The sequence below is a fragment of the Oceanicoccus sp. KOV_DT_Chl genome, assembly GCF_900120175.1.
Lineage (GTDB): Bacteria > Pseudomonadota > Gammaproteobacteria > Pseudomonadales > Dasaniaceae > Oceanicoccus.
In genome coordinates, this window is the sequence record NZ_FQLF01000002.1 from 634,387 (window position 1) to 692,057 (window position 57,671).

Consider the following 57,671-nt stretch of genomic DNA (forward strand, 5'->3'; position numbering starts at 1 on the left):
CAGCGGCAAAACCTTGAAAGTAAAAACCGCAGATGACAGTGATGATTTCTTTGATGGCATTGATTTAGGAGGTGTGATTCCAGGTTTCAGCTTGCCGGATACCGACCAAATCCTGAAAAAAGAAGAAGCGTACCTCAAAGCGGAAGTCAATGAAATTGAAAGCCGACTAAAAACTATCGAACAACGCTGGCAAGATAATATTAAAAACCTGCCAGATGACGACAAATTGGACGAATACAAACAACGCTGGAAAACAGCTAAAAAAGGCAATTTTTTAGAAAAACTGAATACCCTTAACTCTATCAAAGATGATCTTGATAAAGACCTGAAGTTAATCAGCTCATTAGAAAAACAATTAGCGAAAGACCAGCAACAAATTAAAACCGAAATCGATAATGCCAAATCTTTACCCGCACGAGAAGCAGACAGACTCATGACCTCAGTTGGCTTAGGTGGTGGTGAGGGTGGTTTTATGAGCGCTATTACCGGTGCGCAAGTTAAGCAATGGCTGCAACAAGGTCTGGCCTTATTCAAACAACTCTCGACCAAAATGCAGGCCAGTAGCGACCAGCCAGCAAAACCCAAACGCGGCGAAGGACTGTGGGTTAAATTTCCGGAACAAAACCCTTTGCCGCAAGTATTGGTACGCAAATTTACCGTCAGCGGCGAACTCGGCAACAGCGGCAATACCATTCGCTTTGATGGCAAAGGTAGTGACTTTGCCTTTCCAGCCACAGCATGGAAACAAGCGGCAAAACTCGCGCTCAGCGGCAATAACGCAGCGGGAGCAAGTGTTATTGCCAACGCGGTCTTTGATCATCGGCAAAGTGCCTTTAACGATCAGTTGCAGCTTGACGTTAATAACTTCGCGCTGAATGATTTGATACTCTCTGACAAGTCGGACCTTAAACTTACCCTGGCAAAAGCGCGCACCACTGTAAAAGGTAATGTTAGCCTGACCCCCGCGACTATCGATTTGAGCTTCAACGGGCAGTTTAATCAGGTCAGTTTGTTAGCCGATAGCGACAACCCCAGCACCAGCCAGCGTGTCATAGCCGAAACCTTGGCTAGTGTTGAGCAATTCAATCTGGCGCTAAGTGCCAGTGGCGACATTACCGCCCCCACCGTCAAATTAAAGTCCAATTTGGATTCAGTACTCGGCAAAAGCCTTAAAAAACAAGTCGGCGCACAAACCGACAAGCTCAAACTGCAATTGCAGCAAAAAATCCAACAACAACTTAGCGGCGAGCTGGGCGGCTTAAGCGACAAAGCCGACTACTTACAAAACATCGAACAGCTAATCGAGCAACGCCAGCAAGCCTTTAAGGAAGCAGGTAAAACCCTCAAATAAACTCCCGCAGCGTAATGGCTTATTAAAATGGCCTTTACGCTACAGCAGCAATTGCACTATAACGGTGCAGGCACAATCCCTGCACATAGCCCAATGACGAATAATCTTACACCTGTCTTATTTTGCAAGAGCTCGAACTAAGAGTCATTAGTCTTACTCTTTGATTTAATTCATTATTTTCAAGCGCGCACAAAAATTGCAGAGGTATTCCTATAACGACAAATCTCTGTCGCCTGACTAAAAATAATAATCGGGGAATATTATGAACCACGTCATTGTCTGCCTAATTACCGCCACACTTCTTACGCTCTCAACCCTATCCCACGCCCAAATCAATATGGGAATGGTTGGGGATAGCCTGACTGATGATTATCTGGGCGGTCCTGCACTCACTAATAATAATCTCGCGGCAGGTAGCTGGGGGCAGATTCTGGCCCACAGCAGAGGCAGCGACTTTAATTTCGGGGGCTACAAAAGCGTAGCTGACGGCACTTGGGATAATTCCATTCGCTACTCTGGTTACGAATACAACTACGCCACTTCTGGCGGTGTAGCGAGCGATAATACCATGAACACTATCGCCGGACTTGGCGTTCAAATCCCCGTCACCGCATTTGGAGCATCTTACCTTAGCGCCCAAACAGCTGGTCTGGCTCAAGAAATTAGTGCAGGTAACGTGAGCACAGCCTATGTGGGCATAGGCTCCAATGACTTCTTTTTCCGTACCAATATGTTTGATACCAGTGGCAACACCTACCCCAACCCTGACGGCGTCATTGACCAGGCATTTATTGATGATGTAGCCAGCTCCATTTTGGCTGGCGTTGATACCTTGCTGGCAGCGGGCGATGTCGACTTGTTATTAGGCTTGCTGCCTGCAGGTACAGCCGGTGGCAGTAATGCAGATATTCTCGCGGGGATTACAGCAGTTAACCAACAACTTATTGACGGAGCACTAGCCCGTGGCGTGGCGATTGTCGACCTCTGGAGCTGGACACTGGATGCTAATCGAGTTGATCAGGCCACCGGCACAGTCACTGTTGGCGGCTTAGAAATTGCACTTAACACTGCTGCGACTAATGCAGATATCAGCCTAATTGGTGACGGTGCTTTTTGTAATACGGCTGGCGAATGCGCCCTTGATTCACACGCCTTAAATTATGCCGCCGAAGACGGCTTACATCCAAACACCATCATTCAAGGTTTATTAGCCAATGAAATGATAGCCGCACTCAATGACAACTATGGCCATAATATTACTCAGCTCAGCGACCAGGAAATCTTAAGCTTGGCGGGAGTCAGTGCCGTGCCTGTTCCCGCAGCAATGTGGCTGTTTACGTCAGCGTTACTAGGCTTGGTTGGTCTTAAACGCCGTAACTAATATCTATCAATGCATTAAAAAAGGCCCATCCGGGCCTTTTTTAATGCCCACACAACTCTCCCAGTACAACGCCGACATTCCGCCTTAGTATCCCATCACGTCCAAAACCACAAATAACCCCCTCATAAATTGCGCTAAATCAAACAAGCTACAAACGGTCATTGCCTCAAAAGACATAAAGTTATATCAATACACCAAGCAAGCAATGATTGATAAGGGCCCAGCCCAACGACCGAGGATTAGCCATGAGCAAACAAGCCGACAGAATCGTCACCCCCATCATCGACATCTGGAAAAACGCCCCAGCAACCGATACCAGCGAGAGCTTTAATCGCCTATGGAGCATTATGGATGAGATGCATGCCAAGATCATGGCCCGCTTTCAGTTGCAGCGCGATCCCTGCTGTGATGACCTTCTTAATTACACCGCGCCTACCGGCATCACTGGTAATACTGAAGTCTATTCAGGCCCTGAAATAGACTGGTATGTACACTCATGGTGTGGCGATACCAGCAAAGGCTTTAGCAATATGCATATCACCATCACGCTGGGACCACAGGTGCTGGTGCCCAACTTTGGTTGCGCGCTGGGCACTATCCCCAAACTATTTATGTATAACGATTTAATTCCCCGAGTCGATACCTGGACCAATATCGATTACGTCGACCAGTTTTATACCGAAGTAAATGAGGAGTTTTTATCCTTCGCTGAAGACCCTCGCTTTATGCCTTTCGTCAGCCGCGACCTTTACACCCGCTTTGCAATGACCCCGACCGCAGTGGGCTACAGTGCAGAACCGGAAGACGAGATCTACGACAAAATTCGCGAAGTTTATATGAACCGGCTGGACCGCTGGTTGCAATGGGTTGATGAAGCACCTAAAACACCGGTGGAAATCCGCGAACAAATCGCGCAACGCGACCACATTGTACGCCGTAATATTTGCGAACGTGACCCTGCAAACAATATGGCAGATGAGTTTTACGGACCAGAGCTAGGAGACCGGCTGGTTAAAACCATCTCAGCACAATGCCGCACTCTGCCCCGCCCAAGTTTGGTCAACACCGTCTCACCGGCCTGGAATCCCAACACCGAAGGTGAAAACAAGCCACGTAATTATTGAGTAGTCAGCGGCAGCTATTGAGGCTGCCGCGCACTCAACCGATAGCAACGACCAATAACCACAATCAACAGAACAACACAGGGTGCAGCCATGACTTTAACCGGTGAAATTTTTGTAGAAAACATGTCCGCTGCTGAGCGAGACCGTGCCGCCATGGTGGAGCGGGTATTACCTGCTTTGCGTGATCATGCCGATGACGTTGATAAAGCCGGAGAGTTTTACATGCCCCATGTAAAAACTCTCAGCAATGCGGGATTACTCGGCTTAATGGTACCGGAGCAATATGGCGGTCTGGGAGGCGGCTTACGTGACCTATGCGCAGCGACATTCGCCATGGGCAGCGCTTGCCCGTCTACTGCACTGTGCTATTACTTCCAGTGTTCCGCCACTTCACGCGGCACGCTGCTATTAAAGGCTTTAGAACAAAACTTATTTAATGCCGAAGAAGCAGCCAAAGTCACCCAATGGGCAGAGCTACTGCTCAACTTGATAGGCCGTGAAGGCAAGTGGATGGGGAACTTCACCAGTGAAAATGTCAAAACCGAAAAAGCCAAAATCACGGTAGAAACTGTTGCTTCAAAAGTCGATGGCGGCTATCAACTTAACGGCGTGAAATCGTTTGCCTGTGCCTATGGTGTGGCTGATTATTATTTGGTGACGGCAAACCTGGAAGGCCATGATGATATCGATGGCATGTGTACGTTTATTGTCGATAGTAGCAGTGCCGGTTTGGACCGTCGGATCAAATGGGATGCTCTGGGTATGCGCGGCAGTGCCACTGACGGCTTGGTGATGAAAGATGTCTTTGTCAGTGATGAGTACTCACTACCGATTGTCGGTGCGTTTAAAAAATCCATGGATATGAGCCGCGGCTCTTTTGTCGGTAATCAAATGGCGGGCGGCGCGGTCTATCTCGGCATCGCCTATTCGGTATATGAATATATTCTCGACCAACTAAAAACCAAAACCTTTAAAGATACCGGCAAGCCCTATGGCACTGGCCCAATGTACCAGCAGCTACTGGGTGAAATGATGACCGACCTGCATACTGCCATGCTCTGGTTGCGCCGACAGTTGGAATTGGAAACCGCCGAGCCACCGTTATTGCCGAAAGATGAGGTCGTCAAACTCTGGCGCTTATGCAAAGGGCAAGTAGCCGAATCAGGGTTCAAACTCGCCACCAATGCATTGAAAGCGGCCGGCACCGGCGGCGCCTTAAGCAGCAGCTTAACCAACCGCGCTATTCGTGAGATGGCGATGGGGATTGTACAAGCGTATCCCGCTGAACGCGGAAAATTGGATGCCGCCAATACGGAAATTATCGGTAGCGGTGAAACGTTATTTGCCGGGCATAAAAAGAGTGCTTAATAATAGTCACTAACAAGTTGGCATTGAGGTTAACTTAAGGAGCTCAATGCCAACATGAAAGTATTTAAAACCACCTCAATCAATCCAGCCCCCTACAACAGACCCACTTGAGCGTCTAAGGCAGCTGTATTCGTGGTGAAATCACTACTAATCAAAACAAGCACCCTTGAAAAAGCTCCCCACCGCTATTAATACTGCCTTATTTTCACTATCATTATTTGCAGATTGATATTTTCCAAGATAGAATCCAAGTCAGACTGAATAAAAAAACAATAAGGAAGTTGAACAATGAAAAGAATCTCTTTCGTTACAATTATTGCATTATTCCTAAGCAGCCAATCTCTAGCGACCACCTATTACGTTACCTCTCAATTAACCGATGCCGCTGTGTTTGCGGATTACACTCGACAAGACTATGCCACTGACTGGAATGTTTCGGGTACCGTTTCAATCACCACAAACGAAGATGGCAGTTATATTATTGATGAGGACCAAACGGGTCACAGTATCAATCTCACTGGAAGTCAGTACGTGCAACTGCACGCAACGGGTGAAATGCGGCTGGACTTCAACCTGTCTGGGCAAGCTAAAGAAACAGGCGTCATCTTTGATCGAGGAACAGTTCCAGTTTATGTTAATGATGTGATCTATGATGCATGGGATGCTACAGCTAATCCCGTTGATTTTTCCAATGAAAGCGCTTACTCAACCAAAGCAGGCTTACAATTTTCAGATGGAAATATCGATGAGACAGGTATCATTACGATTGATCTGCCAGGCGTGCCTGCCCCCTATTATGTGAATATCAACCAAGCTATTGGTGGTGGAGATGGTTATTGGGGCTGGAACTTGCATTGGTTTATGGAGGGTACTTTGACACTGACTGAAGAGCCGCGCTATTCATTTCAGCGATCAGTATTTACTTCTCAAGTGCCAATTCCGGCGAGCATCTGGTTGTTCAACATTTCGCTCATTGGCCTGGCAGCAGTAAAACGAAAAAACTAATATCGTGACTGCATAAACTCAATTGCCGGGCGCATAAACTCCCGCCAAACGAAATCAACCCGTTGATCAAACTGGGGATCACATTCGCTGACTGCTTGCACCATACTATCAATCCACAACTGATAATATTCCGGTTTAATGTCCAGCGTATCGCGATTATGGTATTGAGCAATTCTCTCTAAATACGCGGCCGCTTCAGCTTGAACATCTGCTGCCACCATCGCCATATAAAAAGAGGTTTTCAATGCACGGATCTGATGATGCATATCACTGCTAGCAAACTTTGCGGCGATATCAGGTGATGACTCAGAAAAAATTTGATAAAACCGACCGAGAAACTTCGATGCGTTACCACATCGCTCCAGACTATCGTTAAATTCTGCCACTATCTCTTCAGTCAATGGTTTCATCACATCCCCTGTATTAACCAATAATTAAAACTCTTCTAGCAAGCGCCCTTTACCCACGATCCTGTCATTAATGCCACAAGCTCTTAATGCATGCCAGGCCGTCACTAAATTAATCGACAAGCAAGGCTTGCCAAGTGTGTGTTCCAGCGTTGGAAATATATCCGCCGTAGAAAGATTGGTTCCCGCTTGCACAATAACATCTACATCATCAGCGTCTACCGTTTTTACCGCATCTAACACCGCTGAAATAGGTGATCGCGCAATTTCCCAAGCGTTGGCACGACACAAGCCTTGAACTTTATTGACTTCAAAACCCATATCATTAAAAAACAATTCGACATTTTGATCCCCAATCGGCGGATAAGGATCAATCACGCCAATTTTTTTCGCACCAAAAGCTCGCAATGCTTCAACAATAGCACCGGCACCAGAGGTGAGGCCAATATCGCGGTCATAGGTCATCCCACCTTCAGGATCTATAGTTTTCCATTTTTCAATGTCATCCCGTATACGTTTTTCAAATTCGATATTACCGCTCTCGCCACCCCAAAACGTTTCAGCCGACATACCCAACATCAAATGATGAATATCCGCCGCCATACCGTTGCGCACAGCCAAAGGGAGTTCGGGGCGGATACCTTCCAAAAAACGCTCAAAGGCATTATCCACACCATCACCAGCCTGCTCACCATCGGCCTCCCAGTTTGGAGAAGACACCCAGAACCGGCTAGGGTGCCAAGTCACCCCGGGGAGATTAAGATTCTGCAAGTCGTATTCAACACCGGTATTAGTAGCGGGAATTAACACCCCTATTCGCGCGCGCTGAGCTAATTGAATATTATCCATTGTTGTTTATTCCTCTTAACGTGTCACTTAAGCCGCGTGCGACTGTTCAATACGATGATCCAGCATTGAAGCACGCAATAAATAAGCTCTGGCCTGCGCGGGATCAGTAGCCATTGCTTTCATCGCCTCGTTGCGCTTGGCCCGATCTTCGGCTTCAGTTAACACCAGGTCTGAATAATTTTTTGCTGCTTTTTGTTGCACCATATTTTTATGGTAATCCCGGCGAGCTATAGAATATTCATCCAGCGCAGCGTCAGCACCGCCCTGCAATACACTGATTAATTTCTCCGCTAACATCACTGCGTCCTGCACGCCGCTATTCAAGCCCTGCCCACCGGTAGGGTTATTCAAGTGCGCAGCATCGCCCGCCAAACAGACCCTACCCACACGGAATGTTTCAGCCGCTCGCTGTAAAACACTGTAGTAATTAACGACTTTAATATTGTATTGATAATCCTTGCCTACCACTTTTTCCAAGCGGCGACGACAGGATTCCTCTGATTTGAGGTCCGAGGTATCCACATCAGGCGGAATACGGAAAATAGTTCGAGTCATGGTGGGCAGTTCCATGCAGATGATCCATTCTTCCGGGTCATAAAAATATGCGACAGGGCCAATATCAGGATAGATCGCCGGCAAATCGATATCCGTCCCAATCAACAAAAACCGATCTTCATAGACACTGACTTCAGGAAACTTGATATCTAACTGAATTCTGGCTGGACTGCGCGGACCATCACAGGCACATAAATACTGCCCCTCTACCACCAATTCTTTACCACTCGGCGTATCGACATATAAGGTCACTGATTCACCGTGATCCTCAAACCTTAATGAAGCATGCGCCATATGTACCCGCACATTGCCGGTTTCCAACGCGGCGGGTAATAACTCACGGGTGATAATATTTTGTGGGCACTGCAAGCGGAAAGGAAATTTTGTATCCGCTTCGATCAGTGAGTAATCAAAACTCGCTACACATTCCTCAGTACCGCGTTCATAAAATTTTAGCGTGCTGGATTTTTTACCTTTGGCAATAATGCGATCCGCAACACCCAGCTGATCCCAAAACTCCAACGTCGAAGCATGAATGGTGCTGGCTCGAATTTCATCAGCCAGCTCTGCTTCAGCTTCGAACACCTCTACTTGATAGCCCGCCTTTCCCAAGGCCAAGGCCAATGTCAAACCAGTCGGCCCAGCCCCGGAAATTAATATTGGTAATTCACTAGTCATTATTTACCCCTTTGTTTAAACATTGCGCTGAAGTATTGAGACGCTCATTCAGATTAAAACTCTTCGAACAGACGGCCCATATTATCGAATTGATCATCCACTCCACAGGCGCGTAAAGCATGCCAGCAACACGCGGTATTAATGGAGATACAGGGTTTACCCAACCATTTTTCCAAAGTGGGAAATGTGAGCGCGGTTGATAAATTGGTACCAACTTGAATAACCGCGTCCACATCATCAGCATCAATTTGACGCACCACATCCATGACGCTGTCATTACCAAATTCTGGCGTCAGCGCAATGGCGTCAGTCGCATTGGCCGCCTTCAAGCCTGCAACATGCTTAACATCAAATCCCGACTCTTCAAAAAACTTGCGTACGTTTTTATCGCCGATAGGCTGATAAGGGCCCAGCACCGCAATTTTTTTAATGTTATGACCAACCGATTGATAAGCTGCAATCGCTGCATTAACGGCATTTGCTCCGGTAGTTAAGCCCAGATCACCGCACAACGATTGAATGTGCTCAACAAAACCGTCATTACCTTCAACACCTCCCCAAAAGGTTTCTGCTGACATCCCCATCATGATGTGATCCGGCTTACAGGTCAGCACATCTCGCACTGCATTGGGCACCGTACCGCGCAGCAACTCTAAAAATTTCACAAAATTTTCATCGTCACTCAAATCAGGGTGTTCAATAAAGAAGCGGGCAAAATGCCAACTGACGCCGCGGGTAAAATACGCTGGCAATCATATTCAACCGAAATATTAGTCGATGGGATAATGACCCCAATTTTGGCGCGATGGCCAACATAATTATCAAGAAATCCCCCAGTGCGCTGATCACGGTCACGGGTTTTGGAAAGGTCGATGGACATAAAGCTGCCTCTTTATTTTTAATAATCGTACGACATACTCTATACGGCCTTCAAAAGGCATCTTTGATTTAGAACAACTTATTCAGTCAAGTTTTGCTAAGAATTGTGTTAACTGCATTAATGATAAAAGACTGGTTTGCTTTAATAGTTTTGGAACTTACCCCAGCACATTTTATGGTTAAAAACTTGATCTATATAAAACATTTATGCTTTTTAGACTGAATCCTCTCCCGACCTGCCTCAAGTCAATTTCTTTCAATCCATTCAAACTTAAACTAGTCCCACTTATTACTCTTTACTTGAATAACACTTATCTGAGGTAACCATGGAAAAAAATAGATTAGTTAAGGCAATATCGGCAGCTATAGTAGCGATAACGCTACCCTGCGCTAGCAACGCCCATGAGCAAGGAGACTGGGTTGTACGAGTGGGGCTAGCAGCAGTAACACCCGATGAAAGCAGTAGTACTATTAGCACTACTGCTACTGGTCCACTGCCTGGCACCGAAGCCAGTGTCGATAACGACACTCAACTAGGCCTTAATATTGTTTATATGTGGAGTGATAATATTGGTATTGAACTACTGGCAGCCAGTCCGTTTGAACATGATATCCAAGCCAAAGGGCTGGACCAATATCTGGCAGTTGGCAGCAGCATTGATCTGGGCAGCACCAAGCACCTACCTCCGACCTTAAGTGCCCAATATTATTTCGGCAATAAAAATTCGCAGATCAGGCCTTATGTTGGTATCGGCATTAACTACACCACTTTTTTTGGCGAGGATTTAAGTAGCGATGCCGAAGCAGCACTGGCTGCTGACAATTTAAAACTGGATGACTCAGTGGGGCTTGCCACGCAGGCAGGTGTTGACTGGATCCTTGACGATCAATGGCTCCTCAACGCTTCGGTTTGGCATATGGATATTGATACCGAAGCCAGTTTTGATTCAGCACTTGGGGAAGTGAATGTAGACGTTGATATCGACCCCTGGGCTTATATGATCTCCATCGGCTATACCTTCTAACAAAACCAGAATACAAAAAAACGCCGCAAATGCGGCGTTTTTTTTGTAGTTGATCTACTTCAACTATTAGTCAGTAAAATCCGGAGCTGCGCCCATATCCCATAAAATCACCGAGCCACCCATAATCATCATGAGTATCACCATACAAAACGCAATCACCGCACTGGAAAACAAAAAACCGCGTTCTTCTGGTATCCCCATCACAATAGGTATCCCCAGATACAATAAATAGACTGCGTAAGACACTGCCGCCACACCAATCAATAAGTCCAGCCCGTAAACCGGGATAAAACCAATCACCCCGGCTAAAAACAAGGGAGTTGCCGAAATACCAGCTACCGCAATCCCTTTTGCCGTACTGGAATCAGTGCCATAAGTTTTCGACATCCAGTGAATCATATAACCAATCGCACAAATGGAGACCACCATAGTTAAATAAAACAAGATGATAATCACTATCGCACTCTCACGCGTCAATTTTATCACTTCGCCGTCACCCACTTTCCAACCAATCGCAGTAGTCCCATAAAACCAGGCAATCGCCGGAATACAGGCTAGCAGTGCGGTATAGAAGACCGACCCGATTAATGGAAAACTTTGTCTATCTGCAATAGACTGCCACTGGCCTTTCGGGTGAAAAATCACGCCAAACATATTTGCAATCATGATCTGCTCCTCTCGCTGACTTTTATTATAGTGCGTCTAATCACTAATGATGTTGATGTGGAGCAATATCTGCTCCTGCTTTAATGGTGCGATGGCCTGAATGCTGCAGCGGTGCTACCAACGTTAATACGCCAAATATCATAATCAATACGCCAGCAGCCCAGCGAATTTTTTGCTGTCTAAACTGTTGCAACACTTTTTCACTAATAAACCCTACCGACAACATGGCGGGCAACGTCCCGACGCCAAAGGCCAGCATAATCAGCGCAGACTGTCGCCAGTCTGCTGTGGCTAAGGCCCAACTTAGTGTCGAATAGACTAAGCCACATGGCAGCAAGCCCCATAAAATTCCCAGCTGCAAGGCCTGCCGATGATTACTAATGGGTAAGACCTTAGCCGCTAAAGGCTGTATCATTCGCCAGAGTTTTGCTCCGGCCCGCTCTAACTGAGTTAAACCCATCCACCATTGGCTCACATACAAGCCCATAGCGACCATCAATACACCCGCCAGCACTCTTAACAACACCGTAAACTGGGGCTGTGCCACCAGCAGTTGCTCACCTAGCAAACCCGTGACCGCCCCGATCAAGGTGTAAGTTACTAAACGGCCACAGTTATAGCTTAACAAACGGCTAAAACGATTGTCGGATTGCACTCCAAGCACTGCAGCAATACCTCCACACATACCCAAACAATGAGTACTGCCTAAAAAGCCGATTAATAATGCGCTGACCAAGCTGAGCTCAGTCATCAGTATCGTCCGATTCTGTGCCAAGCCCCTGCTTTACTGGCGGCTTCACTGGCGGCACTTCCTCTTCAAATAAAATACTGTGGGCAGCCGCATCCAAATCATCATACTGCTTATTGTCCACCGCCCAAAAAAACGCTTTAACCGCCAGCGCGACAAAACATAATGCGATAGGAATCAAGATATATAAGCTATCCATTATTCTCTACCTGACGATATTTCTGTAACCGTAGCGCATTAGCAATCACCATCAGTGAGCTTAGCGACATACCCAACGCTGCCAAATACGGCGCAATCAATCCCATCACCGCTAACGGAATAGTCAAAACGTTGTAGCCCAAAGCCCATAAAATATTTTGTTTTATGGTGCTCGACGTACGCATTGATAATGCGATCAGCAGTAACACCTGACTTAATTGGCCAGACAATAAAATACTGTCGGCTTGCGTTTTCGCCAGGTTGGAAGCATTGGTCATTGCCACTGAAATGTCGGCGGCAGCCAGCACCGGCACATCGTTTATACCATCACCCAACATCAAGACGCTGGCGCCGCGCTGCTGTAAATTAGTAATGTAATGTAATTTTTGTTCTGGGCTGGCTGCTGCTAAAAAATGATCCATCCCCAATTGATTACTTAATTGTTCTACCGCTGTAGAACTATCGCCACTTAACAAGTGGACGGTTAAACCTTGTTGTTTCAACTGCTGAATAAACTTGGCGGCATCATCACGCAATGTATCCTGTACTTTAAACCAGCATAATGGTCCTCTGCTACCACTCAACAATAGCCATTGCCCATCCTTGCCAGGCTTTGCGACGGAACTGCTTGCATGGAACCCATTGGCAAACGCATCACTGCCGAGGCAATAACGTTCACCCTCAATGCTACCAGTGATGCCCAAGCCATGGTGTAATTCAACGTCCTCGGCAAAAAGTCGGGCCTGATTTGAACATCGACGAGCAAACGCTGTCGCAATCGGATGTTCTGAATAATGCTCCAACGCAGCGGCAATTGCTAAAGCCTGGTCACTGCTTATATCTGTTACAGGATATATTTCGGCGATAGATAATTCGCCCTTGGTTAAGGTCCCGGTTTTATCACAAACCACATCACTAATCGTTGGCATTAACTCCCAAACATCGGCATTGGTCACCAGCAAACCCTGCGCGCGCAAGCTATTGGTTGCCGCTGTAATTGCCGCAGGAGTAGCTAACGATAATGCACAGGGGCAACTCACTACCAGCACAGATAACATTATCCAAAACGCATTATGTTGTTGCTCTATCGCAATAAAATACCAATAAGCAAACGTCAATGTGGCAATGGTAAGTATCGCCAACACAAAGCGGCTAGCTAAACGGTCGACCCACTGTGCTTGCTTGGGTTTTTGCAAGCGGGCCTTATGCAGTAACTGATTAATCATTTGCAGCTTGAGCTCAGCTCCGGTAGCCGTTACCGCCATAATAAAACTACCATTACTATTAACACTGGCAGCAATCACTTCATCATCTGGCGCCTTACGCTGCAAAGTAAACTCACCGGTCATTGCCGACTCATCCACTTTGCTGGTCCCGGAAACCACTACGCCATCAGCGGGAATCACCTGCCCCGGCTTAATCAACAAACGATCCGCCACCTTAACTTTAAACAAGGGGATTGATTGCCACTCGCTCTCACCACGCTGACACTCCACAAACGCTGGCAACACACTATTGAGATCGGCACTCAAGCGACTGGAAAAATGACGCGCCCGCATTTCGAGATAACGACCACCCAATAGTAAAAAGGTGAACATCGCCACGGAATCAAAATACACTTCGCCAATGCCAAGCACCGTGGCTTTGACACTGGCTAAATAGGCCAAACCGATCGCTATCGCTACTGGCAAATCCATACCCGGCGCCCGCATTTTTACTCCACGCCACGCTCCAATAAAAAATGGCTGCGCAGAATAAAATACGATCGGGGTAGCGACTAATAAACTCACCCAGCGCATCAAACTTCGATACTCGGGCTCCATACTTTGAATAGCACCGGCATATAAGGCAATGGCAAACATCCCCACTTGCATCATGCCAATACCAGCGACGCCTAAGCGACGCAGAGCTTGATGATTTTCACGCTGCTGCATTAACTGTAAATTATCGGGATTATACGGCTCGGGCTGATAACCCAGCTTAGCTATCGCCTGACAAACCGCACTTAACGATAATGTTTGTGGGTGCCATTTTAACAGCGCTTTTTGTTCACTCAGGCTGACACTGACCTGGACTACACCAGCCAGCTTTGATAGATATTGTTCCAGCAACCACACACAGGCAGCACAATGAATTCCACCGACTAATAATTCAATACTCGCCAGTTCATCATCACCAGTAACATAGCGCTGCTGAAAATCGGCATCATCAAACGCCACAAAACACTCATCGAGTAGTTGCTGACCGGGAGCTTCCAGCGCGGGCGTCCTGTATTGATAAAAAGATGTTAAACCATTTGCGGCAATCAATTGCGCAACTTCGCGACATGCTGGGCAACAAAAGTGACGCGACTCACCAGCCAAATCCGCGCAGTAATCTGCGCCGGCCACAACACCAAGCCCGCAGTGGTAACAATCTAATGGCTTAGCCTGTACCATTTGCAGCACTTAGTCCTCCCCTTTCGCTGCCAGTAAAAACTGTTGCGGCGAATCATCTGCCATGTCTGACTTTATCAGTACGGCCTGTTTTAAGCGCCATGGCTGTGGCTGGGCTGCGCTCAATTGAAGATACCAGCGACCACTCACTCGCTGAGTTAATTCTGCGACATAAGAGGCTGTGCCTTCTTCGTTACGCGCTGTCTTTTGCAACGTAATTGCAAAGTCCAATGCTTGATCTGCCGGGTGCGCCCACAGCAAGGTTAATTGATCGGGGTAGCTGGAAAATTGACCTTGTAATTGCAGATGCAATTCGCCCAGCACATCATCCAGACTGAGTTCGGCAGCAACCGCCAGTGACGTAGCGGCCTGATCCTGAGCTAATAAGCGATTAATGCCTAAACCTTGCCGATAATAATCATCTGTCACTAGATGATCAGCACCATCTATAGCGATAAACACCGTAACTATACCAGCCACTACCACAGTGGCTGGCAACGCAAAGATAAACCACGGCCAAAACTGACGGTACCATGGTGTAAGTTCTTGCGCTGATGATTCAGACGTCATAATACACTCAACTATAAATGAAGCGTTAAATTCTAGGACCGATGAAACGGCTTTCTGCATCTGCAGCAAGCTCACTGTCATCAAGGCTTTGTACGGTAAATAAAATGGTGGTATTGGTATCAATTAAATCCGCAGGATCGATAGTAACCCTGATAGGCAGTTCGCGTATTTCACCTGACGTTAATTGCACCCGGCTTTCGCCAACAATTTTCCCACCCTCCAGGCCCTGCAAACCGATTTGGTACTCATGCGGTTGTTGATCCATATTAAGAATTTTCAGGGTGTAACTATTTTCTATCATACCCATGGATGTTTCATAATACAGCCGGCCTCGATCACGCACCGCATCCAACTCCAGTGGAGTCCTGACAACAATGACACCAATAAACAATGCCACCATAAGCATCACAGCCAGTCCATAGCCAATGATACGCGGCCGTAAAAAACGCGAAGGATTTCCTTCAAGCGCATGCTCCGTGGTGTATCGAATAAGCCCTTTTTCATAGCCCATTTGATCCATCACGGAGTCACAAGCATCTATACACAACGCACAATTTATACATTCATACTGTAAGCCATCCCGAATATCGATACCGGTTGGACAAACCTGCACACAGATCTGGCAGTCAACACAATCGCCTAAGCCCAGTTCCTGTTTATTATCTTTTTTTTTCTGGCACCGCGACTTTCACCGCGGCGATAATCGTAGGACACAATCAAGGTATCCTGATCGAACATCACCGACTGGAATCTGGCGTAGGGACACATATACATACACACCTGCTCCCGAAGCCAACCGGCATTGATATAAGTCCCGCAAGTAAAAAACAATATCCATGCGGCCTCCCACACACTCAGGCCCCACCACTCAAGCTCCCAGTCCAATAAGGAATGACTGAAATCAAATACAAATAAATTTAATGTCAACTCGCGAACAGGTGAGAAATATCCAACAAACGTTAAACCTGTCAGAAAAGCAAAACCCAACCACATCGTATGCTTGCTGAATTTGCGAAGCAGTTTGTTCACCGACCACGGTGCTTGATCCAGTTTTATCCGCTGATTACGGCTGCCCTCACACCATTGCTCTGCCCACATATAAATTGCTGTCCAAACCGTCTGCGGGCAGGTATATCCACACCACACTCGGCCCAACCAGGCAGTAACCGCGAACAGAGAAAATGCTGCGATGATCAGCAGCCACGCCAACAGCGAAAAATCCTGCGGCCAGAAAGTAAGAAAGAAAATATTAAATTGACGATTCGGCAAATCGAACAATACTGCTTGCGAACCATTCCAATTAATCCAGGGCAGCAAAAAATAGCCTAGCAATAATGGCCAGCCGGTATACACACGGATACGTTGATAAAAACCAGTTATTTTACGGGTGTAAATTTTCTCACGCTTTTGATACAAATCCACCTCGGTAACACCGGGGGGTGGAATACTTCAACCGCGTCGATCGCGACTACGGGAATCGCAGTATTTTTTTCTGCGTTGAGTTCATCAACAGTATCTTTCATGTCTTAGCCAGTGATTGAACTCACCTGCTCCTTATTGAGCAGGCGATTCTTGAGCCAGTGACAGCTGGTAAATATAGGCCGTCAAAATATGGATTTTATCGGCGCTGATTAAATTCTGGTGACTCGGCATATGGCCATTGCGACCATTGCGAATAGAACGCTGGATTAAACCGGGCGAACCACCGTATAACCAAATATTATTACTCAAGTCGGGGGCACCAAACGCTATATTGCCTTTGGCATCAGCACCGTGACACGCTACGCAAAACATCTGGAATTTTTCACCACCCCGAGCAGCCGCATCGGCATCAACTTCACGACCACTTAAGGACATTACATAATTACTGACGTCAACCACACCCGCTTCGCCCAGTGCTGCAAGCCAAGGCGGCATAGCGCCATTACGGCCATTGATAATGGTCGCTTTAATTTGTTCTGGGGTACCGCCATACAGCCACTCCTCATCGGTTAGATTAGGAAAACCATAACTGCCGCGCGCATCACTGCCATGACATTGTGAACAGTTATTCGCAAATAATCGCTGCCCCATCTTCATCGCTTTTTTATCTTTGGTAATGTCTTCGACAGACATATCACGATAGGCAGCAAAGATGGGGCCGTAGCGTTGCTCAGCTCGCTGCTGCTCCTTTTCTAATTGATTCACCTGCGTCCAACCCAACAAGCCCTTAAAATCCCCCATCCCGGGGTAAGCAAGCAAATATAACAAGGAAAATACAATCGAAAATACAAACAAATAAAACCACCAGGCTGGCAAAGGATTGTCGTATTCCTCAATGCCGTCATAGACGTGCCCAGTGGTCTCATCCGGCCCGGTATTTTTGGTTTTGCGATTGGCAAATAAAATCCAGGTAATACCCACGATGGTTATCGTGGTTAAGATAATGATCCACAAACTCCAGAAGCTGCTCATTTATTGCCTCTCACTTTTAAACACGCCATGCTAATGCAGGCAGCTATTTTTTCTGTTCAGAACTTACCGAATCAGGCTCTTCATCGGCAAAGGGTAAATTGGCGGCGTTATCAAAATCCGGTTTACGCTTGGCGCTATATGCCCATAGACAAACACCGACAAAAGCCACCAGAGCGAAAACGGTAGCCAACCCCCTAAGCGTATTAATATCCATCATCTATACCGATATTGATTAACGTTTATGTTGCAACAAGATGCCTAAATTTTGCAGATATGCCACTAGCGCCTCAATTTCAGTCTTGCCTTTGACCGCACTACTGGCACCCGCAATATCGTCATCGGTATAAGGCACACCAACTTTCCGTAGCGCTTGCATTTTCTTCGGGGTAACCGACTCATCAACAATATTTTCAAACAACCAGGGATAAGCCGGCATATTGGATTCAGGAACAACACTACGCGGATCCATCAAATGTGCGCGATGCCAATCGTCACTGTAACGAGTCCCAACGCGAGCTAAATCGGGCCCGGTTCGCTTGGAACCCCACAAAAAAGGATGATCATAAACCGACTCGCCGGCTACGGAATAATGCCCATAGCGCTCAGTCTCTGCCCGTAACGGCCGGATCATTTGCGAGTGGCAGTTGTTACAGCCTTCCCGAATATAGATATCACGGCCTTCGAGTTGAACGGCGGTTAACGGTTTCAAACCATCAATGGGCTCGGTGGTTTCTTTAAGAAAAAACAAGGGCACAATTTCTACCAGACCACCAAAGCTAATTGCCACGACAATCAGCACTATCATCATCCCAATATTTTTTTCGACAAAATCATGATTCATATAAAATCCTCAACCTGAGCAATGTGGTGTCAGGCCGTTTGAGCTTCAGCAGTTAATTCATTAGACGCGTCATTGTCTTCACCCACTTCAGTTTGACCCGCACGCGCCGTCATCCACATGTTATAAAACATCACTAACATACCGGAAAAAAACATGGCACCACCAATCAAACGTACTAAATAACCGGGATAACTAGCCTCTACAGATTGCACAAAACTGTAAGTCAAGGTGCCGTCAATGTTGTATGCACGCCACATCAACCCCTGTAAAATTCCGTTCACCCACATTGAACTGATATACAACACCGTACCAATAGTCGACAACCAAAAATGCAGGTTTATCAAACTCACGCTGTACATTTTCTTTTTACCAAACATAATCGGTAACAAGTGATACATCGCACCAATAGACACCATTGCTACCCAACCCAAGGCACCGGAATGCACATGACCAATCGTCCAATCGGTGTAATGCGACAAGGCATTTACGGTTTTAATCGCCATCATCGGGCCTTCGAACGTCGACATCCCGTAGAACGACAAAGACACCACTAAAAATCGCAATATCGGATCAGTGCGCAACTTATGCCAGGCACCACTGAGCGTCATCATGCCGTTAATCATGCCCCCCAACTTGGCGCCAATAAGATTAACGACATCACCATACCCAAACTTTGCGCCCAATCAGGCAACGCTGTGTAATGTAAATGGTGTGGGCCTGCCCAAATATAAATTGCAATCAGCGCCCAAAAGTGAACGATGGACAAACGATAAGAATAGACTGGTCGCTCAGCCTGCTTCGGCACAAAGTAATACATAATGCCCAGAAAACCGGCGGTTAAGAAAAAGCCTACAGCATTGTGCCCATACCACCACTGAATCATGGCGTCGGTAGCACCAGCATAGGCTGAATAGGATTTAGTAAAGCTCACAGGTATTGCAGCACTATTCACCACATGCAACACAGCCACTGTGACAATAAACGCGGAAAAGAACCAGTTCGCAACATAAATATGGCTGGTCTTTCGCTGGGCAATAGTGCCATGAAAGAGTATTGCATAGGCCACCCACACCACCGTAATAAGAATATCAATAGGCCACTCAAGCTCAGCGTATTCTTTGGAACTGGTATAACCCAAAGGCAGTGAAATAGCCGCAGCAAGAATAACCAGCTGCCAACCCCAAAAAACAAATGATGCCAAAGTATCCGACATCAGTCGCACCTGGCAGGTGCGCTGTACTACATAAAGTGATGAGGCAAACAAGGCACTACCACCAAAAGCAAAAATAACCGCATTGGTGTGTAATGGCCGTAACCGGCTGAACGTTAACCAGGGCGTATCAAAATTAAGCACCGGCCAAACCAGCTGCGCGGCAATCAATACACCGACGCCCATGCCGACAATCCCCCACACCACGGTCATCACCGCAAATTGACGGACTACTCGATAATTATAAACAGGATGTTCAAGGGGTTGGCTCATAGTAAAACCCGTAATAAATAAAAAACTCTGTACAAGAGGATAGTATTAATGATGGCCAGAACAACAGCCATGACTTGAATCAATTCTAGTGCCAAGGCAGCGGAATTGAAAATTACTTTGCCCGATATTCGTCATAGATTGAATTGATAGTGTGAGTGCCAGACGCACACTCTTTACCAAGAAAAGACAATGGTACCAATTAGGTTTAATCAACTTATTGCTACCTTATACAAATAGCAACATACAAAATTTATGTGCTCACGCTAATACTAGTCACTGATTCAAAAGTCTGTTTTCACATTGGCAATGTCTTTCAAACCATCCAAATCCAACAAGGTAATCTCCTTGCTTTCTACGTCCACCAGGCCCTGCTTATTAAATCTGCTCATGACCCGGCTCACCGTTTCTACCGTCAATCCTAAATAATTACCGATATCGGTGCGAGACATCGGCAAGCGAAAACTGGTTTTGGATAATTTTCGGCGGGCATTACGCGCGGAAATACTGATCAATAACGAAGCAATGCGCTCCTCTGCGCTATTTTTACTTAGCAGCGTAATTAAATGCTGATCCGTGGTGATCTCCTGACTCATCAGCTGGAAAAAATGACGCTGCATGGTCGGCAGCTGCGTACTTAATTCCTCCAACCGGTTAAAGGGTATTTCACAGACTGCAGAAGTTTCCAATGCTTTTGCTGAACTGGCATATTTATCTTTGCTAATGCCATCCATACCAATAATTTCACCCGGAAAATAAAACCCTGTGACCTGCTCCTGACCGTCGCCGGTTAAACGGTAGGCCTTAATGGCCCCGGACCGCACAGCGTAAACAGAAGTAAACGGGTCGCTTTCACGATAAAGGTGCTCGCCTTTTTGCAGTGGCCGCCCCCGCTGTACAATCTCATCGAGCTTAACAACATCATCATCCTCAAGCGCCAACGGTAGGCAAATAGCCCCTAAACGGCAGTTACCACAGGAAATGGTCTTATTATGCGGACAGCTGTGTTGTGCATCTTCAAGCTGCGTGCTGGTACTGCTAATAACCATTGGCCAAAACTCCTATTACTAAAAAATTGTGGCCTGGCTTTCTCACCTTCACCACACTCTTGCGCTTTGAATTGATAGCGCCATGCCACCCAAGCCGTCACCCTACCTCGTGAATACAGCTACTGAATAATCACAAGGTCTGTGAAAACGATGCTGTTGCCCCTTGCGGCAAATAACGATCGAAGCACATACAGATGTTTCGCAACATCGGCCTACCCCGCTCATGAATGATAACCTTATCACCCTCACAAGACAGCAAGCCATCATTTTCTATCAACTGCAAGGCCAATAATTCCTGACTAAAATACTCGGAGAAATGAATAGCAAACTGTTTTTCAATTGAAGCAATACTCAATTGTAAATTACAGATAAGCTGAACAATGATCTGCCGCCGGATTTGATCATCCACGGTTAACTCAACACCTTTGCTTATCGGTAACTCGCCTCGATCCAAGCGCTGGTAATATGCGTCTAAATCTCGTTCATTTTGGGCATAACTCGCGTGTAAAGAGCTAATCGATGACACCCCCAAACCTACCAGATCCTGCGCCAGGGATGTTGAATACCCCTGAAAATTACGCTGTAACTTTCCCGCCTGCTGTGCCCGCGCCAACTCATCCTGCGGTTTAACAAAATGATCCATGCCGATATGCCGATAGCCTGCCGCCGTCAATTGTTCGGCAATCAATGCCAGCATGGCAATTTTTTGCTGTGCCGAGGGCAAATCCAGCCGGTCGATAGCGCGCTGCGAACTGAATCGCTGTGGTAAATGGGCGTAATTATAAAAAGCGATCCGATCAGGTGACAAATCAATAACTGTCGCCAGGGTCTCCGCCAATGAAGCGGGGGTCTGCAAGGGTAAGCCATAGATCAGGTCATAACTAACCGACTTGAACTGGTATAATCGTGCCGTTTCGGTCAGCGTCTTGATCATAGCGACTGACTGGCGGCGATTAATCGCGCGTTGCACCTGCTCATCAAAATCCTGCACCCCTAAACTGAGCCGATTAAACCCCAGCCCTTTGAGCAATGCCAGACTATCCTGGGTTACCGTGCGCGGATCGATTTCAATACTATATTCCCGCTGCTCCGAATCGCTAAGGTTGTAATGACTCGCCAACAGATGCATCAATTCTGTCAGTTCAGCACCATCAAAAAAAGTCGGTGTACCTCCCCCTAAATGCAATTGGGTAACCGGGCGATACTTACCGACCAATTCAGACTGCAAGCTGATTTCTTTATGCAAATAATCAAGATAGGTACGCGCTACTGAACGATCAGCCGTAACAATTTTATTGCAGGCACAGTAATAACAAATATTCTGACAAAAAGGCACATGCACATACAGTGATACTGGCGCGATACCCTGCTTCAAATTGACCTGTGCCTGCTGTCTATAAGTTGCTTCGGTATATGTTTCAGAAAACTGTAAAGCCGTTGGATAAGAGGTATATCTCGGCCCCGACACATCGTACTTACTAATCAGGTCAGCATCCCGGCAACTATGATTACTATTTTGCGCGGCTGGCTCAGTCGCAATTATTGCAGCTGAGCCCGACCTGGAATCAATGGCCATCGGCTCGGACACTGGCGTTGTACTCATTATCACATTCCTAAGACATCAGCTGATAAAGCATCGATCAGAGCAATATCAGTTTAAAATTGGGGTGCAACTGAAATCAATGAGCCGTGACTGCACTGCTACTGGCTATGGATTGATACCTTGAACGATAAATATCAAGTCCGGACTCTCCGGATACCGGCTGTAAACTTTTTAGCTGCACGTTAATTTGAGCCCAATCCTGCTGATCAACATACTGCTCAATCAACGGAAATAAACGCCGCTGCTCTTGCTCCATATGCTGTAGCTGGCGATTAATATAATCACCTGTAGCTTTAATAAAACGGGTTCGGACATGAGCAACATTGGCAGTATCGGCAGACACCAGCTGATTGATATAAGCCAGTAAATTCTCAGTAAGCAACTCCAGCACTTCATGCTCAGCAATAATATCGGCAACTGCCTCAGCCGCTTTGGCTTCTCGCGCCACTAATACCTGATAAATAATATCCTCGGCAGGGTGGTGCCAAATTTCTGGATAAACCTGAATATAATCCAGAATATCCAGAATTTTCTCTACTCCAGCGCTCGCTGGTGACAGACCAGCATAAGCTTTCACTTCACGCTCCAAATGATAAAGAACCCGTACCAGTTGCCGGTGATCCGACTGTAATTGCTGCAAGATAAGATTCATTGCCCGTCGCCATGGTGCTTACGTTGGCCTGTATTGTAATTAGCCCCGATGAAGCATCGCTTGATACAGATCAACTATTACCGAGTTATCAGTAAACCGCTTTAACTCGACGCTTACGCCCACCCAAAAACCCGATAGCCCACCGCCAAATACTGATCTATATCAAAAAAATCTAAATTAGACATATCTAATTTAATAAATACTAATATAATAAGTAACCAGAACTGGATTACCTACTTTAGATATCAATAACTAATCAGCTACCAAGGAGCGCTCACATGTACTTAAATTGGAAAATTGGCGGGTTACTACTGGGACTCATCTTTTTATTAACCGTCGCAATCGTCAAACCCATAGGCGTATCGACTCAATTTGTCATTCTGGACGGCATTGTTGCATCGTGGTTTTACCCGCAACTGGTGCAGGAAGATAGCAACAGCAAGACAGGTTACAGCAGCTCCAACCCCTACCTTGATAAGTCAGGTGGCAAGTATGCCCAAGCCGCGGCCAAACCGCAGAACTATGGCATGTTATTTGTCATAGCAATGGCGCTTGGCGGCACGCTCAGTCACCTGACCCTGAAAAAATCTAACCCGCCTCGACAACAAATACCGCATTTTCATCAGGCGCGCTTTGGCAGCAACAGTAAAGTTTCACGCTACTCGCTGGCTTTTATTGGCGGGGTACTCGCACTGTGGGGCGCTCGGCTGGCCGGAGGCTGCACCAGCGGTCACATGATGAGTGGGATGATGCAAACCTCTATCAGCGCCTATTTGTTTACCTTAGCCGCGTTTGCAGTCGCAATCCCAGTGTCTATTGCACTTTATCGCCGACGCTAACTTAACAACCATCTAAAGAGGAATTTACTATGGAACTCATACTCGCCATTATCTTCGGCAGCTTATTTGGCTTTGTCTTACACCGGATCGGCGCAGCTGACCCGGATAAAATTAACGGCATGCTACAGCTTACTGACCTTAGTTTGATGAAAACGATTTTACTGGCCATCAGTATATCCTCAATTCTACTTTTCGCAGGCTTGGCGTTAGAGCTAATACCCAGCGCGCATTTAAGCGTAAAAAAAATGTATTCTGGCGTTTTGATTGGCGGCGCCTTATTAGGCGCGGGCTGGGCAATTGCGGGGTATTGCCCAGGTACAGGCTTAGTAGCCCTCGGGAGCGGCAGAATAGACGCTATATTTTTTGTACTGGGAGGACTGGTTGGTGCTGGAATTTTTATACTTAATTTTGAATCCCTTGCCACCACAGCAGCTTTTAACCCCCTGCTGGGCGGCGAAATAACCATAGCCGCCAATGACAAAACAGCATCATTACTCCCGGTAATCAGCGGATTTATTACTGCGGCATTGATTGGCAGCTTGCTAATTGCAGCCGCGTTTTTTATACCGTCGAAACCTCGCGAGTAATGGCTTTAGTGGCAAAGTAATGAAGCTCGCAAGGATAGCTGGATGCGTGATGAAATATTAGATATTGATTTATTAGTAAAACTAATATAATACCACCTCCACAACCAACAGAGTTAGCAGTGTGAGAAAAACGCCAAAAAATACTAGCGATATGCAAAAGCATGCGGCAGATGCCGCCGCTTTATTAAAACAATTAGCGAATGTAAATCGCCTAATGATTTTATGCACCCTGATAGAAGGCGAGATGTCTGTTGGCGAATTGAACAAACTCATACCGCTGAGCCAGTCTGCGTTTTCACAACATTTGGCAGCTTTACGCGAGGCTAAATTAGTAACAACGCGAAGGGAATCACAAACTATTTATTATCAGCTCAATGGCGACGAAGCCATCCGGGTTATTGAAGTTTTGCAGGCTATTTACTGCAGTTAATAGTGAGAAAGCACATGTCACAAGCCGTCATCAATGCCACCACCTTTTTAGAAGATATTTACCCTCTAGCAAATACTTTGATTATCGACGTACGGACACCGGCAGAATTTAAATCACTGCACCTGCCGAACTCTAAAAATTTTCCACTCGACCAGTTACATGCTGATGCCTACGCTGAGCTACTATCAACAGCCGCTGGCACCACCCTATACCTCTTATGCGGCACCGGAAAAAGAGCGCAACTGGCCAAAGAAAAACTAAGCGACCATATGGATAACCCGATAATCATTATCACCGGCGGCATCAACGAAATAGCGCGCAGCAACGTAGTGCTTAACAGCAGTGACGGCACGACCATATCGCTGGAACGTCAAGTTCGGATTGCAGCAGGTGCATTAGTAGTGCTCGGCGTTGTCTTGAGCATCACGCTTAACCCCTCGCTATTAGCACTATCCGCCGCTGTCGGCCTGGGGTTAATTTTCGCCGGTATCACCGATAGTTGCGGCATGGGGCTAGTGTTATCAAAAATGCCTTGGAATCAATAAACAGCAAAGGAGCTTTCGGCAATGCTAGTCATAGATTATTTCAGCGATGTACTCTGCATCTGGGCCTGGATCGCGCAACGGCGGATAGACGAACTCAATAAACAATTTAAAGACCAGATTAATATTCGCCATCACTATATGGATATTTTTGGCGACGTTAATCAAAAAATCACCACCCAATGGCAACAAAGAAATACTTATACGGGATTTGCCGAGCATGTACTCACCTCGGCACAGGGGTTTGAAACGGCACCTGTTAACCCCGAGATTTGGAATACAGTTCGCCCGACCACATCAGCCAGTGCCCACCTCTTTATTCAAGCAGTAAGCATCGCTCACAGTGAACTCGAAGCTATTGCCTATGCTCGATCCCTTAGAGAAGCTTTTTTTATCAATGCCATCGATATCAGCCAACAAGATGAATTAGTTAAACTACTTGAGCAGCAAAATCTCGATAGCAACGCGATATTGTCGATAATCAGAAACGGTCAGGCTATAGCGGCCTTAATGAGCGACTACCAAAGAGCCAAGCAATTAAACTTAAGAGGCAGCCCCTCCTACGTCATGAACAATGAGCGGCAAATTTTATTCGGCAATGTTGGCTATCGAGTACTGAGCGCCAATATTGAAGAAATACTAAAACACGTGAGCCACGAAGCTAGCTGGTGTTAACGATACAGACCGCATTCAGGATATCGATAATGGGAAAAAATGATAAAGAACAAGACCAACCACTCACGCTACTTGAGGTGGCCAGCAGTGTGTTAGCCGCCGCCTTTGGCGTGCAATCAAAAGAGAAAAAGCAGCGAGATTTTACTCATGGCAAACCACTGCAATTCGTCATTGTTGGAGTGGTTTTTACACTGCTTTTTTTGGTAACCGTTATTTCAATTGTCAATATAGTGCTGAAATAAAATGCGTAAGCTCTAATCCACCTTCAACGTCTTCAGCTCGGCATCCAGATTTGCCACGATAATACGCAGCGAATCACTGACTTTATCCAAATCAGTTGCCTGATCACTAAGCGACACTGCTGAATCACCAATATAAGTTACATTCTTACTAATATCATGACTCACCGCACTTTGCTGCTCTGCTGCAGTTGCTACTTGAATAGCGCTGGCGGTAATATCATTAACTCGCCCGGTAATTTGTAATAGATTTTCAAGGCTGGCCTTGGTGTCATTCACTGTCGAAGCAGCTCGCTGCTGACTCAACTGGATTTGCTCTACCGCGCTGCGAACATCGTTTTGCAAGGCACCAATTAAGCCATTAATTTCTTCAGTAGACTCCTGCGTTCTTGCCGCCAAATGTCGAACTTCATCGGCAACAACGGCAAAACCTCGCCCTTGTTCACCAGCTCTGGCCGCTTCAATGGCCGCATTCAAAGCCAATAAATTAGTCTGTTCTGCAATACCTCTAATTGACACCAAAATGCTGTATATATTTTCACTTTGCCCGGAAACTCTCTGGATTTGCTCAGTAGATTCATTCATCTGCTGCGCTAGAGATTCCACGTCTCTTACGGCATGCTGAAATACCTCCTGGGTATTACTAACAAACTCTGAAACTTCATTAGCCGCAACAGACACATCACTCGCTAATCTCGCCACTTCTGAGCTGGTCGCTGATAATTCCTCAACGGCCACCGCCACACTGTCAGTTTCTCTTTTCTGGTCATCTGTGGCTTTACGAGTGGCTGAAGCAGACTCCATCAAATGAATAAACTCTTCACTCAAGGAAGTGGACTGTGACTTGATAGAGCGAATCATTACTTTTAACTTTTCAGTGAAAAGATTGAAACTGTTACCCATTTCAATCAATTCCCTATGATTATCAATCTCTAAAGTCTTGGTCAAATCACCATCGGCCGAAGCCAACGCATTGAGCTGCTGCGTCATACGTGCCATGGGGTCAACCAGTGATTTGGCTAACAATAAAAATATAATCACTGACACCGCCAATATGAGCACACCTGCAATTTGCATTTTTTGCAGGGCATTACTCATGTGATCATCCATTTTGTTGGTCATTGCATTTAGCCCCGCCAACGCGACCGCCTTATCTTGTCGAATTAATAAATCCCACTGCGTGGATGACGCTTCAATATTCACACGACTAAATGCTATTAAATATTGAGCGTCATCACTATTTGAAACCTCCCGATCACGCCAGACTTTATCCATTTCCTGATCAACTTCGGCTAACGCCAAATGTAATTTATCGGGGTAACTGGTTGAGGCAATAATGCGACCTTCAGCACTTAGCAAAGTCATTTCAACACCTTTTGCTGAAGTGCCAGCCACAATATCCAATAGCGTTTTTTGCAGTACCGGCAGGTTGATATCCAGCCCTACTTGCCCAAGGAAGGTATTACCGGATAAAACAGGAACCGAAATAGTGGTCATCAGAACTTCATTGCCAGGCGATATTTCGTACAAATAAGGATTGAGCGTACAGGTTTTTTTGGCATCGTAAGAACAAAGATACCATTCGGACTCTCTTTGTCCGTATTCGTCCAATTCAGATAAATATTTTTCCTCAGCATCTTCTACTGGATAGTATTCCAATTTACCGGCGTCTCTGACCCAGTAAACCTCTAATGTACCGGTTGGGGTACTATGATCCCCCTGATCTATATTGTTTTTATCATTGCCATCATAACCATTCACTTCAAATTGACTATACATCGCACTGATTTGCGGATTAGCTGCCAAAAAATCGCGAGTCAATTCCTTTACTCGTTCCCTTGATAGCGGGTTACCACCATTGGCACTAGCACTCACGGTCAGTACCTCTGCCAACGTAGTCGCAACGGCTGCTGATGAATTCAGATAGGCCTCAACCATTTGCGAACTTTTATTAGCTGTTTGCTGCAATCCAACCAGAATTGCCTGATTAATTTCCGCTGAAGCCAGACCTTGCACGTCGACACTTGATGATTTCATGCTGCTAACCCCAAGGTACATAAGCGAGCTGATTGCCAGGATCATAATCAGCATGGTCCCAACCACCAGTTTCACTCTTATACTTAATGTATTAATCACGTACTGTCCCTCAACATAGAAGAATAACTAAATGAGCCTGCTTCATGTATCGGCAGGGATTAAACCAAATTGAATTAATAAGCTGAATATAGCCTAACAGCGTTATTCGTTCACGGGCACAGCTAAAATCAGCACAGCAAGTGTATTCACGTCGAAGACAACCTTGGATAATAGTAAATAAAGAGCAAAGATTGCTACCTCACTTGTCATTTGCTTAATACTCAGGTTAGCCTTAGCCCAAATAATGACGTATTCCAGCAAGAGACCTTATAACATGAATACCGCCAGTCAACTCACCGCCCATGTAATCCAGCGTATCCAGCAGTTTGAAACCCTTACCCCAATCCACACTGACAATAACAGCAACGTCTATGCAATACTGATGCACCCCCAATCGGGTATTGAGGTTGGCAGCATTCGCGTCTACCAAGGCTCTAACATTATCGATAAGGTGGTGGAAGTGAATCTGCGTGCCGATGAAATGGCAATGGATGCTTATATGGTGATGGCCTTTACTCGCCCAGGGAGCCTTTACCCACATCTGGCTTTTGATACTGAATTACAAACTGAAGACTCAGCTTTTCATATTGATTTACTGCACAAGCGTGAATTCTCTACCGACATTGCTTATATCCAATCAGTTATGCAACCACTCAGCAACGCTTTTAATGCCGCCAATAACAACCCTGACTTTCGTTTTAGTGAAGCGACTTTATTAATGAAAGCCCTGCTCAACCCCTGGATGGCATCCTATCATTGTGCGCCAGAGTATTTACCTGATGCACAAGTGACCATCGATGCGTATCTGGATCACTGGCTGTCGCTGGCAAAGCGACCGGCAGATGAATTTCAGGTGAATACTGATGACTGTGATACTGTCGCAGCTTTTGACCGCGCCCATAGAGCTGCCATCTTTGACCCACAAGTGGATATACTTTGGGAAATGATCAGCAATCTTATCGGTACAGAAAGTCGCGATTTAATTTTACGATTGGTCAGGGGAACTAACGAAAAAGCCCCGCTCGCAACTCACGCTCGGGGCAATACAACTTAAAAACACTATTAGCTGATACTGTTTAGCCGGCCTTTTTAACCGATTCCAAACCCGGCGCAGCAATAGTAGGGACAGGATCAAACACCCAACCTTTTTCAGTACGGCGACGCGGTGATGGAATAGCATAAACGACTTCTAACTCATCACGCTTAATCGCTGCCGTGTCAATTCGCCACCCCATAGCATCCCATTGCTTTATAAACTGACGATAGCCATAGATCGCCTTATCAGAAGGCAATAGCACTTCGCTGGTCATATCATTCGGCGTTTTAACCGGCTTTATCCCTTCCAACACGGTTACATCTTCTTCAGCAATAGAAGCATTCATCTCCTTGATTTCATCATCGTCAGCGACGTCTTCTGGCAAGAAATTACAGATTGAAATATTAAAAGCCGTGGTGTGAGATTCATCCACCGGTGTTTCAAACAAATATTGATGCATCCAGTTTTCTGGCGTGATATGAATATATGTCCACACTGAATTGGGCCCTGAATGACCGGCACTGACATTCATATCGCCTTCGCCATCGCGAGCACTTTCACCTTTATACATCACATCGTGAGTACTGGCTGGCGCATAAAAACGATGCCAAAAACCATTGCCCCAGTCATGCTCTACTGGTTCTAACTTATTAACTTTATAGGTCTCTTGCCGATTACCCATAAAACCGTGGGCACGGTGTACATATTCATTATGCGACGGGTCAATACCATTCTCGACACAGCGCTCATAATTGGCATTAATCGGCCAGCTCATTGCAACCGCCCGCCAATCCTCTTTAGGATATTGATAATCTTGTGGGTTCCAATCCGGCGACATCAATGGTGGCCGTTCTTCCTCAGGTAGATCACCCAAAAACGCAAACACCAGGCCATATTTTTCCTGCACCGGATAAGAATCAATTTTTGTTCGGCTCGGGATTTTTTGATTTTCGACACCTAGCGAAGGAATATATTCACAATCGCCCGCACCGTTAAATTGCCAGCCGTGGTATGGACATTCAACCCGCCCCTCGCGAATCCGCCCTTCTCCCAACGATCCGCCGCGATGCGTACACACGTCATGCAAGCAATGCACCACGCCTTGCTCATCGCGAAATAGCACAAAGTCCTGCATTAAGCGACGAACCTTTACTGGCTTATCCGCCGTGATATCTTCAGCCAAAGCCATTGCATACCAAAAATTTATATACATGTTTTATCCTCTTATTCGCCTTTAACTAGAACTTGATGCAAACCACTACGTATCAACGTTGTTAGTAGCAATTTGTAGCGATTATGAATACAGCACCTGATAACAGTTTTGATGCAGATCAACATTTGTCAGCAACCTAACAAAATTTAAATTTCTTAACAGAGCCTTAAACTTAAGCTTAGGATGCCAATTTCGCTATTCATACAATGCTGGTCCAGCACTAAAATTGGACATGTCCACATATCCTTGCTATGGTCGCGTTTCCGATATTGAATGCAATAACAGTAATGAATCATCCAATTAATAAAAAAAGCCCTATACCAAGATATTTTCAGGTAGTTAAATCACTGAAAAAGCGTATCAAAAAGGGGGAATTTCGGGAGGGCCAGGCACTACCCTCTGAGCGACTGTTAACGAGTGAATATGACGTCAGCCGAATCACCGTTGTTAAAGCCATGGACGAATTAAAAAATGCCGGGATTGTAGAAAGCCAGCAGGGCCGGGGGACATTTGTAAAATCTCAATCCGTTATTAATCGATCTACTTTTACCGCGCATCAGTATTTTTTCCAACAAGGTGACAAACACCGCTGGGAAGTTAAAGAAAGAAGCTGGCTTACTTCTCCGCAAGCCGTTATTAATGCGTTTGATTTATCCAGCAATGAACTGCATTTTCGAGCTACCGTCTTGTTGAGTATTGCCCATGAGCCAACCGCAATCTATATGGCCCATATCCCACGGCGTATCGCTATGACCAATCAGCTGGAATCCCAATCCAATACCGGACTTTTAACCTTGTTAAGAGACAACAAGCTGGTTACAGATAACACCGTACAACAAAGTATTGAAGCCGTTGCCGCCAATAAAATATCGGCAAATCTATTAAATATACGAACAGGCAAACCAATGCTGGCAATGGATAGTCTTTATCTGGATGCGACAAAACGAGTCGAGCAATATACACACACAGTTTTTCGCGGTGATCGATTCCGCTATCAATGCTAAGAGGTTAATTTAACTATGGTCGATACTACAATGTCAGGAAAAGTTATTTTGCTAACCGGCGGGAACTCAGGAATAGGCTTAGCCGCCGCAGGCCAACTAGCTCAGAAAGGTGCTCAGGTCATAATCACCGTGCGTGATGAAGAAAAAGCCAGTCAAGCCAAGCAAGCCATTGCAAATCAATATGATGCCACAGTGGACACACTGCTATTGGATTTAGCCGATTTCAATTCAATTCGCGCCTGTGTTAAAGAATTTAAACAAAAGTACGACCGTCTTGACGTGCTCATCAATAACGCTGGATTAAATCTTTCTGAGCGACGGGAAACCCCGCAAGGTTTTGAGTATGTTCTGGGCGTTAATCATGTCGGCCCTTTTTTGTTAACCTCTTTGCTTCTGGACTATTTGAAAGCCAACGCTCCCTCGCGCGTTGTCTGCTTAAGCTCTGCCGGGCATATGGGCGCACGTAAAGGAATGACGTGGGATGACTTACAGCGACAGAAAAAATATGGCACCGCCCCTTATTGCGAGGTAAAGCTCGGCACGATTTATTGGGCAAAAGAAATGGCCAAAAGGTACAAGGAGTTTGGCATTACTGCTTATTCAGTAAACCCTCGCCTGGTTACGACTAACTTTGCTATGGATGGCGATACCAGTGGTATCCAAAAACTCTTTTTTACCATTGGAAAATTCTGGATGCTAAAGCCTGATGAAGGCGCAAAAACGACGGTATGGTGCGCTTCTGAGCCGGGCATAGAGGATCTAAGTGGCCAGTATTTTCAGGATTGCGCACCAAGAAAACCCTCCAGCTTTGCCGAAAATGAAGAGTCAGCTAAACGCTTTTGGGAATTAAGTGAGGAGTGGATAGCCAATGAACACCCGTAAACTAATTTTTACTTTAAGCCTGATTTTATTTGCTTTCCCGGTATCAGCGCAGGTAAATGACCCAAAGTATAAAGATTATTTTTTGATGGGGCGTTTCGGCGAGGTCTGCACGATGTGTGAAATCATTGTGCTTTGCGAACACGGTGAAGTCATACCAAATTATGAGAGCATACCCGGCTCAGGTACTTTTACGCTCTATCACATTCAAACCAGAACGTTTTGGTCTCAAGTCTCCACCATCTGGGAATGGTTTGTAAAAAATTTCAGTGAAGCAACTCTTGCAGCAAAAGGTCATACCCGGCCCGTTTACCGCTATGTGGTTACTGAAAACCAATGGGCTGAGCAAGAAATTTTACAGGCTCGAATAATATTAGAACCCGGGCGACTCGAATTTGGTGAGCACACGATTGATAGGGTTGAACAATCCTGGTTAGACAATAGTAGCGGTGAACAACTTGGCTACTGCCAACGGTTGCCGCTATGGGATTCACTGGAGCAGATTAATGCCCAAACTAAAGGGGATAGCCAATGAGTTTAGCCGCAAGGGAATACCAACAAGTCTGGACCTGGTCGTGGATAAAATCACACCCGGTATTGTTTTTCGGTATTAACACCCACCTTCTACTTAGAACATTGTTTGGCATTTTTTGGCTCGCAGCAGGCATTAATAAAATTAACAAAGATTGGCTCACCAGTGACATTCTAAAAGATATTTTTCTTGATAGACTGACAGAGATGCCGCCAGATGCATTTGCTTCCCTGTTCCTGCAGCACTTTGGAATTCCACTTTATATCCTCGTAGCCTGGGTAATAACTTTCGGCGAAATATTATCAGCTGTTGGCTTGCTATTGGGCTTGTGCACCAGACCATCGGCGGCTATCAGTATGTTTATTTTACTAGGTTTTGCCATTGGTGGTTACTACGACGCGTCATTAATTCCCTTCTTTATACTCAATGCCGCTTTTCTATATTGGCCTTCTGGCTTATGGCTGGGGTTTGACCGCCATCTTAACCAGCGTTACCCAAACCCTGGATATTTCCGCTAAGGTGTTCGTAACTGACATGGGCCGACCCAAGCCATCATTAAAACCTTAAAGGTGATGACAGTTCGACCCAAAGCACAGCTAACGTCATAATTCTCCGCGGCACATTACGGGGTCGGACCAACAGTTTGCAAATTTTGCTCTACCCCCTGACCATTATAACCAACCAACGGTAAACTGGCTTCGACAGCTATCAGCCTAAAACCACTTCTTCTACCCATTGCAACCCTCTGCCGGGTGCTGTTTCAGATTATTGCATTGGCAACCATCCGCAGTCTCAGCACCACATCCCTTAGGAAGAAAGAACGGGCACATCCAGCTAATTTTACCGTCTTCAAGCTCTCATCTAGCTGCATGCCAAAAAAACATCAAAGCCTATGTAATCAGACGTTACCTATAGGAAAGAGCACTCTGAAGAGACTAATTTAGAAGGTGATAATTCAGCTCAAACCACTGCACCAAAACATACATAACAATTGATATAATTTTTCCGATATGCTTTCATTCACTCACTCGAACCTGGCGACTTTATAAACCGCTCCAATGGAGGCAGCGCAGCCTCGTATTAGGGCACACAAAATAACAATCAATCGCTCGTTGAATAGGTTAGCCGTGGATACCACCAATATTACATCGACAGTAAAAGGGATAATCCCACTGTATATGGTGACCTCAGTGGTCAACCAACTGGCACTAATGGATTTTGAAATACCCACTTTACTCACTCACACGTCGGTCTCGTCAGATCAACTGAATGTAGACCGTAGCTGTAGCCAGATTGTCCCCTTCGCGGATTTAATTCAGGTATTTCACAACGCGCGACAACACTCGAACATAGCAGACTTGGGGCTGCAGCTAGGTCGCTCATACAATTTGGGAATTTACGGTGCCTTAGGCTACGCCATGATGTGTTCATCGACGGATATTGAGGCTGTTAACCTCGCACTAAAATTTCACAAGATCATCCTTGGTAGTCACATTGGCATATCGATGACCATTGAGCAGGATCACGGCGTCACCCGCATTAGCGACAGCCTGCCTAAAGGACCTACTCGCATACTTTATATAGAGCAATTTTTATCTGGTTTTTTCGGTTTTAACAATTCACTACTGGGCACCGACAACCAGCTATTCGAAATCCGCTTTGACTACGCTGACCCGGGCTATCGCCAGCAATACGAACAGGCCTTCGGCTGCAAAGTTGTATTCGATGCGCCCTTCAATGAAATTGTTTTTGATACTCTGGTACTAGGCGTCAAATTACCCAACGCCGATTCAACGACTGCGCTGGCTTGTGAAGCTATCTGTGAAAAATTATTACACGCCATCAATAATGAAAAAGTATTCACCAGTAAAGTAAAGCACTTGATGCTGACCCATTGGGACCAACAACCCAGCATGGAAACCATCGCCCAGTGGTTATCCATTGATGTGCGCACGCTACGCAGAAAATTACTGCAAGAAGAGAGCAGCTATCGACAAATAAAACATTCTGCCTGTAAAGAAATCGCCCTCGACTACTTGAAGAAAAGCGATCTCAATATACAGCAGATAGCCGCGCTTACTGGTTACAACGATACTGGCAGTTTCAGAAAAGCGTTTCACAAATGGACGGGGAATTACCCTAGCCACTACCGCTCCTGATTTTAGATTTAACTATCAACTCACCATTAATGAACAAAATTTAATGTATTTTAGCAATTTATTTTCGGACAAAATACTATGGGATTACCGTCACCGTGTCCGAAAAACCTACGATTAAGTTACCAATCGGACACTCTCCATGAGATAAGGAAAAACCCGTTTTTTTTAATCAAAATCATCCTCAATAACAGCTCTGCTTTATGATTCCAATACAATAAAAATGACGCTAACCTCAACCATCAACACTTCGTTTGCACACGAATAAACACTGCACTCTTAGTGTATAAAAAAGTAAAAACGGCCAATTCTTATTGGTTAATGCTGCACCCTGGTGGTGTGAACAATACGGACATTGATTCCTGTCACCGTTGGGGAAAAAACAATAACTAACCCTTGGAGAGCACGACGATGATTCAAAAAAAGTTTTTGGCCACAGTACTCGGTGCTGTGATGGCCAGTGCATTTAGCTTGCCGGGCAGTGCTCAGCAATGCAATGACGCATGGGGGCGCTCAATACCAATGCATGGCATTGCCGTAACGGCGACTGCCAGGCAGATGAGTTTGAAAACGCCAGCAACTGTCCTGAGGACTGTGCCGATAAAGGCACAACCGTGATGGCCTATTACACACAGGGTATGGTATGCGAACCCACTACCATCCATGAACCGGATACCGTTTCGGAATTACAACAAACCATTCGAACCATTGTCAGCTCTGGCAAGCGCGTCAAACCCGCTGGCAGCAGCCACTCCGCCACTAGCATTATTTGTGGTGACGGCGACGCTGAAGTAGTTCGCTCTAAAAACCTGAAAGACATTGGCCCCATTGAACCTTTTGAAAGCCACAGCGCCACCGTTGAATTTGAAGCCGGTGTCGAAATGGACGAGCTGGGCGAGCACTTGCACCAGCAAGGTTATGCCTGGGGCCTGGCCGCAACCGGATATGGTGGTATCTCTATCGGTGGCGCGGTGGCTACCGGTGCGCACGGTTCATCACGTAACGGTTCCGCCACAATCTCCAACTATGTAGTAGGCCTGGATGTGATTGGTGCAGATGGTGATTTAACCACGTATACCGAGGCGAGTACTGGGCAATCCGACCCCAACCTCTGGAAAGCGTTAAAAGCCAACTTGGGATTATTAGGTTACGTTGCTCGCATTCGTTTAAAACTGGAGCCGCAGTTCCGCATGAACGTGCAAGTCCTGACCATGGATGAAGCCACCTTTGTCGCCGATGGCGGTGTTGAAGCCGCTGTTGGTCAATGTGATTATGTGTTCCTTAGTTGGTACCCGGTAATGATCTGGTGTACTACCTTTGCGGTAATCGCACCACCGACCCGCTCACCAGCCCAACCGCCCAAAACCGTTTATTCACACCGGACCTCAGTGGTATAGAGTCAGCCTTTGCGGTACCCACCATTCAATCCGGTATCTGTAATATGGGCACCCGCTGCAGTACCGCAGCAACTCGCATCAGTAAATACCTGAATGATCCACCGTTGGTCACAACCGATAATTACAGCTCGGAAAATGCTAACGTCACCAGCCGCAGTACCGATATGACTGGATACGCCCACCGTATGATTACGCTGGACAGCAGAGTCTTTGCCAAACAAAAAGGCTTTTCGCAGTTGGAATATGAAGGCGGCATGCCGATGAGTGAAATTCAGGGCGCGGTCCAGTACCTCAACTCTGTCTACAACCGCGACGGCATCTGTCAGCCATTGATCGGCACCATTATGCGCTTTGACCGCGCTGATGATGGTACGCTGATTTCCGGCAACCATGTGCGCCAGGGCCTAAACCAAGGCGACCCCATGGTTCATTTGGAATTTGTTGAGTTCTGGGGCTACGACATCAACCAGGAAACCTTCGATAACTTTATCGATGCGCCATACCACGAAATCATTAGCCACCTTGCCGACAACTACAACTTTAATCCGCACTGGGGCAAAAATGATGAGTGGGTATTTTCTCACCCGTCCATTAAAGCGCGTAATGCCGCTGATCGAGCCACCTTCAATGCGCAAATTGCCAAGCTTGATCCTTATGGCGTATTTATGAATGACTTCTTCCGCACCGCGGATTTGCAGCGCCTAATGACGGTCAGAATTTTGCCACCGCGATTTACGGCAACTGTGCGTCGCAAGATAGTGATGGAGACGGCATCAGTAACTGTACTGATCCCGATATCAATCACTTTAACGGCATGTATGCTCGCATTGATGACATGGGCTTTGGCGATGGCTTTTTCGCCGACGGCAACTGTAACAAGGCGGATGACTGGAACGAAATGAGAGTCGGACCCGAGCGGCAGCAAAATATTAAAGCCGGCTGGGATTATGAGTCCACCAATCATAAATACCATGCGAGTAACTTCAACTGGTCACCTGGCTTTAGCAGTAGTAGCAACAACCGTTCATGGGAGGCACAGCTATCCGCTGAATTTACTGCACCCACTACAGGACGCTACTGCTTCAGCAAGGACAACGGCACCACCGGTACCGCTATAGTTCCAGGCTGGAACAGCTGTTCCTCGACCTGGATCAACAAGCAGCGTATTACCGAGGTTGGTTATGGCGCCAGCTGGAAACCTGTTGGCTGTGTTGACCTAAACGCAGGACAGACTTACCGGTTAGATCTTTACAGCCGTCATCACAATGCCAATGTATCGCGTAGCTTTATTTCCAAGCCACGTTATTGCTTCGGTGGCGATGCCGACTGTACGCCAGACATTCCTATCCAGCAGCGTGATGTTAGAGCCATTTCGGATACTAATAATCGCTAAACGCTAACGTCGTTATAATCCCCGCCTGGTGCGGGGATTTTTTTTGACTTTACTTTTTCGAAAAGGGGGACGGCATCAGGGTGGCATTAAGAGTATTTTTCAAACCCGTAAAGTTTCTAACAACTTGAAGATAGGCGCGGCCTGCGCTTCGCGCTTAGCCATCGGCACATGCAATAAATTTTGTGCAGCACCAATAATTAAATCAAAAATCACACTAGCAACATCTTCAGCTGAGACATCAGCACGGATTTCATTATTATCTTGCAGACCCTGAATCAGCTCGGTAATCCAGACTCTTAAATACTGCATTTTTTCCTGCTGCTCTTGCAATTCATCAACATTAATTAACGTACTCGCATACAGTGCAAACCGCACCCGCCAATGCATATCCGTTTCAACATCAAAGGGTAACGCTGCTCTTATCACCGGTAGAAAATCATCTATGGACAGCTGATCACTGACCGCTTCCGCGATGCGCTGATCTATACGGGAATCTGCCCAGTTAAAGGCAGCCAGAATAATCTGGTTTTTATTGGAAAAATAATGGGACAGCACACCGATAGTGCATCCCATGGAAGCTGCCAGAGCCCGTGTGGTTAAAGCCTCCAAGCCCTTATAGGCAATAAATTCGGCCGCGGCGGCTGCAATTTCATCGCGTCTAACGGCATGGTTAAGCTTTCTCAATGATCAATCCTATAGAGTGGCTTATTAATTTTCTCCCGCACAACTGACTAACAGTTTTTTAAAACGGGCTAATAACTAACTGCCCCGCATTATTTCACTAAGTTATGCCTAGGGGAATAGCCATCAGGCTTCAATAGTACTCCCCTCTGCCACGATAAAACACTCAAAAACTCACACGCAGGCCTAGCTCAAGAGATCGCCCCGCCTCTGGTGCAATATCACGTAAATAAGAACTGGCATTTCGAATTTCTTCATCGCTAATATTTTTCGCCCGTAAAAAAACTAATGCGTCTCGACCTGCTGACAAGTCTAGCTGATATTGCAGCCCGGCATCCCAGCGTTGGTAGCCATCAGTTTCCTCTTCATTCTCACCGGGATTATTCTGATCAGCAGCATTAACAAACGCAATATAACTCGATAGATTGCCCTGCTCAAAGTTAATCCGGCTACCGATACGCCGCGGTGGTAAACGCGGCACATCACCGGCGCGATCCAGTTCACCACTAATAGCATCACCAAACAACTCCAGCGACAGCATACCGCCCCACACTTCCCCAAACTCAACTCCACCTCAAATTCTGCGCCGGTAAACTCGGCGTTTTCTTGTGCATATTGCAACACCGGTGTTTCGCCTTGTTCCGTTCCCGTATTTTGTAAAAAAACATAATCCTGAAAATCGTTATAGAACAATGTTAAGTACGCATCTATCACAGCGGATTTTATAATTCAATGTAAGGTCAATGTTATTGGCCTGCTCACGCTGTAACTGTGCATCACCCACCTCAATCGATCCAGTGGCAACATGCTCGATATAACCTCCTAACATATTCGCGCTGTTGGAATATAACTCTTCTACGACCGGCGCACGCTCCGATTGAGACAGTGCAACCCCAAGGCTCCATTGTGTGCTTATTTGCCATAAAGCAGATGCTGACAAACTCACACTGTTAAAAGATTGCTCCGCCTCACCTTCTGGCGATAACTTTTCGTAATCCACCCGCGCGCCCAATTCATACAGCCAATCACCGCGATGAAAATCCTCAACCATAAAAAAACCATAATTTTTAATCGTGGTTTCCGGAATATAACTTTCATCACCCACCGCAGAAAAATCTGTATTTTTGGTTTGCAGCCCAACCACCCCATGCCATCCAGCAACGGGTTGATGTAATACCTCCACTCGATTTTCCCAACTGTCATTGCGCCAGCGAGTTCCTACCTCTCCCCCTTCCAATTCATCGTGTTTATAATCGCTATAGGTAGAGTACCAACGTAGCTGATCAATTAACGTAGATTGCGGATGATAATCTGCGCGCAGATCATATCGAGTTTGCTCCAAATCGATACGCACAGTTTCTTCTTCCTCATACTCATCTTCATGCTCATCTTCATGCTCATGTTCATGCGCCCCCGCAGGAATACCGTACTGGTTTTTTAACCGGCTAACCGCAATACCAATAAATCCATTCTCAAAAATATAACTTGCACCCGAAGTAAACGCGTGAGTTTGAGCATCAGTATTAGCGATAAAACCAGTGACTTCATCAGCATCATGCTCAGCATCGGCATGTGCCGCACCAGAAATTTCCAGATCATTGCTATCCCGATACATACCGTCCACATAAAACGCAATATTGTCGCTGCCTGTCAGCACCTTAAATACCGCCGTGTTTTCATCATTTACCGAACCGTGACGCAGCTCCATTGCGCCAGTAACAGCTTCAGGAACAGCCACCGGTATACGCTGATCTATTACATTCACTACTCCGCCAATCGCCCCGCCGCCATATAACAGCGTTGATGGACCACGTAGTACTTCTATCGATTCCGCTAATACCGGCTCCACACTGACCGCATGATCAGCACTGATATTTGAAGCGTCAGCACTACTGGTACTGTTCGACAACACCGTTACCCGCGCGCCCTGTTGTCCACGAATTACGGGTTGGCCTACGGCAGGACCAAAACTGGAGCTGCTTAAACCCGGGGCGTAGTTCAATGTTTCGCCGATCGTGCCAGCGACTCGTTGCTGTAGTTCAGCACCGGTTAAAATGGTTACGGGCAAAGCGGTTTCTGCTTCGGTGCGATGCAGTGGCACCGACACCAATACATGCTCCAGAGCGGGTTGGGACTCAGCGAATAACGCCGTTTGAGACCACGGCCCCACGCATAACAACAGGCTGCATGCCTGTGAAAATAAATTTTTCATGATGTTTTCCTAAGATCATTAACCAACGATAGCCAGTAGAGCTACCGCGAAAGTTGAAATTGTTAATACTTAGGGACAGGTGGGGCGCGAATCGATTGCTGTGTGATTACGGTGGCGCAGTACTCTCCCGCAACTATACCGGGTAAAGCAATATAGCCATCACAAAAGGAAAAAGCCGGTTGCAGCGTAACCGTAACATTCAGATTATGTTCGGCAACACAGCTAATACAATTAAGCGAGTGAAAATGTTCACCATCCAATACTTCAGCGGCATGAGCACCAAAGCTCCACTGCACAACTAATATCCATAGCACCAACGCTGGCGCTAACCGGCTCAGCAACTGCATATGGTGATGGATACGCGTAAACATAGAGTGAAAGGGTTACATCAATAAATGGCGAAGAAAATTAATACCAGCGCTAATGTAACCACCCGTTGCGCCGATTGCAAGCTCGCCAATCGCACGATGCCGTCTACCCTCCCTATATTGTCGCAATAAAAAAACGGCATGCATCAACATTAGCAGCGCCGCAAACCAATAAGCTATACTGTGACTTGGTTTATCTCACCACTAATCATAATAATCATTCACCGACCACCTTTAAGGACACCATGAAGCCCCCCAAGCGAATCCTCCCCCTGATCGAAGATGGTCTGGTCGATGAAGTTATCCAACAACTGATGAGCGGTAAAGAAGCAACGGTTTACACCGTGCGCTGCGGCGATGAAATTCGTTGCGCCAAAGTTTACAAAGAAGCAGCAAAACGCAGCTTCAAGCAAGCAGTGCAATATCAGGAAGGTCGCAAGGTGCGCAACTCCCGCCGCGCCAGAGCGATGGAAAAGGGCTCCAAATACGGCCGCAAGCAGCAGGAAGAAGTGTGGCAAAACGCTGAAGTCGACGCCTTGTATCGCTTGGCCGCCGCTGGTGTGCGCGTGCCGCAACCTTATGGTTGTTTTGATGGTGTACTGTTAATGGAGCTGGTTACTGACGATGAGGGGCGGGTGGCACCCCGACTCAATGATGTCTCTATGACTGCCGAACAAGCACGGGAAGATCACGCCACCATGATGCATTACGTCAAGCTGATGCTGTGTACAGGCCTGGTACATGGTGACCTCTCAGAATTCAACGTATTGGTTGATGACTATGGCCCAGTGATTATTGATCTACCCCAGGCCGTAGATGCTGCCGCTAATAACCACGCCGAATCCATGTTGGCCCGTGATGTCCGCAATATGACCGAGTACTACGGCTTGTTTGCCCCTGATTTACTTAACACACGCTTCGACAAAGAAATCTGGGCACTCTATGAGGACGGCGACTTACACCCCGGGGTTGAACTCACCGGCCTTTTCGCCGACGACAATCAGGCTGCCGATGTCGATGCCGTATTATTGGAAATCAAAGCGGTCTATGCCGAGGAGCAAGCGAGGCTGGAGCGTTTGCGTGATAATGAGCAACAGGAATAACACCCTGCTACTCAACAATAGCCTTTTATAGCGCGTTTAGTGTTGACCTAACACCCCCGAAACGAGTAATTATTGAACAATCGCCCTCGACATTTGCACCATAAATCTTTATAGTGCGGCCCGCTTAAACAGGTTCTTACTTCCGCACTAAACTCGTGGTACACAGCCTCATTTTTCAGCCGCTATCTCTCTAGTTCAATAGCTCAGCCATACACTCGTTAATTCGCAGGACTCTATTCTTGATTACTACCGCTAATATCACCATGCAATTTGGCCCAAGCCGCTGTTTGAAAACATCTCTGCAAAATTTGGCGGTGGCAATCGCTACGGCCTGATAGGGGCCAATGGCTGTGGTAAATCCACCTTTATGAAAATCCTTAGCGGTGAGCTGGTGCCGACCGCTGGCAACGTCGCCTACAGCCCTGGCGACACTATTGGTACCCTGAGCCAGGACCAATATGCCTTTGAAAAATATTCGGTTATCGACACGGTCATCATGGGCGATGTGCGCCTGTCTGAAATCAAGCAAGAGCGCGACCGCATCTATGCCATGCCAGAAATGTCAGAAGAAGACGGCATGAAAGTCGCCGAACTGGAAACTGTATTTGCCGAGCTGGATGGCTACAGCGCCGAAAGCCGCGCCGGTGAAATATTATTGCAAGCCGGTATCGATCAGGACTTGCATTATGGCCCGATGAGCGAAGTGGCTCCCGGCTGGAAATTACGAGTATTGTTGGCGCAAGCACTGTTCGCCAACCCCGATATTTTATTATTAGACGAACCGACCAACAACCTCGACATCAATACCATTCGCTGGCTGGAAAGTGTCCTCAACGCCCGCGACAGCACCATGATAATCATCTCTCACGATCGCCACTTTTTGAATGCTGTCTGTACCCATATGGCCGATATTGATTACGGCGAACTGCGGGTTTACCCCGGCAACTACGATGATTTCATGATGGCGTCGACTCAAGCCCGCGAGCGCCTGCAAAATGAAAATGCGAAAAAGAGCGCGCAAATTTCCGAGCTACAACAATTCGTTAGCCGTTTTTCTGCCAACGCTTCAAAAGCAAAACAGGCGACATCGCGCGCCAAACAAATCACCAAAATAAAACTGGAAGATATCAAAGCCTCTAGCCGGGTCAGCCCCTTTATCCGTTTCAAACAGGATAAAAAATTACACCGTCAGGCATTGATACTGGAAAACCTCGGCCACGGTTTTGATGGCGAAACTTTATTTAAAAACGGCAATTTAATTTTGGACGCCGGCGCCCGCTTGGCGGTTATCGGTGAAAACGGTGCCGGTAAAACCACCTTGCTGCGCTGCCTGATGAATGAACTGAAAGCCGAACACGGCGTAGTAAAGTGGTCAGAAAATGCCAGCTTGGGCTACTGTGCACAAGACAGCACTGCCGACTTTGAATGTGATTTGAATTTATTTGACTGGATGAGCCAATGGCGTAACAGCAGCCATGACGACTTAATTGTACGCGCTACCTTGGGCCGCTTATTATTCAGCGCCGACGATTTCAAAAAACAGGCAAAAGTGTGTTCCGGTGGTGAAAAAATCGACTGCTATTCGGCAAACTGATGATGCAGGATCCCAATATCCTGATCATGGATGAACCCACCAACCACCTGGATATGGAATCGATTGAAGCGCTAAACCTGGCGCTGGAACATTACGATGGCACGTTGATTTTCGTCAGCCACGACCGCGAATTTGTGTCATCACTCGCCACCCGCGTGATTGAAATCAAAGATCATCAACTGCATGATTTCCAGGGCACTTATGAGGAGTATTTGGCCAGCCAAGAGCAAGCAACAGCTACCGCTACCGCTACCGCTTAAGCGATATGACTGGTCGCCTTGCTGCACGTAAGACGTATTCGCTCAACAGGCCAAAATCCATTGGTAAAATCAAAAAAAGTCCCCAATAAAGTGGTGATGTAAAAAAACATCCTCAACATTGGGGCCTTAATGGTTTAGCTTTTCGATTTACTTCTTGCGCTTGAGGCCAGCCAACCCAATCAAAGCTGAGCTGAACAACCAAAATGCAGCAGGAACGGGCACAGCCGAATAATTATACGTTAAACCAACAGAGCCTTCGAAGGTACTGTCGACAAAACTGTAACCTGTATTTAACTGAAGCAAGTTGCTGACCTCAGCCTCTATAGCGAGCATATTACGCCCCTGAAAAGATCCATCCCCTATAAATAAAATAATATCTTCACGCTCAGATAGAATACTACTAAAAGATGACTGGTCACTTCCAGGCGAAGGGTGGGAGAAGCCCGTAAGATTCATCTCGTACCCACATGGATCACAAGAATGCGCAGCAAAACCTGAAAGTGTCCGAGTATTTTTAATGAGCTGATCCGTATCTGGAGGAAGATAACCCGGAGGAATAAATGGAGACTGGGGGACATCCGTACCTAAATTCATTTTAACTATTCTAGAATGATAAAATAACACGTTGTTAAAAGGATCCTGTGACTCATCACTATCAGCACCAATCAATGTTGAGATGGTTAGATCAAAATCAAGAATCACTGAATCGAGCCGACCTAAAGATGCGTCAAAATAATCAAAATCAAAGTATTCAATAACTGTAGACTGCTCACTCACACCATCAGCAACACTATCTATAACATAACTATTTAAAGAAAATACATAGTCTTGGTATACAGCAGAAGAATGTGCAGGCACCGACATTAACACTGCAATAGTTGCCAAAAGTATGAGTCTTGTAAACACGATAGTGCTCCCTTTATGTTTATTATATTAAGGTTTAATAACCAAGAATTATATATGAAGAGTAGAAGATGCAAAACCTGGTATAGAGCGTATGTACTATAATCCCCTATAATTTATGAATTAGTAACAGAATGCTCTCCATTTTATAAACCAATCACCGCCCTCTCGATGGTTATGAAATAAATCCCGATTACAATGGCGCTGATGCGACGGTTAATACCTGCGGTTTTCTATACTCGGCCAAGCAGCAATCTATGGGTCCGGTTTCGGAAGCAATGAGAGAAAATGGCAAGGTGATTGTCACTGACTGCATGGGCAAAGGCGCGGGTGCCGAAGCAACCAAGGCAACTAACCTGAATATGCTGAGTATTTCTGACCACCCCGGTTACGACAACGTGACGGGGGCGATAAGTTAGCCCCATAGATAAACTCTATAATTTCTAATTCAACATCCCACCACGCCGCCGCAACCAAGCCAGCAAACCCAACACTCCCAACAACACGGTCAGCACACCGGTAATGACTACCAGAGCTTTATAAAGCCCTGGCAAACCATAACTGGAGTGAAGCGGATAAAAAGTATTGAGGATTTTGCGTCCCGCTGATGCATCTTTTACATCTTTAATTTTTATCGCACCGCTGGCAATATCAATCATCATATTGGTCTTGCCATTAACATGCCATTCATCCGCCGCACGCAGTCGCATACCTAAGTACGGCTTGGCAGCGGTGGGCAATGACAACATGGTGATTTGGCTATCGGGCAATCGCTGCTGGGCAGACTGTAATAATGCGTCCAATTGCGATAGTTCAAACTCCAACGTTGCTACTGTTGCCGTCGGTTCTGGTTCTGGCGCTGCCACCGATGTAGTTTCAATAAAAAAACCTATTGCACTTTGCACGCTCATACCGGCGCCGGTCAGTACCGACAACAGTAATAACGGCAAACAAATAATCGCCACCGCGCGATGCTGTCGCAATGCCGGCCCACGCCTTGCAGACATCGCCCACAAATGGCTAAGCCGAAAACCGCTGCGTCCTGGCCACCAACTGATTAGCCCCGCCAGCATTAAAATCAAACAGCCAATGCCCAACAAGGTCAGCAGCGTAGTACCTCCATCGTGCAATAAAAGCTCGGTATGAAATTCACCCAACCAATATAACACCGGCAACATCAGCCAGTGGTCCGCAACCGGCGCGCCATTGACATCGTAAAGAAAAATCTCATCACTGCGCGTGGCCAGCCACCAATAATCCCGGCCCTGTGTTGGCGTTTTAATGTAGTACACATCCTCCATTGAGTGATGCTGCAATAGCTGCTGCAAACCGCTGGATAAGCGATCGATACTGTACTCGGAACCATTACCCGACTCAGCACTAACCGCCGGTAAATTCAGCTCAATGAGGTTCTCTTTGAACACCAGAACCCACCGCTGAATGCGATGAGCAGCAACCACACGCCCAGCGACAGGCCGAGTACTTTATGCCATTGTCGCCAGCGTGCAGTACTCAATAGTCAATACTCCACTTCAGGCTTAATGCACGACCTTGCGCACGATAAGCAGTCGCCACTGAGGTGCGCGCATTTTCCTGATTCACCTGCGAGGACGCTGGCGAGTAATCTTTATTGAGTAAATTGCGCGCTGATAAACTTACAGTACCCCAACGCTTTTGCTGCAAATCGTAACTCAGCAACGCATCAACAGTGGTATAGCCTTCGATGGGTGACTCGTAATAGTAATAGCCACCCGTATCCAACTCATCAAACTCATCCCGATCGCTGACACTGAGTACTTGCAAACGTGAAGACAAGGCAGGCGTTATCTGCGTTGCGATATACGCTGTGAGTTTCTCCGGAGTGATACGGGTGCCGTTCAGCGGGCGATCGGTGCTGCCCACTTCGTCGTCGTACTCGCCTTCCGAGTAGGCGTAAGTGCCACCCACGGTCCAGTTATCGTTGATTGCATAATCCAGAGTCGCTTCGATACCGTAGATTTCTTCATCCGCGTAAATCAGGAACTCCAAAGGATAAGCGCCATCAGAAGTTTGACCATAGTGCGCCGCATCATCGGTGCGGGTCTGGAACAACGCGACACTGTAGTTAACACTTTCAGTTTGGCCGCGAACACCCACTTCGATATTATGTGACTTGGTAGCAGGCAAGTATTGCTTCATACCGGCCACCGAGTCTTCTACCGGGCCACGTAAGCGGCGCAGATCATCCACCGCATACCCTTCGGAGTAACCACCAAATAAGTCGATATTATCGGTCAGGTGATAGACCAGGCCGCCGTTGAAAGTCGTCTCGCTGTAATCCAAATCACCACCTTCAATGGTTTGACCGGAAAGCGGACCACGCACCGAAAGATAGCTCGGCACATCGTAGTTATAGCTTTCATGACGCACCCCCAACTGCACTTCCAACTCAGGCATTACCTGATACCAGACTTGTGCAAACGGCGAGGTCTGCGTTTTAGTCACATCACAAATCCAGCAGCTACTGTTATCGCGCTGTTTTTGCGTGGTGTTATCTTGTTCGAAATCAATGCCGTAAATAACCCGCAAACGTTCGTCATCACTTTGATAAACCAATTGCGGTACCAATTTATATTTTTTGGATTCAACCAAGGTGGTCGCGTAGTTATAGGTGTTATCACCCACCGATGCTTGCAAGGTAAAGGTTTGACCTAACACCTGCTCGCGAATCCATTTAACCGTAAAAGAGCCAACTTCATTGGAGGGATCTTTGCCGGTATAAGGACTGCTGGTATCAATCACCGTAAAACCGGTAACCGGATCAATCATTCGCTCATAGGTCAGACCGTTATTCATCTCGTAACTGTGTAAGGTCATGTCGACGGTGTCACGCTCACCGCGATAACCCAGCTTTAACAAAATATCGTATTGATCGCCGTTGGCGTAACCACCCTGGCCACTTTGATCTTCGGGCAGGATATCGCCATCAGCATCGACAAATTTGCCGGTGTCTTTGTAATTGAAATTAGCCACGTAATTCCAGCTACTACCTAGTGGCCCGCTGAAACCCTGATTAACACCCCAACCAAAGGTATCGCTATTGCCATCCGGCTGGAAATTCGCTTCTACCGATGACCATGCCTCAGTGGTATCGCTGGCTTTACGCGTCACAAAGTTAACCACCCCACCGGCATAACCATTGCCGTACAAGGCTGAACTGCCGTGGATAATTTCAACGGTCTCCAGCGCTTCTGGCGCGATAGTCATAAACTCTCTGGAAGCATTACGAATCGGGGTGGTTTGCAACACGCCGTCGATCAAGACCACCGCTTTTTTACCGCGAAAGGTTTGACCAAAGTTGGATGCCAACTGGTTACTGGGGGAATAAGCCGGCACCAGATTCGCCATCATGTCGGCGATATCATGGGAAATACTCAGCTGCTCCAATATCTCTTGCTGGCCGATCACCTGAGCGGCACCAGGAATCGATGACAACGGCAATTCAGCGCCGCAATCCCGGTAATCACTAATTCTTCTAGCGGCTTTTTCCTGGCAGGGTCGGCAACACTGTTACCAGCAGCCAGCGCCGACATAATTGCGACGCTCAATAATTTGCTGTAGTTCATAAGCACTCTTTCTATCTCTGATGATTGAAAGAGCGCTATTGTACACACTAAATGTAAATCTTCAACTAAATGATAATGATTTGTATTTAGATTAATGATTATTGCTTTCCGATACGCCTACTCCAGAATAAACGGGATGAATTAAAGGCCAGTAAATCCCTGTCACCAAGCCCATAAAGCAACATTAGCGTACAACCTGCGCAAATATTTATTTGATGTACGACTAACGATTTAGAGATAAAGGAAGGGGATGACGCTAGCGGTAGCTCAAACTCTAATAGTAGCAGTGCAAGTTTCGTTAGCCTCAGCTATCCCAAAGCATAGAACCTTATACAACTTGTAAAAAAACCCCGCATCGGCGAGGCTTAAAAAGGTAAGCTAATAAAAGCAGATAAAGACACTTTACTCCAAACGACTACTTCTTACAGAATAAACACTAGCAGTACCAATATAATTCCCTTTATCTTGCATCCAAACAGTTAATGCCCGCCCTTCACTATCAAAGGCAATTTGCATCTCAGAATTGCCTTCTAGCTCGGACTCCTCAATCACAACTGGAGCTAACCAACCCTCACTCGGAATATATCGAACAGCAATAAAACTCGTTACTCCAGAATCAAAAGCTGCTGCTACGGCGATAGCATTGCCATTATCATCAAAAGCCACTTGTGCATCATCATAATAAGGAATAAACCCACCTTCAGGCCTACCAATTGAAGCCCACCCAGAATCAAACGAGAATTTATATCCACTGAAGCCATTGGAAACTGCAATTACATTATCACTTTTATCAATAGCCAAATCAGAATGATTACCTACCGGGCTTTGTTGAGGCGCCCCCCAACCGACGCCGACAGTATATTGATTATAGGCTGAGGAGTGATTACTACCGTTCCATTGCCCCCAAGTTACCAATGCATCACCTTGACTATTAACCACTAAATTCATTTCATAAACTGAAACGGCATCAACACTCAATTGACTAGGAGTCTCCCAACCTGAACCATTTTGTTTACGGCTCCCCCAGAGAAGGTCATTACCAGAGCCATCATCTTCAGTCCAAATCACCAAAGAATTATTAAATGAGTCAATTGCCAATTTAGAACGGTAAATACTGTCGGGAGCAGGGGTAACAACCCATTCAGAACTATCACTGTCAGTTTGAGGAGAATAAGTTGTAATACCCACCCCTATAGAGTTTGACCAAGTAAGAATTACCTTGCCGTAATTATCAATAGCAATTTGAGGCAAACTTGAACCCGCTGCAATAGAAGCCAAAGTCTGTTCGCCCTTCCATCCAATATTTGCAATATATTGATTTAAATAAATTGTGCCATTATGTGACCAGACCACATAAATATTACTATTATCATCACACGCAATTACAGGTCGATGAACATTACCAGGAGGGTTTGACTCGATGAGTACAGCATCCTCCCAACCTAAGTCGACATCATAAAAAGCAGCCCAAACATTTTGGCCAGTATCAGAGTACTGCCTCCATGTAGAAATAGCATTGCCATTTGGATCAAAGCAGATACTTGGGTCTTCACCCGGCCCTGGCGCCCAAGAATTAGTATAGACATTGCTATTAGCAATTTCGCTTGCAGCGCTCCAGCTTCGGTCCTTGGTTCTAAAACTCCAAGTCACATCATCACCAAGGGTAGATGAGCCTGCTCCGATCGATTTATCTATCACTACGGTATAAGAAGTTAAAAAACTCAAGATATCTGATGGCTGTATAGTCACTGTAGAACCACTAACACTGATGGCTGTATTGATGTCACCATGGTCACTGACAAGAGTGATTTTGCCGCTTAGCCCAGCTGAAGAAACATTCTGGTTAAAATTTGCGCTCAAAGGCATATTCAATGCCACATCATCTGCGTTATCTTCTGGTATCGTGCTCTCGAGCATTAAAGAAGGAGCTGAACTACCTCCGCCACCGCCACCGCCACCGCCACAAGCAGGTGTTAGAAAAACCGAGAAAGAAATGAACAAATAACAGCAAGAACGTACAAATAGGCCCCTCATGAAAGTAATACTCCATTGAATTAAATCTTATTATTAGTGATTTTGAATGCAGCAATACTACAGATTTCTTCTAAATATTTCAGTAATAACATCTACAGATAATTAGTTGATGGACTACTAGTGCTGTACAATCAGACGTTATTATTCAATTCTCGAAACTTCCATGCAAAAGAATCAAATCAATCAAAAAGTCGGTTTTATCTCCCTCGGATGCCCCAAAGCTTTAGTAGACTCCGAGCGCATCCTCACCCAACTGAAACTCGACGGCTACGAAATCAGCCCCGACTACGATGGCGCCGATGTAGTGGTAGTTAACACCTGTGGCTTTATCGACTCTGCCAAACAGGAATCCATGGATGCGATCGCCGAGGCGATGAAAGAAAACGGCAAGGTGATTGTGACTGGCTGTATGGGAAAAGGCGCAGACGCTGAAGCCATCAAAGCGGCCAACCCCAATGTATTGAGCATTTCCGGTCCCGCCGATTACGATAGCGTGATGGGGGCTGTGCATGAGTTTATTCCCCGACCCAAGACAAAGACCACAAACCCTATCCCGACTTATTGCAAACGGCGGGCATTAAACTCACGCCGCCGCATTACAGTTATTTGAAAATTTCAGAGGGCTGTAACCATCGCTGCACGTTTTGCATTATCCCTGCCATGCGTGGCGACCTGGTTAGCCGACCAATTGCAGATGTGGTTGCCGAAGCCAAGCAACTGGTCGCCAGCGGCACGAGAGAACTGTTAGTTATTTCCCAAGACACCAGCGCTTACGGCGTTGATGTAAAGTACAAACTGGATTTTGTTGAGGGCAAGGCCCTTGAAACCCGCATGCAGGATTTGGCTGTAGCCTTGGGCGAGCTCGGCGTGTGGGTGCGATTGCACTATGTTTACCCCTACCCGCATGTGGATAAAGTGATTCCGTTAATGGCGGCAGGTAAAATTCTGCCGTACCTGGATATTCCATTTCAACACGCCAGCCCTAAAATTCTTAAACTGATGAAACGCCCTGGCAACCAGGAAAAAGTGTTAGAGCGCATCAAAGCCTGGCGAGAAATTTGTCCCGAGCTGGTGATTCGCTCAACCTTTGTAGTTGGCTTTCCCGGTGAAACCGAAGAAGATTTTCAATTGCTTTTGGATTGGTTAGAGCAAGCGCAACTGGACCGCGTTGGTTGTTTTAAATATTCACCGGTAGAAGGTGCTACCGCCAATGCCTTACCTGATCATGTGCCGGAAGACATTCAACAGCAACGCTGGGAACGCTTTATGGAAACCCAGCAGCGCATTTCCGCCCAGCGCTTGCAACAACGTATCGGCCAACAAATGGAAGTATTAATCGACGAAGTCGATGAGCAAGGCGCGATTGGTCGCTGCTATGCCGATGCTCCGGAAATTGATGGCAAAGTTTATCTGGACGGTTTTACTGACACCTTCGCCGGTGACGCTCTACTGGTCACTATCACTGACGCTGATGAATATGATTTATGGGCCGAGCCAGTGTACGAAGATGACGAGTGAGATGAACTGTGAACGTAATCCTGTTTACCGATGCGGACAAAACGACTAACAATACCATTGTGTTGCGCGACCAGCGCCATCACCAAATTTTAAATATTCATGGCTCACAGGTCGGCGATAGCGTTAAAGTCGGCGAGCTAAATGGTCTAATCGGTAGCGGTATTATCGAGGCAATCGATCAACATGCCGTTACTTTAGCGGTAGACCTGTACCAAACGCCTCCGGTGAAATTGCCACTCACTATTATTCTCGCCCTGCCACGCCCGAAAATGATTCGGCGTATTTTCCGCACGGTTGCAGAACTGGGGGTAACGCAACTAATCATTATTAATAGCTATAAAGTAGAAAAAAGTTTTTGGCAAAGCCCGGCGATTAATGAAGACAAAGTACGTCAATATTTAATCGATGGCTTGCAGCAAAGCAAGGATACCGTACTACCTGGCATTGCATTTAAACCACGATTTAAACCGTTTGTAGAAGATGAGTTACCCGCCATAATAAAGGGCACAAAAGCACTGCTGGCCCACCCCGCTACCGGTCAACATTGTCCGCATCAACTCGATGAAGCGGTGACATTGGCCATTGGCCCCGAGGGCGGCTTTACCGAATATGAAGCAGAAAAATTATTGGCAATAGGGTTTGAAGGTATTCATTTAGGGGAGCGCATCTTAAAAGTAGAAAATGCGTTAACTACGCTGGTGGCAAAGCTCTATTCGTAAACCGGAACAGCAACACATCCTGCCACTAACACGCGATGATTTATATTTAGCTACAACTCACACCCGTGCCACCCAAACCACAATAACCACCAGGGTTTTTGGCCAGATATTGCTGGTGATACTCTTCGGCATAATAAAATTCTGGGGCGGCAATGATCTCGGTAGTTATCGCATCAAACCCCGCTGTCGTTAAACGCTGTTGAAATTTCACCCTGCTTTCTTCAGCCAACTTTCGTTGGGCATCGCCAAAGTAATAAATTCCTGAGCGATACTGAGTACCACTATCATTACCCTGACGCATACCTTGGGTAGGGTTGTGACTTTCCCAGAAAATGGTCAGCAACTGTTCATAGCTAATTGCACTCGGATTAAAAACAACTAACACTACTTCATTATGGCCGGTCATACCGGAACAGACTTCCTGATAACTGGGGTTGGGAGTAAAGCCAGCCGCATACCCCACCGCCGTAGTATAGACCCCTTCTGATTGCCAAAATTTACGCTCAGCCCCCCAGAAGCAGCCCATACCGAACATCGCCTGCTCAAATCCGGCTGGTAACGGTCCGCGCATAGGGTTGGTATTCACGTGGTGCTTAGCTGGCACAGGCATCCGCTCATCACGGCCTGGCAGTGCCTGATCTTTACTCGGCATGACCGACTTTTTACTGCCACTCAATAAATCGAATACGCTCACTCTCACCACCTCTATGCTGTTTTACTATCCAGTAAAAAAAACCAAAAAAATAACCACGACACTAGCGGCTACGTTGCAGCAGCTTACTTGGATTAGGCTGGGGATTCAAAGCAGAAAAAACATAGAAACCGAGAGCGTAAATTCAACTCTCGGGGAGACGGACTAAAATGTTGCGACTCAGGCTTGCTTGCGACGAATTGCAACCAACCCCATTAGCGCAGAAAAGAATAACGGCAGTGCCGCAGGCACGGGTACTTCAGAGATAATTTGAACGTTGTCGCTAATCGTCACCGACCATTCGCCAGTACCCGATAAAAAAGCTATATCCTGAAACCCATTCACTGCATGGTTATCAAAAAACAGCACTTGTCCAATTGCGATTAAATAATCGTTACCGGCTAATACATTGTAAGAAAGCGAATCGCCATAATAGCTGGAGTCGAGTTCTGCACCACCTTGTAGCAACATGATTTGCGAATCGAAACCCGCTGTAATATCTATAGTCACCTGACCCGATGCAGCAGCGGAGAATTCTACCCAGGAAATAGAAAGATCATTACTACCACCCGCGCCATCACCATCCACAGCAAAGATCTCACCACTAACAACAGCAGCCATGCTGGACAGTGGAAGTAGTAGTAGAACTAACAGTGCGATTATATTTTTTTGTACATGCAACATTACTGATTCCTCGAGAGAGAAGTTGTCGTCAGTGTGACCTACCATCACCATGAAGGACCCTTCTCATTATTATTTTTTAAGATTTAACTATGTCAGCACGCGTTGAAACCCGCTGGCAATCATACTAAACCGTCAAAATATATTGCTGAAATAGAGCAGCACAAAGTTTAATGCAAAAAGCGTGACAATTTTTTAACACCGCGTATTAACGGCCTCGCAGCTAGTTAATGGCGATTAAACAGGGAGGCAATGTAAAGAAACCCGACAAAAAAAATACGTCCTTAAATCTATATTGATCATCACCTCTAGCCGTTTTGCCCGCTAAAGCCTGAGTATTATTTTTTTTACTACTACCCATTATGTGAATTGTTTACAAACAACAGCTAAAACTACAAAAGAACTGCCAAATAATTACATTTTTTCGCCTCTTCACCCTATATATTAGCTACTGCCAGCATGTCGGCTTTTTTGACACCCGTCGCATTAAAGAACATTAATATGAATAATTAATCTTTGATATCAACAGCTTACACAACATGGCATATAGCATGCTATATAGAACCCAATAACAGAGAACAAAAAAATGCTGCACTAACAATAAATATACTTACTGGTCATTACCAACCGGGACAACCCGCCAAGTTAACCACTTAGTAACACCGTTAGTCTGCACCCAATTTATCTCGCTTGAGCCACGCTTACTGGAAAGGTTACCGCTACATGATGGAGCTATTGATAATGTTAACAAGGCTGTACCGATGCCCTATGCACAAGCACAACAGTGCCAATATATTTACCAAGCACTTGGCTATCAGCACGTTAGTCGCTAGTAGCTTATTGACAACTCTACCCTCTTACGCCCAAGTTGGGGCTGTTAGCCCTGGTGCAGTTCAGCCGCAATTAGATCGCCCGCAACTGCCAACCACTGTTGAAACACCTGAATACACCGTTCCACCTGTCATCGACCGCCCATTAGGTATCGAAGAAGGCCCAAGTATTGAGGTTAAACAATTTCATCTGCGTAGCGAAGACATGCAACCGCCAGAGATAGACCAGTCCGCTGTCACCGCCATTCTCGATCGTCAACGTCAAGCTCACGCCGATGGCTTTACTATTGGCCAGCTGCAGCAAGTTGCTAATGAAGTTACCCAGTACTATCGGCAGCAGGGTTTTATATTGGCTCAAGCGTATATACCACAACAAAATGTGGAGAATGGCCTGGTAACCGTTAGTGTATTAACCGGTCGTTTGGGCGAGGTCACTTCGGAAAAGAATACCCACTTCTCGGACCAGCTGATGATTAAAGCACTGGACTTTCCTTCCGGTAGCGGCTTGCAGCAACAGCCCATGGAAACTGCACTGCTACGTCTTAACGACTTACCCGGGCTTAAAGCCAGCGGTATTTTCCGCCCCGGCAGTAATATCGGTGAAGCCGATCTGATCTTGAATGTAGAGGAAGAAAACGTCTTTGATGGCTATGTACTAGCGGATAATTATGGCGTTGATTCAACCGGTAAAGAGCGCTTATTGGCTAACGCTAACTGGAACAACCCGACCGGTCGCGGTGACCGCTTAACGGTTACCGCATTACAGACCTTTGATCCTAGTGACTCCCTTTACGGCGGTTTTCGCTATGAAACACCATTGTTTAGCCGCGCCTTCACCTTAGGCGTGCAATACAACAATAATGATTACACCATCGGCCAGCAGGCTTTCAATATTCTGGAACTGGAAGGCGACACCGAGCAGACCTCAATTTATGGTCGTTACTCGATCGAGCGTTCTCGACTTGCCAATACATCCACTACCATTAGTCTGACACGCAAAAAAGCCGAACTGGAAACAGCCAACCAAGCTGTTGGCGAAGACAATCTTACTGTTTTAAAAGTGGCCTATAATTTTGATTCAACCGATACCAGTGGCATTCATCGCGCATCAATGGCTGTGAGTAAAGGCTTTGACGACTGGCTTGGCGCCATGGATGACGACGGCGATGACAATTCCCTGCGTATTGATAAAGATGGTAATTATGTCGGCGGCGACTTTGTTAAGCTCAATCTCAATTACACCCGGTTACAGTCATTAGCAGCTAACCAATCGTTGCTAGTGCGTTTTGAAACCCAACAAACAAATGATGTATTAAGCTCATTGGAACAGTTTTCCATGGGCGGCCCCAACTCAGTAAGAGCCTACCCCGTCTCTGAATACATTCGCGACAGCGCGGTATTCACCAGTATTGAGTGGATAATAAATGCCCCCGGCTTTGCCAACACACCTGCCTTTGGTGGCCGCAATTGGGGTGAAATTTTAAAAGTTTCCCTATTTGCTGACTACGCCAACGGGGATTTAAATAATGCGCCTTCTGTTATAGAAGATGAAATTGAAATTTCTGGTGCAGGTATCAGTGTAGATTTACGCCTGGCCGATAGTTTTTTTGCGCGACTGGATGTAGCGACGCCATTAAGCAGCCGCGACGCCAGCAATGATGATGACCCACAAGTGTGGCTCACCACTGGCTTTAATTTTTAATCATAGATAAATAACGAAACCTATACGTTGTCGAAAGAGGGTAAGTAGTAGCAATGAATCAGCACGCTAACAAAATGCAGTTATCTGCAGATGGTTCAACCACCAGCCAGGGTTTGATCGCTAGATCCAAACCTTTGCCATCCATGATTCGACAAACAACCGCTCTACTAGGAGTGATGGCTTTTGCCAGCCAGGTAATTGCTTTGCCGCAGGGCCCAAGTGGCCAGCAAAATATTCAAAGCATTGTGTCAGACGACACAACCCTCACCACGGTGACCCAAAATGCTGCAAACGCGATTGTAAACTGGACCAGTTACAACGTGGCAGACGGCCAAACAGTACAATATGTGCGTGACGGCGGCGGCAACTTTGCCATTTTAAATCGTATCAACGA

Annotated in this window: 56 protein-coding genes and 4 pseudogenes (2 of these 60 only partly in view); 28 read left to right on the plus strand and 32 right to left on the minus strand. The window is 46.3% G+C overall.

Annotated features, from left to right (window positions below; genetic code table 11):
- The 5 genes from UNITIG_RS06635 to UNITIG_RS06655 form a co-directional block, all read left to right on the plus strand.
- A protein-coding gene (locus tag UNITIG_RS06635) for a TIGR03545 family protein (protein ID WP_101757674.1) crosses the window boundary here: on the plus strand, positions 1-1,351 show its 3' portion. 338 nt of this gene lie to the left of the window's left edge; the window shows 1,351 of its 1,689 coding nt (coding positions 339-1,689); its start codon lies off the left edge, out of view; it ends in the stop codon at positions 1,349-1,351.
- Between the two features lie 262 nt (positions 1,352-1,613).
- Entirely contained in the window at positions 1,614-2,732 is a 1,119-nt protein-coding gene (locus tag UNITIG_RS06640; RefSeq protein ID WP_145999110.1) for a hypothetical protein, read from the plus strand.
- Between the two features lie 245 nt (positions 2,733-2,977).
- Positions 2,978-3,856: a hypothetical protein gene (locus UNITIG_RS06645; RefSeq protein WP_101757676.1), complete on the plus strand. Its 879-nt coding sequence runs from the start codon at positions 2,978-2,980 to the stop codon at positions 3,854-3,856.
- A 90-nt stretch (positions 3,857-3,946) separates the two neighbouring features.
- Entirely contained in the window at positions 3,947-5,224 is a 1,278-nt protein-coding gene (locus UNITIG_RS06650; RefSeq protein WP_101757677.1) for an acyl-CoA dehydrogenase family protein, read from the plus strand.
- A gap of 288 nt (positions 5,225-5,512) precedes the next feature.
- On the plus strand, positions 5,513-6,229 hold the full coding sequence (locus UNITIG_RS06655; protein ID WP_101757678.1) for a VPLPA-CTERM sorting domain-containing protein: 717 nt from the start codon (positions 5,513-5,515) through the stop codon (positions 6,227-6,229).
- Here the strand turns inward: UNITIG_RS06655 and UNITIG_RS06660 are convergent.
- Genes UNITIG_RS06660 through UNITIG_RS24135 form a run of 5 tightly spaced genes read right to left on the minus strand, consistent with a single transcriptional unit; the run spans position 6,226 to position 9,598 of the window.
- Positions 6,226-6,639: a globin gene (locus UNITIG_RS06660; RefSeq protein WP_101757679.1), complete on the minus strand. Its 414-nt coding sequence runs from the start codon at positions 6,637-6,639 to the stop codon at positions 6,226-6,228. The two genes, UNITIG_RS06655 and UNITIG_RS06660, sit on opposite strands and share 4 nt — an antisense overlap.
- A gap of 24 nt (positions 6,640-6,663) precedes the next feature.
- Positions 6,664-7,485, minus strand: coding sequence for an Asp/Glu racemase (locus UNITIG_RS06665; protein ID WP_101757680.1), 822 nt, complete (start codon positions 7,483-7,485; stop codon positions 6,664-6,666).
- A 27-nt stretch (positions 7,486-7,512) separates the two neighbouring features.
- Positions 7,513-8,718, minus strand: a complete 1,206-nt coding sequence (locus tag UNITIG_RS06670) for an NAD(P)/FAD-dependent oxidoreductase (RefSeq protein WP_101757681.1) — start codon at positions 8,716-8,718, stop codon at positions 7,513-7,515.
- Positions 8,719-8,771: 53 nt separating this feature from the next.
- Positions 8,772-9,383, minus strand: a complete 612-nt coding sequence (locus UNITIG_RS06675) for an Asp/Glu racemase (protein ID WP_235015294.1) — start codon at positions 9,381-9,383, stop codon at positions 8,772-8,774.
- Between the two features lie 17 nt (positions 9,384-9,400).
- Positions 9,401-9,598 (minus strand): hypothetical protein, encoded by a 198-nt coding sequence (locus UNITIG_RS24135; RefSeq protein WP_235015295.1) that lies wholly within the window; start codon positions 9,596-9,598, stop codon positions 9,401-9,403.
- A 325-nt stretch (positions 9,599-9,923) separates the two neighbouring features.
- Between UNITIG_RS24135 and UNITIG_RS06680 the strand changes: the two genes are divergently transcribed.
- Positions 9,924-10,622 carry an OmpW family protein gene (locus UNITIG_RS06680; protein WP_101757682.1) on the plus strand — a complete coding sequence of 233 codons (699 nt, stop codon included), beginning with the start codon at positions 9,924-9,926 and terminating at the stop codon, positions 10,620-10,622.
- A gap of 66 nt (positions 10,623-10,688) precedes the next feature.
- Here UNITIG_RS06680 and UNITIG_RS06685 read toward each other — a convergent pair whose 3' ends face one another.
- The 14 genes and pseudogenes from UNITIG_RS06685 to UNITIG_RS06745 all read right to left on the minus strand — a co-directional run bounded on the left by UNITIG_RS06685 (position 10,689) and on the right by UNITIG_RS06745 (position 23,318).
- A complete protein-coding gene (locus UNITIG_RS06685; RefSeq protein ID WP_101757683.1) occupies positions 10,689-11,288 on the minus strand; it encodes a Yip1 family protein in 600 nt (199 codons plus the stop codon).
- 43 nt (positions 11,289-11,331) lie between these two features.
- Positions 11,332-12,039: a sulfite exporter TauE/SafE family protein gene (locus UNITIG_RS06690; RefSeq protein WP_101757684.1), complete on the minus strand. Its 708-nt coding sequence runs from the start codon at positions 12,037-12,039 to the stop codon at positions 11,332-11,334.
- Positions 12,032-12,235, minus strand: coding sequence for a cbb3-type cytochrome oxidase assembly protein CcoS (ccoS, locus tag UNITIG_RS06695; RefSeq protein WP_101757685.1), 204 nt, complete (start codon positions 12,233-12,235; stop codon positions 12,032-12,034). Before ccoS ends, UNITIG_RS06690 begins: the two co-directional genes overlap by 8 nt.
- Positions 12,228-14,672 (minus strand): heavy metal translocating P-type ATPase, encoded by a 2,445-nt coding sequence (locus UNITIG_RS06700; RefSeq protein WP_235015429.1) that lies wholly within the window; start codon positions 14,670-14,672, stop codon positions 12,228-12,230. Before UNITIG_RS06700 ends, ccoS begins: the two co-directional genes overlap by 8 nt.
- A gap of 9 nt (positions 14,673-14,681) precedes the next feature.
- Positions 14,682-15,239: a FixH family protein gene (locus UNITIG_RS06705; protein WP_159931108.1), complete on the minus strand. Its 558-nt coding sequence runs from the start codon at positions 15,237-15,239 to the stop codon at positions 14,682-14,684.
- A gap of 25 nt (positions 15,240-15,264) precedes the next feature.
- Positions 15,265-15,759, minus strand: coding sequence for a FixG Ig-like domain-containing protein (locus UNITIG_RS25495; protein ID WP_369809182.1), 495 nt, complete (start codon positions 15,757-15,759; stop codon positions 15,265-15,267).
- A 15-nt stretch (positions 15,760-15,774) separates the two neighbouring features.
- Positions 15,775-16,661: pseudogene (gene ccoG, locus UNITIG_RS25500) on the minus strand (cytochrome c oxidase accessory protein CcoG); the annotation flags it as partial.
- 132 nt (positions 16,662-16,793) lie between these two features.
- Entirely contained in the window at positions 16,794-17,693 is a 900-nt protein-coding gene (gene ccoP / locus UNITIG_RS06715) for a cytochrome-c oxidase, cbb3-type subunit III (RefSeq protein ID WP_101757688.1), read from the minus strand.
- Positions 17,694-17,736: 43 nt separating this feature from the next.
- Complete coding sequence (locus UNITIG_RS06720; RefSeq protein ID WP_101757689.1) at positions 17,737-17,907, minus strand: cbb3-type cytochrome c oxidase subunit 3; 171 nt, start codon at positions 17,905-17,907, stop codon at positions 17,737-17,739.
- Positions 17,908-17,925: 18 nt separating this feature from the next.
- Positions 17,926-18,534, minus strand: coding sequence for a cytochrome-c oxidase, cbb3-type subunit II (gene ccoO / locus UNITIG_RS06725; protein ID WP_101757690.1), 609 nt, complete (start codon positions 18,532-18,534; stop codon positions 17,926-17,928).
- A gap of 29 nt (positions 18,535-18,563) precedes the next feature.
- Positions 18,564-20,017: pseudogene (gene ccoN / locus UNITIG_RS06730) on the minus strand (cytochrome-c oxidase, cbb3-type subunit I).
- A gap of 281 nt (positions 20,018-20,298) precedes the next feature.
- Entirely contained in the window at positions 20,299-21,063 is a 765-nt protein-coding gene (gene fnr / locus UNITIG_RS06735; protein ID WP_101757691.1) for a fumarate/nitrate reduction transcriptional regulator Fnr, read from the minus strand.
- 130 nt (positions 21,064-21,193) lie between these two features.
- A complete protein-coding gene (gene hemN, locus UNITIG_RS06740) occupies positions 21,194-22,666 on the minus strand; it encodes an oxygen-independent coproporphyrinogen III oxidase (protein ID WP_235015296.1) in 1,473 nt (490 codons plus the stop codon).
- Between the two features lie 76 nt (positions 22,667-22,742).
- A complete protein-coding gene (locus UNITIG_RS06745; RefSeq protein ID WP_101757692.1) occupies positions 22,743-23,318 on the minus strand; it encodes a hemerythrin domain-containing protein in 576 nt (191 codons plus the stop codon).
- 278 nt (positions 23,319-23,596) lie between these two features.
- On the opposite strand from UNITIG_RS06745, the gene UNITIG_RS06750 reads away from it, so the two are divergent.
- From UNITIG_RS06750 to UNITIG_RS06775, 6 genes are all read left to right on the plus strand, one after another.
- Entirely contained in the window at positions 23,597-24,157 is a 561-nt protein-coding gene (locus UNITIG_RS06750; protein WP_101757693.1) for a YeeE/YedE family protein, read from the plus strand.
- A gap of 29 nt (positions 24,158-24,186) precedes the next feature.
- A complete protein-coding gene (locus UNITIG_RS06755; RefSeq protein ID WP_101757694.1) occupies positions 24,187-24,744 on the plus strand; it encodes a DUF6691 family protein in 558 nt (185 codons plus the stop codon).
- Positions 24,745-24,895: 151 nt separating this feature from the next.
- Complete coding sequence (locus UNITIG_RS06760; RefSeq protein ID WP_101757695.1) at positions 24,896-25,174, plus strand: helix-turn-helix transcriptional regulator; 279 nt, start codon at positions 24,896-24,898, stop codon at positions 25,172-25,174.
- A 14-nt stretch (positions 25,175-25,188) separates the two neighbouring features.
- Positions 25,189-25,719, plus strand: a complete 531-nt coding sequence (locus UNITIG_RS06765) for a rhodanese-like domain-containing protein (protein WP_101757696.1) — start codon at positions 25,189-25,191, stop codon at positions 25,717-25,719.
- 21 nt (positions 25,720-25,740) lie between these two features.
- A complete protein-coding gene (locus UNITIG_RS06770) occupies positions 25,741-26,391 on the plus strand; it encodes a DsbA family protein (protein WP_101757697.1) in 651 nt (216 codons plus the stop codon).
- Between the two features lie 29 nt (positions 26,392-26,420).
- A complete protein-coding gene (locus tag UNITIG_RS06775; protein WP_101757698.1) occupies positions 26,421-26,633 on the plus strand; it encodes a DUF2970 domain-containing protein in 213 nt (70 codons plus the stop codon).
- A 12-nt stretch (positions 26,634-26,645) separates the two neighbouring features.
- On the opposite strand, the gene UNITIG_RS23050 is transcribed toward UNITIG_RS06775, so the two are convergent.
- Entirely contained in the window at positions 26,646-28,667 is a 2,022-nt protein-coding gene (locus UNITIG_RS23050) for a methyl-accepting chemotaxis protein (RefSeq protein WP_159931109.1), read from the minus strand.
- A gap of 373 nt (positions 28,668-29,040) precedes the next feature.
- On the opposite strand from UNITIG_RS23050, the gene UNITIG_RS06785 reads away from it, so the two are divergent.
- Positions 29,041-29,820, plus strand: coding sequence for a hypothetical protein (locus UNITIG_RS06785; RefSeq protein ID WP_101757700.1), 780 nt, complete (start codon positions 29,041-29,043; stop codon positions 29,818-29,820).
- Positions 29,821-29,842: 22 nt separating this feature from the next.
- Here the strand turns inward: UNITIG_RS06785 and UNITIG_RS06790 are convergent, their stop codons facing one another.
- Positions 29,843-31,015 carry an aromatic ring-hydroxylating dioxygenase subunit alpha gene (locus tag UNITIG_RS06790; RefSeq protein ID WP_101757701.1) on the minus strand — a complete coding sequence of 391 codons (1,173 nt, stop codon included), beginning with the start codon at positions 31,013-31,015 and terminating at the stop codon, positions 29,843-29,845.
- A 287-nt stretch (positions 31,016-31,302) separates the two neighbouring features.
- Here UNITIG_RS06790 and UNITIG_RS06795 point away from each other — a divergent pair, with 287 nt between their 5' ends.
- The 8 genes from UNITIG_RS06795 to UNITIG_RS06830 all read left to right on the plus strand — a co-directional run bounded on the left by UNITIG_RS06795 (position 31,303) and on the right by UNITIG_RS06830 (position 38,376).
- A complete protein-coding gene (locus tag UNITIG_RS06795; RefSeq protein WP_159931110.1) occupies positions 31,303-32,019 on the plus strand; it encodes a GntR family transcriptional regulator in 717 nt (238 codons plus the stop codon).
- A 15-nt stretch (positions 32,020-32,034) separates the two neighbouring features.
- Positions 32,035-32,901 (plus strand): SDR family NAD(P)-dependent oxidoreductase, encoded by an 867-nt coding sequence (locus UNITIG_RS06800; protein ID WP_101757703.1) that lies wholly within the window; start codon positions 32,035-32,037, stop codon positions 32,899-32,901.
- On the plus strand, positions 32,888-33,433 hold the full coding sequence (locus tag UNITIG_RS06805) for a hypothetical protein (protein ID WP_101757704.1): 546 nt from the start codon (positions 32,888-32,890) through the stop codon (positions 33,431-33,433). The genes UNITIG_RS06800 and UNITIG_RS06805 overlap by 14 nt, the downstream gene beginning before the upstream one ends.
- Positions 33,430-33,948, plus strand: coding sequence for a DoxX family protein (locus UNITIG_RS06810; RefSeq protein WP_101757705.1), 519 nt, complete (start codon positions 33,430-33,432; stop codon positions 33,946-33,948). Before UNITIG_RS06805 ends, UNITIG_RS06810 begins: the two co-directional genes overlap by 4 nt.
- Positions 33,949-34,557: 609 nt before the next feature.
- A complete protein-coding gene (locus UNITIG_RS06815; protein WP_159931111.1) occupies positions 34,558-35,589 on the plus strand; it encodes an AraC family transcriptional regulator in 1,032 nt (343 codons plus the stop codon).
- Positions 35,590-36,089: 500 nt separating this feature from the next.
- On the plus strand, positions 36,090-36,983 hold the full coding sequence (locus tag UNITIG_RS06820; RefSeq protein ID WP_101757707.1) for an FAD-binding protein: 894 nt from the start codon (positions 36,090-36,092) through the stop codon (positions 36,981-36,983).
- Positions 36,893-37,885 (plus strand): D-arabinono-1,4-lactone oxidase, encoded by a 993-nt coding sequence (locus UNITIG_RS06825; RefSeq protein ID WP_145999111.1) that lies wholly within the window; start codon positions 36,893-36,895, stop codon positions 37,883-37,885. Before UNITIG_RS06820 ends, UNITIG_RS06825 begins: the two co-directional genes overlap by 91 nt.
- On the plus strand, positions 37,882-38,376 hold the full coding sequence (locus UNITIG_RS06830; protein ID WP_101757709.1) for a hypothetical protein: 495 nt from the start codon (positions 37,882-37,884) through the stop codon (positions 38,374-38,376). Before UNITIG_RS06825 ends, UNITIG_RS06830 begins: the two co-directional genes overlap by 4 nt.
- A gap of 99 nt (positions 38,377-38,475) precedes the next feature.
- Here UNITIG_RS06830 and UNITIG_RS06835 read toward each other — a convergent pair whose 3' ends face one another.
- From UNITIG_RS06835 to UNITIG_RS06845, 4 genes are all read right to left on the minus strand, one after another.
- Positions 38,476-39,060 carry a TetR/AcrR family transcriptional regulator gene (locus UNITIG_RS06835; protein ID WP_101757710.1) on the minus strand — a complete coding sequence of 195 codons (585 nt, stop codon included), beginning with the start codon at positions 39,058-39,060 and terminating at the stop codon, positions 38,476-38,478.
- A gap of 163 nt (positions 39,061-39,223) precedes the next feature.
- A complete protein-coding gene (locus tag UNITIG_RS24140; RefSeq protein ID WP_235015297.1) occupies positions 39,224-39,598 on the minus strand; it encodes a TonB-dependent receptor in 375 nt (124 codons plus the stop codon).
- 141 nt (positions 39,599-39,739) lie between these two features.
- Positions 39,740-41,269, minus strand: coding sequence for a TonB-dependent receptor (locus UNITIG_RS06840; RefSeq protein ID WP_235015298.1), 1,530 nt, complete (start codon positions 41,267-41,269; stop codon positions 39,740-39,742).
- Positions 41,270-41,331: 62 nt separating this feature from the next.
- A complete protein-coding gene (locus tag UNITIG_RS06845) occupies positions 41,332-41,640 on the minus strand; it encodes a hypothetical protein (RefSeq protein WP_101757711.1) in 309 nt (102 codons plus the stop codon).
- A 242-nt stretch (positions 41,641-41,882) separates the two neighbouring features.
- On the opposite strand from UNITIG_RS06845, the gene UNITIG_RS06850 reads away from it, so the two are divergent.
- Together UNITIG_RS06850 and UNITIG_RS06855 are read left to right on the plus strand one after the other, a co-directional pair.
- Positions 41,883-42,740, plus strand: a complete 858-nt coding sequence (locus tag UNITIG_RS06850; RefSeq protein ID WP_101759210.1) for a PA4780 family RIO1-like protein kinase — start codon at positions 41,883-41,885, stop codon at positions 42,738-42,740.
- Positions 42,741-42,979: 239 nt separating this feature from the next.
- A pseudogene (locus UNITIG_RS06855) lies at positions 42,980-44,594 on the plus strand (ABC-F family ATPase).
- 147 nt (positions 44,595-44,741) lie between these two features.
- On the opposite strand, the gene UNITIG_RS22815 reads toward UNITIG_RS06855, so the two are convergent.
- A complete protein-coding gene (locus UNITIG_RS22815) occupies positions 44,742-45,500 on the minus strand; it encodes a choice-of-anchor E domain-containing protein (protein ID WP_200821213.1) in 759 nt (252 codons plus the stop codon).
- A gap of 179 nt (positions 45,501-45,679) precedes the next feature.
- Here UNITIG_RS22815 and UNITIG_RS06865 point away from each other — a divergent pair, with 179 nt between their 5' ends.
- Positions 45,680-45,916: a hypothetical protein gene (locus UNITIG_RS06865; RefSeq protein WP_101757712.1), complete on the plus strand. Its 237-nt coding sequence runs from the start codon at positions 45,680-45,682 to the stop codon at positions 45,914-45,916.
- A 24-nt stretch (positions 45,917-45,940) separates the two neighbouring features.
- On the opposite strand, the gene UNITIG_RS06870 is transcribed toward UNITIG_RS06865, so the two are convergent.
- The 4 genes from UNITIG_RS06870 to UNITIG_RS06880 form a co-directional block, all read right to left on the minus strand.
- Complete coding sequence (locus UNITIG_RS06870; protein WP_145999112.1) at positions 45,941-46,921, minus strand: PepSY-associated TM helix domain-containing protein; 981 nt, start codon at positions 46,919-46,921, stop codon at positions 45,941-45,943.
- A gap of 88 nt (positions 46,922-47,009) precedes the next feature.
- Entirely contained in the window at positions 47,010-48,977 is a 1,968-nt protein-coding gene (locus UNITIG_RS06875) for a TonB-dependent receptor (protein WP_101757714.1), read from the minus strand.
- The gene (locus tag UNITIG_RS23055; protein WP_159931112.1) at positions 48,941-49,102 is read right to left on the minus strand and encodes a hypothetical protein; all 162 of its coding nucleotides are present in this window, start codon (positions 49,100-49,102) and stop codon (positions 48,941-48,943) included. The genes UNITIG_RS06875 and UNITIG_RS23055 overlap by 37 nt, the downstream gene beginning before the upstream one ends.
- 402 nt (positions 49,103-49,504) lie before the next feature.
- On the minus strand, positions 49,505-51,136 hold the full coding sequence (locus tag UNITIG_RS06880; protein ID WP_101757715.1) for an Ig-like domain-containing protein: 1,632 nt from the start codon (positions 51,134-51,136) through the stop codon (positions 49,505-49,507).
- Positions 51,137-51,314: 178 nt separating this feature from the next.
- Here UNITIG_RS06880 and rimO point away from each other — a divergent pair.
- Positions 51,315-52,654: pseudogene (gene rimO, locus UNITIG_RS06885) on the plus strand (30S ribosomal protein S12 methylthiotransferase RimO).
- Positions 52,655-52,662: 8 nt separating this feature from the next.
- On the plus strand, positions 52,663-53,373 hold the full coding sequence (locus UNITIG_RS06890; protein WP_101757716.1) for a 16S rRNA (uracil(1498)-N(3))-methyltransferase: 711 nt from the start codon (positions 52,663-52,665) through the stop codon (positions 53,371-53,373).
- Positions 53,374-53,419: 46 nt separating this feature from the next.
- On the opposite strand, the gene msrA is transcribed toward UNITIG_RS06890, so the two are convergent.
- Positions 53,420-54,067 carry a peptide-methionine (S)-S-oxide reductase MsrA gene (gene msrA / locus UNITIG_RS06895; RefSeq protein WP_200821214.1) on the minus strand — a complete coding sequence of 216 codons (648 nt, stop codon included), beginning with the start codon at positions 54,065-54,067 and terminating at the stop codon, positions 53,420-53,422.
- Positions 54,068-54,244: 177 nt separating this feature from the next.
- Positions 54,245-54,748, minus strand: coding sequence for a VPLPA-CTERM sorting domain-containing protein (locus UNITIG_RS06900; RefSeq protein ID WP_101757717.1), 504 nt, complete (start codon positions 54,746-54,748; stop codon positions 54,245-54,247).
- A gap of 765 nt (positions 54,749-55,513) precedes the next feature.
- On the opposite strand from UNITIG_RS06900, the gene UNITIG_RS06905 reads away from it, so the two are divergent.
- Positions 55,514-57,277 carry a ShlB/FhaC/HecB family hemolysin secretion/activation protein gene (locus UNITIG_RS06905; RefSeq protein WP_159931113.1) on the plus strand — a complete coding sequence of 588 codons (1,764 nt, stop codon included), beginning with the start codon at positions 55,514-55,516 and terminating at the stop codon, positions 57,275-57,277.
- A gap of 53 nt (positions 57,278-57,330) precedes the next feature.
- Positions 57,331-57,671: the 5' portion of a filamentous hemagglutinin N-terminal domain-containing protein gene (locus tag UNITIG_RS06910; protein WP_101757719.1), read on the plus strand. Its footprint extends 1,405 nt past the window's final position; the window shows 341 of its 1,746 coding nt (coding positions 1-341); its start codon is at positions 57,331-57,333; the stop codon falls past the right edge of the window.

Bases quoted from the DNA above. Each gene is read 5' to 3' on its own strand.
- UNITIG_RS06640 (WP_145999110.1), top strand. From the start codon at position 1,614: ATGAACCACGTCATTGTCTGCCTAATTACCGCCACACTTCTTACGCTC.
- UNITIG_RS06645 (WP_101757676.1), top strand. From the start codon at position 2,978: ATGAGCAAACAAGCCGACAGAATCGTCACCCCCATCATCGACATCTGG.
- UNITIG_RS06650 (WP_101757677.1), top strand. From the start codon at position 3,947: ATGACTTTAACCGGTGAAATTTTTGTAGAAAACATGTCCGCTGCTGAG.
- UNITIG_RS06655 (WP_101757678.1), top strand. From the start codon at position 5,513: ATGAAAAGAATCTCTTTCGTTACAATTATTGCATTATTCCTAAGCAGC.
- UNITIG_RS06660 (WP_101757679.1), bottom strand. From the start codon at position 6,639: ATGAAACCATTGACTGAAGAGATAGTGGCAGAATTTAACGATAGTCTG.
- UNITIG_RS06665 (WP_101757680.1), bottom strand. From the start codon at position 7,485: ATGGATAATATTCAATTAGCTCAGCGCGCGCGAATAGGGGTGTTAATT.
- UNITIG_RS06670 (WP_101757681.1), bottom strand. From the start codon at position 8,718: ATGACTAGTGAATTACCAATATTAATTTCCGGGGCTGGGCCGACTGGT.
- UNITIG_RS24135 (WP_235015295.1), bottom strand. From the start codon at position 9,598: ATGTCCATCGACCTTTCCAAAACCCGTGACCGTGATCAGCGCACTGGG.
- UNITIG_RS06680 (WP_101757682.1), top strand. From the start codon at position 9,924: ATGGAAAAAAATAGATTAGTTAAGGCAATATCGGCAGCTATAGTAGCG.
- UNITIG_RS06685 (WP_101757683.1), bottom strand. From the start codon at position 11,288: ATGATTGCAAATATGTTTGGCGTGATTTTTCACCCGAAAGGCCAGTGG.
- UNITIG_RS06690 (WP_101757684.1), bottom strand. From the start codon at position 12,039: ATGACTGAGCTCAGCTTGGTCAGCGCATTATTAATCGGCTTTTTAGGC.
- ccoS (WP_101757685.1), bottom strand. From the start codon at position 12,235: ATGGATAGCTTATATATCTTGATTCCTATCGCATTATGTTTTGTCGCG.
- UNITIG_RS06700 (WP_235015429.1), bottom strand. From the start codon at position 14,672: ATGGTACAGGCTAAGCCATTAGATTGTTACCACTGCGGGCTTGGTGTT.
- UNITIG_RS06705 (WP_159931108.1), bottom strand. From the start codon at position 15,239: ATGACGTCTGAATCATCAGCGCAAGAACTTACACCATGGTACCGTCAG.
- UNITIG_RS25495 (WP_369809182.1), bottom strand. From the start codon at position 15,759: ATGGATCAAATGGGCTATGAAAAAGGGCTTATTCGATACACCACGGAG.
- ccoP (WP_101757688.1), bottom strand. From the start codon at position 17,693: ATGAGCAGCTTCTGGAGTTTGTGGATCATTATCTTAACCACGATAACC.
- UNITIG_RS06720 (WP_101757689.1), bottom strand. From the start codon at position 17,907: ATGGATATTAATACGCTTAGGGGGTTGGCTACCGTTTTCGCTCTGGTG.
- ccoO (WP_101757690.1), bottom strand. From the start codon at position 18,534: ATGAATCATGATTTTGTCGAAAAAAATATTGGGATGATGATAGTGCTG.
- fnr (WP_101757691.1), bottom strand. From the start codon at position 21,063: ATGGTTATTAGCAGTACCAGCACGCAGCTTGAAGATGCACAACACAGC.
- hemN (WP_235015296.1), bottom strand. From the start codon at position 22,666: ATGAGTACAACGCCAGTGTCCGAGCCGATGGCCATTGATTCCAGGTCG.
- UNITIG_RS06745 (WP_101757692.1), bottom strand. From the start codon at position 23,318: ATGAATCTTATCTTGCAGCAATTACAGTCGGATCACCGGCAACTGGTA.
- UNITIG_RS06750 (WP_101757693.1), top strand. From the start codon at position 23,597: ATGTACTTAAATTGGAAAATTGGCGGGTTACTACTGGGACTCATCTTT.
- UNITIG_RS06755 (WP_101757694.1), top strand. From the start codon at position 24,187: ATGGAACTCATACTCGCCATTATCTTCGGCAGCTTATTTGGCTTTGTC.
- UNITIG_RS06760 (WP_101757695.1), top strand. From the start codon at position 24,896: ATGCAAAAGCATGCGGCAGATGCCGCCGCTTTATTAAAACAATTAGCG.
- UNITIG_RS06765 (WP_101757696.1), top strand. From the start codon at position 25,189: ATGTCACAAGCCGTCATCAATGCCACCACCTTTTTAGAAGATATTTAC.
- UNITIG_RS06770 (WP_101757697.1), top strand. From the start codon at position 25,741: ATGCTAGTCATAGATTATTTCAGCGATGTACTCTGCATCTGGGCCTGG.
- UNITIG_RS06775 (WP_101757698.1), top strand. From the start codon at position 26,421: ATGGGAAAAAATGATAAAGAACAAGACCAACCACTCACGCTACTTGAG.
- UNITIG_RS23050 (WP_159931109.1), bottom strand. From the start codon at position 28,667: ATGAAATCATCAAGTGTCGACGTGCAAGGTCTGGCTTCAGCGGAAATT.
- UNITIG_RS06785 (WP_101757700.1), top strand. From the start codon at position 29,041: ATGAATACCGCCAGTCAACTCACCGCCCATGTAATCCAGCGTATCCAG.
- UNITIG_RS06790 (WP_101757701.1), bottom strand. From the start codon at position 31,015: ATGTATATAAATTTTTGGTATGCAATGGCTTTGGCTGAAGATATCACG.
- UNITIG_RS06795 (WP_159931110.1), top strand. From the start codon at position 31,303: ATGAATCATCCAATTAATAAAAAAAGCCCTATACCAAGATATTTTCAG.
- UNITIG_RS06800 (WP_101757703.1), top strand. From the start codon at position 32,035: ATGGTCGATACTACAATGTCAGGAAAAGTTATTTTGCTAACCGGCGGG.
- UNITIG_RS06805 (WP_101757704.1), top strand. From the start codon at position 32,888: ATGAACACCCGTAAACTAATTTTTACTTTAAGCCTGATTTTATTTGCT.
- UNITIG_RS06810 (WP_101757705.1), top strand. From the start codon at position 33,430: ATGAGTTTAGCCGCAAGGGAATACCAACAAGTCTGGACCTGGTCGTGG.
- UNITIG_RS06820 (WP_101757707.1), top strand. From the start codon at position 36,090: ATGGGGGCGCTCAATACCAATGCATGGCATTGCCGTAACGGCGACTGC.
- UNITIG_RS06830 (WP_101757709.1), top strand. From the start codon at position 37,882: ATGAGAGTCGGACCCGAGCGGCAGCAAAATATTAAAGCCGGCTGGGAT.
- UNITIG_RS24140 (WP_235015297.1), bottom strand. From the start codon at position 39,598: ATGCTGTCGCTGGAGTTGTTTGGTGATGCTATTAGTGGTGAACTGGAT.
- UNITIG_RS06840 (WP_235015298.1), bottom strand. From the start codon at position 41,269: ATGAAAAATTTATTTTCACAGGCATGCAGCCTGTTGTTATGCGTGGGG.
- UNITIG_RS06845 (WP_101757711.1), bottom strand. From the start codon at position 41,640: ATGTTTACGCGTATCCATCACCATATGCAGTTGCTGAGCCGGTTAGCG.
- UNITIG_RS06850 (WP_101759210.1), top strand. From the start codon at position 41,883: ATGAAGCCCCCCAAGCGAATCCTCCCCCTGATCGAAGATGGTCTGGTC.
- UNITIG_RS23055 (WP_159931112.1), bottom strand. From the start codon at position 49,102: ATGAACTACAGCAAATTATTGAGCGTCGCAATTATGTCGGCGCTGGCT.
- UNITIG_RS06880 (WP_101757715.1), bottom strand. From the start codon at position 51,136: ATGAGGGGCCTATTTGTACGTTCTTGCTGTTATTTGTTCATTTCTTTC.
- UNITIG_RS06900 (WP_101757717.1), bottom strand. From the start codon at position 54,748: ATGTTGCATGTACAAAAAAATATAATCGCACTGTTAGTTCTACTACTA.
- UNITIG_RS06905 (WP_159931113.1), top strand. From the start codon at position 55,514: ATGCACAAGCACAACAGTGCCAATATATTTACCAAGCACTTGGCTATC.